Annotated in this window: 51 protein-coding genes and 2 pseudogenes (2 of these 53 only partly in view); 23 read left to right on the forward strand and 30 right to left on the reverse strand. The window is 45.8% G+C overall.

The genetic code is table 11. From position 1 onward, the window contains the following. Together EPB59_RS17035 and EPB59_RS17040 are read right to left on the reverse strand one after the other, a co-directional pair. Positions 1–355 carry the start of an amino acid ABC transporter permease gene (locus EPB59_RS17035; protein ID WP_195707133.1) on the reverse strand. It extends 443 nt beyond the left edge of the window, so only the first 355 of its 798 coding nucleotides appear in the window; the start codon lies at positions 353–355; its stop codon lies off the left edge, out of view. Further along, positions 355–1074: an amino acid ABC transporter ATP-binding protein gene (locus EPB59_RS17040; protein WP_154174014.1), complete on the reverse strand. Its 720-nt coding sequence runs from the start codon at positions 1072–1074 to the stop codon at positions 355–357. Before EPB59_RS17040 ends, EPB59_RS17035 begins: the two co-directional genes overlap by 1 nt. 323 nt (positions 1075–1397) lie before the next feature. On the opposite strand from EPB59_RS17040, the gene aroG reads away from it, so the two are divergent. Further along, complete coding sequence (gene aroG, locus EPB59_RS17045; RefSeq protein WP_154174016.1) at positions 1398–2450, forward strand: 3-deoxy-7-phosphoheptulonate synthase AroG; 1053 nt, start codon at positions 1398–1400, stop codon at positions 2448–2450. Positions 2451–2545: 95 nt separating this feature from the next. Here the strand turns inward: aroG and EPB59_RS17050 are convergent, their stop codons facing one another. The 5 genes and pseudogenes from EPB59_RS17050 to EPB59_RS17070 all read right to left on the reverse strand — a co-directional run bounded on the left by EPB59_RS17050 (position 2546) and on the right by EPB59_RS17070 (position 11864). Further along, positions 2546–3880, reverse strand: coding sequence for an MATE family efflux transporter (locus tag EPB59_RS17050; RefSeq protein WP_154174018.1), 1335 nt, complete (start codon positions 3878–3880; stop codon positions 2546–2548). Positions 3881–4073: 193 nt separating this feature from the next. Then, positions 4074–5630: a methyl-accepting chemotaxis protein gene (locus EPB59_RS17055; RefSeq protein ID WP_154174020.1), complete on the reverse strand. Its 1557-nt coding sequence runs from the start codon at positions 5628–5630 to the stop codon at positions 4074–4076. A 308-nt stretch (positions 5631–5938) separates the two neighbouring features. Then, positions 5939–8811 (reverse strand): annotated as a pseudogene (locus EPB59_RS17060) (FAD-binding and (Fe-S)-binding domain-containing protein). A gap of 99 nt (positions 8812–8910) precedes the next feature. After that, positions 8911–10047 carry an FMN-dependent L-lactate dehydrogenase LldD gene (lldD, locus tag EPB59_RS17065; RefSeq protein WP_142735777.1) on the reverse strand — a complete coding sequence of 379 codons (1137 nt, stop codon included), beginning with the start codon at positions 10045–10047 and terminating at the stop codon, positions 8911–8913. 122 nt (positions 10048–10169) lie between these two features. Then, positions 10170–11864, reverse strand: coding sequence for an L-lactate permease (locus EPB59_RS17070; RefSeq protein WP_195707134.1), 1695 nt, complete (start codon positions 11862–11864; stop codon positions 10170–10172). Here EPB59_RS17070 and EPB59_RS18475 point away from each other — a divergent pair. The 5 genes from EPB59_RS18475 (at position 11824) to EPB59_RS17090 (ending at position 16281) form a co-directional block, all read left to right on the forward strand. Further along, positions 11824–11970 carry a hypothetical protein gene (locus EPB59_RS18475; protein ID WP_001897441.1) on the forward strand — a complete coding sequence of 49 codons (147 nt, stop codon included), beginning with the start codon at positions 11824–11826 and terminating at the stop codon, positions 11968–11970. The genes EPB59_RS17070 and EPB59_RS18475 overlap by 41 nt on opposite strands. A gap of 99 nt (positions 11971–12069) precedes the next feature. Further along, positions 12070–12969: a LysR family transcriptional regulator gene (locus EPB59_RS17075; RefSeq protein WP_001200834.1), complete on the forward strand. Its 900-nt coding sequence runs from the start codon at positions 12070–12072 to the stop codon at positions 12967–12969. A 153-nt stretch (positions 12970–13122) separates the two neighbouring features. Next, the gene (locus EPB59_RS17080; RefSeq protein WP_154174023.1) at positions 13123–13866 is read left to right on the forward strand and encodes a substrate-binding periplasmic protein; all 744 of its coding nucleotides are present in this window, start codon (positions 13123–13125) and stop codon (positions 13864–13866) included. Between the two features lie 116 nt (positions 13867–13982). Further along, the gene (locus tag EPB59_RS18930) at positions 13983–15530 is read left to right on the forward strand and encodes a methyl-accepting chemotaxis protein (protein ID WP_055050173.1); all 1548 of its coding nucleotides are present in this window, start codon (positions 13983–13985) and stop codon (positions 15528–15530) included. Between the two features lie 19 nt (positions 15531–15549). Beyond that, positions 15550–16281 (forward strand): transporter substrate-binding domain-containing protein, encoded by a 732-nt coding sequence (locus EPB59_RS17090; RefSeq protein ID WP_154174025.1) that lies wholly within the window; start codon positions 15550–15552, stop codon positions 16279–16281. A 255-nt stretch (positions 16282–16536) separates the two neighbouring features. Here EPB59_RS17090 and EPB59_RS17095 read toward each other — a convergent pair whose 3' ends face one another. Continuing rightward, positions 16537–17031 (reverse strand): hypothetical protein, encoded by a 495-nt coding sequence (locus tag EPB59_RS17095; protein WP_154174027.1) that lies wholly within the window; start codon positions 17029–17031, stop codon positions 16537–16539. Positions 17032–17231: 200 nt separating this feature from the next. Between EPB59_RS17095 and EPB59_RS17100 the strand changes: the two genes are divergently transcribed. The 3 genes from EPB59_RS17100 (at position 17232) to EPB59_RS17110 (ending at position 23025) form a co-directional block, all read left to right on the forward strand. Beyond that, the gene (locus tag EPB59_RS17100; protein WP_154174029.1) at positions 17232–19592 is read left to right on the forward strand and encodes a Lon protease family protein; all 2361 of its coding nucleotides are present in this window, start codon (positions 17232–17234) and stop codon (positions 19590–19592) included. 263 nt (positions 19593–19855) lie between these two features. Next, positions 19856–21484, forward strand: a complete 1629-nt coding sequence (locus EPB59_RS17105; protein WP_154174031.1) for a methyl-accepting chemotaxis protein — start codon at positions 19856–19858, stop codon at positions 21482–21484. Positions 21485–21771: 287 nt separating this feature from the next. After that, entirely contained in the window at positions 21772–23025 is a 1254-nt protein-coding gene (locus EPB59_RS17110; RefSeq protein WP_154174033.1) for an MDR family MFS transporter, read from the forward strand. Between the two features lie 8 nt (positions 23026–23033). On the opposite strand, the gene EPB59_RS17115 is transcribed toward EPB59_RS17110, so the two are convergent. Then, positions 23034–23474, reverse strand: coding sequence for a DUF2850 domain-containing protein (locus tag EPB59_RS17115; RefSeq protein WP_000032258.1), 441 nt, complete (start codon positions 23472–23474; stop codon positions 23034–23036). A gap of 435 nt (positions 23475–23909) precedes the next feature. Between EPB59_RS17115 and EPB59_RS17120 the strand changes: the two genes are divergently transcribed. Further along, a complete protein-coding gene (locus EPB59_RS17120; RefSeq protein ID WP_055050312.1) occupies positions 23910–24197 on the forward strand; it encodes a pyrimidine/purine nucleoside phosphorylase in 288 nt (95 codons plus the stop codon). 314 nt (positions 24198–24511) lie between these two features. Here the strand turns inward: EPB59_RS17120 and EPB59_RS17125 are convergent, their stop codons facing one another. Further along, the gene (locus EPB59_RS17125; RefSeq protein ID WP_154174035.1) at positions 24512–25360 is read right to left on the reverse strand and encodes a pirin family protein; all 849 of its coding nucleotides are present in this window, start codon (positions 25358–25360) and stop codon (positions 24512–24514) included. A gap of 188 nt (positions 25361–25548) precedes the next feature. Here EPB59_RS17125 and EPB59_RS17130 point away from each other — a divergent pair, with 188 nt between their 5' ends. Beyond that, entirely contained in the window at positions 25549–25836 is a 288-nt protein-coding gene (locus tag EPB59_RS17130) for a hypothetical protein (protein WP_055050314.1), read from the forward strand. On the opposite strand, the gene EPB59_RS17135 is transcribed toward EPB59_RS17130, so the two are convergent. Both EPB59_RS17135 and EPB59_RS17140 read right to left on the reverse strand, forming a co-directional pair. After that, positions 25833–27008, reverse strand: coding sequence for a GGDEF domain-containing protein (locus EPB59_RS17135; protein ID WP_154174037.1), 1176 nt, complete (start codon positions 27006–27008; stop codon positions 25833–25835). The genes EPB59_RS17130 and EPB59_RS17135 overlap by 4 nt on opposite strands. 161 nt (positions 27009–27169) lie before the next feature. Then, positions 27170–28084, reverse strand: coding sequence for a LysR substrate-binding domain-containing protein (locus EPB59_RS17140; RefSeq protein WP_154174038.1), 915 nt, complete (start codon positions 28082–28084; stop codon positions 27170–27172). Between the two features lie 99 nt (positions 28085–28183). Between EPB59_RS17140 and EPB59_RS17145 the strand changes: the two genes are divergently transcribed. Next, a complete protein-coding gene (locus EPB59_RS17145; RefSeq protein WP_154174039.1) occupies positions 28184–29107 on the forward strand; it encodes a DMT family transporter in 924 nt (307 codons plus the stop codon). A gap of 11 nt (positions 29108–29118) precedes the next feature. On the opposite strand, the pseudogene EPB59_RS17150 reads toward EPB59_RS17145, so the two are convergent. Beyond that, positions 29119–30126 (reverse strand): annotated as a pseudogene (locus EPB59_RS17150) (DUF3541 domain-containing protein); the annotation flags it as partial. Between the two features lie 279 nt (positions 30127–30405). Continuing rightward, positions 30406–31017 (reverse strand): alpha-ketoglutarate-dependent dioxygenase AlkB family protein, encoded by a 612-nt coding sequence (locus EPB59_RS17155; RefSeq protein ID WP_154174041.1) that lies wholly within the window; start codon positions 31015–31017, stop codon positions 30406–30408. Positions 31018–31242: 225 nt separating this feature from the next. On the opposite strand from EPB59_RS17155, the gene EPB59_RS17160 reads away from it, so the two are divergent. Beyond that, positions 31243–32616: a diguanylate cyclase gene (locus EPB59_RS17160; protein ID WP_154174042.1), complete on the forward strand. Its 1374-nt coding sequence runs from the start codon at positions 31243–31245 to the stop codon at positions 32614–32616. Between the two features lie 262 nt (positions 32617–32878). On the opposite strand, the gene EPB59_RS17165 is transcribed toward EPB59_RS17160, so the two are convergent. After that, positions 32879–34312, reverse strand: a complete 1434-nt coding sequence (locus tag EPB59_RS17165) for a DUF3612 domain-containing protein (protein WP_241666236.1) — start codon at positions 34310–34312, stop codon at positions 32879–32881. A 231-nt stretch (positions 34313–34543) separates the two neighbouring features. On the opposite strand from EPB59_RS17165, the gene EPB59_RS17170 reads away from it, so the two are divergent. Further along, a complete protein-coding gene (locus tag EPB59_RS17170) occupies positions 34544–35122 on the forward strand; it encodes a malate synthase (protein ID WP_055050322.1) in 579 nt (192 codons plus the stop codon). Between the two features lie 99 nt (positions 35123–35221). On the opposite strand, the gene EPB59_RS17175 is transcribed toward EPB59_RS17170, so the two are convergent. Then, complete coding sequence (locus EPB59_RS17175; protein WP_055050323.1) at positions 35222–36238, reverse strand: GGDEF domain-containing protein; 1017 nt, start codon at positions 36236–36238, stop codon at positions 35222–35224. 206 nt (positions 36239–36444) lie between these two features. Between EPB59_RS17175 and EPB59_RS17180 the strand changes: the two genes are divergently transcribed. Next, entirely contained in the window at positions 36445–36954 is a 510-nt protein-coding gene (locus tag EPB59_RS17180) for a MarR family winged helix-turn-helix transcriptional regulator (RefSeq protein ID WP_154174044.1), read from the forward strand. A 75-nt stretch (positions 36955–37029) separates the two neighbouring features. Here EPB59_RS17180 and EPB59_RS17185 read toward each other — a convergent pair whose 3' ends face one another. Next, entirely contained in the window at positions 37030–37950 is a 921-nt protein-coding gene (locus tag EPB59_RS17185; protein WP_001151683.1) for a chemotaxis protein, read from the reverse strand. Between the two features lie 173 nt (positions 37951–38123). Between EPB59_RS17185 and ppiC the strand changes: the two genes are divergently transcribed. After that, positions 38124–38402 carry a peptidylprolyl isomerase PpiC gene (ppiC, locus tag EPB59_RS17190; protein ID WP_000124504.1) on the forward strand — a complete coding sequence of 93 codons (279 nt, stop codon included), beginning with the start codon at positions 38124–38126 and terminating at the stop codon, positions 38400–38402. A gap of 922 nt (positions 38403–39324) precedes the next feature. After that, the gene (gene vpsT / locus EPB59_RS17195) at positions 39325–39999 is read left to right on the forward strand and encodes a LuxR family transcriptional regulator VpsT (RefSeq protein WP_055050325.1); all 675 of its coding nucleotides are present in this window, start codon (positions 39325–39327) and stop codon (positions 39997–39999) included. 91 nt (positions 40000–40090) lie between these two features. Here vpsT and EPB59_RS17200 read toward each other — a convergent pair whose 3' ends face one another. Further along, on the reverse strand, positions 40091–40411 hold the full coding sequence (locus tag EPB59_RS17200) for a heavy metal-binding domain-containing protein (RefSeq protein ID WP_000637498.1): 321 nt from the start codon (positions 40409–40411) through the stop codon (positions 40091–40093). 174 nt (positions 40412–40585) lie between these two features. Between EPB59_RS17200 and EPB59_RS17205 the strand changes: the two genes are divergently transcribed. Beyond that, positions 40586–41194 carry a 2OG-Fe(II) oxygenase gene (locus EPB59_RS17205; protein WP_195707135.1) on the forward strand — a complete coding sequence of 203 codons (609 nt, stop codon included), beginning with the start codon at positions 40586–40588 and terminating at the stop codon, positions 41192–41194. A 99-nt stretch (positions 41195–41293) separates the two neighbouring features. Here EPB59_RS17205 and EPB59_RS17210 read toward each other — a convergent pair whose 3' ends face one another. The 3 genes from EPB59_RS17210 to malK all read right to left on the reverse strand — a co-directional run bounded on the left by EPB59_RS17210 (position 41294) and on the right by malK (position 43374). Next, positions 41294–41539 (reverse strand): Rho-binding antiterminator, encoded by a 246-nt coding sequence (locus EPB59_RS17210; protein WP_000253073.1) that lies wholly within the window; start codon positions 41537–41539, stop codon positions 41294–41296. 4 nt (positions 41540–41543) lie between these two features. Next, positions 41544–42065, reverse strand: a complete 522-nt coding sequence (gene speG / locus EPB59_RS17215; RefSeq protein WP_001088094.1) for a spermidine N1-acetyltransferase — start codon at positions 42063–42065, stop codon at positions 41544–41546. A gap of 187 nt (positions 42066–42252) precedes the next feature. Next, the gene (gene malK / locus EPB59_RS17220) at positions 42253–43374 is read right to left on the reverse strand and encodes a maltose/maltodextrin ABC transporter ATP-binding protein MalK (RefSeq protein WP_154174046.1); all 1122 of its coding nucleotides are present in this window, start codon (positions 43372–43374) and stop codon (positions 42253–42255) included. Between the two features lie 672 nt (positions 43375–44046). Between malK and malE the strand changes: the two genes are divergently transcribed. From malE to malG, 3 genes are all read left to right on the forward strand, one after another. Then, positions 44047–45228, forward strand: a complete 1182-nt coding sequence (malE, locus tag EPB59_RS17225; protein ID WP_055032812.1) for a maltose/maltodextrin ABC transporter substrate-binding protein MalE — start codon at positions 44047–44049, stop codon at positions 45226–45228. Positions 45229–45302: 74 nt separating this feature from the next. Further along, positions 45303–46877 (forward strand): maltose ABC transporter permease MalF, encoded by a 1575-nt coding sequence (gene malF / locus EPB59_RS17230; protein WP_154174047.1) that lies wholly within the window; start codon positions 45303–45305, stop codon positions 46875–46877. A gap of 11 nt (positions 46878–46888) precedes the next feature. Next, positions 46889–47779, forward strand: coding sequence for a maltose ABC transporter permease MalG (gene malG, locus EPB59_RS17235; protein ID WP_055030143.1), 891 nt, complete (start codon positions 46889–46891; stop codon positions 47777–47779). Positions 47780–48101: 322 nt separating this feature from the next. Here malG and EPB59_RS17240 read toward each other — a convergent pair whose 3' ends face one another. The 5 genes from EPB59_RS17240 to EPB59_RS17260 all read right to left on the reverse strand — a co-directional run bounded on the left by EPB59_RS17240 (position 48102) and on the right by EPB59_RS17260 (position 52008). Then, positions 48102–48353: a hypothetical protein gene (locus EPB59_RS17240; RefSeq protein WP_055030144.1), complete on the reverse strand. Its 252-nt coding sequence runs from the start codon at positions 48351–48353 to the stop codon at positions 48102–48104. 110 nt (positions 48354–48463) lie between these two features. Further along, complete coding sequence (locus tag EPB59_RS17245; RefSeq protein ID WP_000094381.1) at positions 48464–48952, reverse strand: acyl-CoA thioesterase; 489 nt, start codon at positions 48950–48952, stop codon at positions 48464–48466. A 159-nt stretch (positions 48953–49111) separates the two neighbouring features. Next, on the reverse strand, positions 49112–49873 hold the full coding sequence (locus EPB59_RS17250) for a DeoR/GlpR family transcriptional regulator (RefSeq protein WP_055030145.1): 762 nt from the start codon (positions 49871–49873) through the stop codon (positions 49112–49114). 153 nt (positions 49874–50026) lie between these two features. Further along, positions 50027–50953, reverse strand: a complete 927-nt coding sequence (locus tag EPB59_RS17255) for a GGDEF domain-containing protein (protein WP_055032810.1) — start codon at positions 50951–50953, stop codon at positions 50027–50029. A 155-nt stretch (positions 50954–51108) separates the two neighbouring features. Continuing rightward, positions 51109–52008, reverse strand: a complete 900-nt coding sequence (locus EPB59_RS17260; RefSeq protein WP_154174048.1) for a DMT family transporter — start codon at positions 52006–52008, stop codon at positions 51109–51111. 99 nt (positions 52009–52107) lie between these two features. Here EPB59_RS17260 and EPB59_RS17265 point away from each other — a divergent pair, with 99 nt between their 5' ends. Beyond that, a complete protein-coding gene (locus tag EPB59_RS17265) occupies positions 52108–52899 on the forward strand; it encodes an AraC family transcriptional regulator (RefSeq protein WP_055050330.1) in 792 nt (263 codons plus the stop codon). On the opposite strand, the gene EPB59_RS17270 is transcribed toward EPB59_RS17265, so the two are convergent. Together EPB59_RS17270 and cspE are read right to left on the reverse strand one after the other, a co-directional pair. Further along, positions 52891–53817 carry a M14 family metallopeptidase gene (locus tag EPB59_RS17270; RefSeq protein WP_154174049.1) on the reverse strand — a complete coding sequence of 309 codons (927 nt, stop codon included), beginning with the start codon at positions 53815–53817 and terminating at the stop codon, positions 52891–52893. The genes EPB59_RS17265 and EPB59_RS17270 overlap by 9 nt on opposite strands. A gap of 562 nt (positions 53818–54379) precedes the next feature. Next, on the reverse strand, positions 54380–54592 hold the full coding sequence (gene cspE / locus EPB59_RS17275; RefSeq protein WP_000066499.1) for a transcription antiterminator/RNA stability regulator CspE: 213 nt from the start codon (positions 54590–54592) through the stop codon (positions 54380–54382). Between the two features lie 336 nt (positions 54593–54928). On the opposite strand from cspE, the gene EPB59_RS17280 reads away from it, so the two are divergent. Next, positions 54929–56332: an HD-GYP domain-containing protein gene (locus EPB59_RS17280; RefSeq protein WP_154174050.1), complete on the forward strand. Its 1404-nt coding sequence runs from the start codon at positions 54929–54931 to the stop codon at positions 56330–56332. A gap of 89 nt (positions 56333–56421) precedes the next feature. Here the strand turns inward: EPB59_RS17280 and EPB59_RS17285 are convergent, their stop codons facing one another. Both EPB59_RS17285 and EPB59_RS17290 read right to left on the reverse strand, forming a co-directional pair. Next, positions 56422–57558 carry an MFS transporter gene (locus tag EPB59_RS17285; RefSeq protein WP_154174051.1) on the reverse strand — a complete coding sequence of 379 codons (1137 nt, stop codon included), beginning with the start codon at positions 57556–57558 and terminating at the stop codon, positions 56422–56424. A 13-nt stretch (positions 57559–57571) separates the two neighbouring features. Beyond that, positions 57572–57671, reverse strand: partial view of an ABC-F family ATP-binding cassette domain-containing protein gene (locus EPB59_RS17290; RefSeq protein WP_154174052.1) — the final stretch only. 1457 nt of this gene lie beyond the right edge of the window; 100 of the gene's 1557 nt are visible here — the last part of the coding sequence; its start codon lies off the right edge, out of view; it ends in the stop codon at positions 57572–57574.

Raw genomic sequence — 57671 nt, forward strand, 5'->3', positions numbered from 1 at the left:
GGAGGTAAATTTGCACCAAAAGCGGCGTGTTGCGTACCACCGCTATGTATCCGGTGCCTAAAGTGCGCCCAACCAGTGAGTGTGACTGACGCAGCAAAGCGGTGGTTAAACCCAGTGCTAAGGTGAAAATCAAACTGATCCCAGTCAGCTGCAAGGTGACCAACAGGCCGTGCAGTAAATCACCCGCCCACCACTGCCCATCTTCAAAAATCAACACATACTCAGGCACTCGGTGCCACTGCCATGTATAGCCCATGGCTTGTGCGCCAGAATCAAGCAGCCAGACCAATCCGGCAAAGACCAAGATCATTTGCAGGGTGGCGAACAGCAGTGGGCGAAGAAAGCGTTTTATCATCAATGGCTCAAGATCTGATTGAGAAATTGTTGGGTACGCGGATGCGTTGGGTTTTGGAACAACTGTTCAGGTGAGCCAACTTCGAGAATTTCCCCTTCATCCATAAATATTACGCGGTGCGCGACTTTGCGCGCAAAGCCCATTTCATGAGTTACGCACATCATGGTTATGCCGTCTTGCGCGAGGTCGACCATCACTTCGAGCACCTCGTTAATGGTTTCAGGATCGAGGGCTGACGTGGGTTCATCAAACAACAAAATCTCTGGCTGCATGCAGAGAGAGCGAGCAATCGCGACTCGTTGCTGCTGGCCGCCAGAGAGTTGAATCGGGTATTTGTGTGCTTGATCGGTGATTTTTACGCGCTGCAGAAAATGATATGCCCGATCTTTGGCTTCTTGAGCCGAAAGTTTTAACGTTCGGATGGGCGCTAAGGTGAGGTTTTCCAATACCGTTAAGTGTGGAAACAGGTTGAAATGCTGAAACACCATGCCGATCTTGCCACTGCGTCGGGTTCGCTCATCGAGATCGGGCAACACTCGAATTTCCCCATCATCGATATTTTCTAAGCCATTCACTGTGCGGATCAGGGTTGATTTACCAGAACCTGAAGGCCCGCAAATCACCACAATTTCCCCTTTGTTGACGGTTAGAGAAATCGACTTTAATGCTTGAAACTGACCATACCATTTGCTGACTTGGTGAAATTCTATCACTTTCATCTTGTTATCTTTGTTGTTCTTCTTGGCATACCTTAGCAACATAAAACTCACATTGCATTAATTGATTCATCCTCATCGGCAGCATTTGTTGTTTGTATCAATACAGATAGGGTTTGCTATCTTGAGAGTGAATGGTGTAATTAATTTTTTACGGATTGTTTTGTCTGTAAAGAAAAGTGGAATCTTGCCTTTATTTAAAAATAGTGCTTGCGATATTTTGCGAGTGCCGATAAGTTACCCGAAGAAACGACAGGTGCAGTGATTACCAAGGCTAGAGCCGTTGACTTGGCTAGGTAAACTAAAAAGTAAAGGAAGAAGTAAAGATGTTGCAAACCGATGATGTAAAAATTAAGAAGATCAAAGAACTACTGCCACCGGTCGCAGTGTTAGAAAAATTTCCAGCGACAGAAACCTCGGCATCGACCACGTTTCAAGCGCGTGAAGCGATTCATAATATGCTGCAAGATAAAGATGATCGCCTGTTGGTGGTGATTGGTCCTTGTTCTATTCATGATCCGAAAGCGGCCATCGAATATGGTCAACGTTTAAAAGTGTTGCGTGATGAGCTCAGTGGTCAGCTAGAAATCGTGATGCGTGTGTACTTTGAAAAACCACGTACCACAGTGGGTTGGAAAGGGCTAATCAATGATCCGTACCTCAATGACACCTATGAAATTAACGATGGTCTGCGTATGGGGCGCAAACTGCTGCTTGATTTGACCGATATCGGCATGCCGACCGCCAGCGAGTTTCTCGATATGATCACGCCGCAATATGTGGCAGATTTGATCAGTTGGGGCGCGATCGGAGCACGCACCACAGAATCTCAAGTGCATCGTGAATTGGCTTCAGGGCTTTCTTGCCCTGTGGGTTTCAAAAACGGGACGGATGGCAACATTAAAATCGCCTCTGATGCGATTCGCTCTGCAGGGGCTTCGCACCACTTCTTATCGGTCACCAAGTTTGGTCATTCGGCGATTGTCGAAACGGCGGGTAACCCAGATTGCCACATTATTTTGCGTGGCGGCAAAGAGCCAAACTACAGTGCGGCGCACGTGAGCAATATCAAACAAGAGCTAGAAGTGGCTGGCTTACCACAAAAAGTGATGATCGATTTCAGCCATGCTAACAGCTCTAAGCAGTTCAAACGCCAAATGGTGGTTGCGGAAGATGTTGCGGCGCAGATTGCGCAAGGTGAACATGCAATCTTCGGAGTAATGATTGAATCACACCTTGTTGAAGGACGTCAGGACCTGACCCCAGGTTGTAACTTGACTTACGGTCAGTCAATCACGGATGCCTGTATTGGTTGGGAAGATACGGAAACCGTATTGCGCCAGCTGGCCGCCGCGGTTGAAACGCGTCGCCAAGCTTAATTTGAGCAATGAGAGTTAAAAGGGCTTCCAATGGAAGCCCTTATTGTTTATGGCAAACCGAAAATAACGGCTTTGCCCATGATAAAAATGCAGCGTTAAACCTTAGCCGAGGTTGGCTGGTTTTTTTCTAATTGGCGCAGTGCTTTTTGATAAGTTAACCAAGCCGCCCATCCCGCAATAATGTTACCTACTAAAGATCCTAAGAATAAACCTTTGAGGTCATAAAGCTGGGCTCCAACCCATAAGCAAGGTAGATAAAACGCAAACAGTCGAAGCGCTGAAATGGTTAGCGCGACATAGGCTTTGCCAAGCGCATTGGCGACCGACACCATCAACATACAGATGCCGAGAGCGCCCAAACTGATTGGGACGATGGTCAAATGTTGGAGCAAAATGGCGGCGACCTCGCTCTCACTGGTCATTAATGAAGATAAGTGGTTAGCGAGCAAGTAAGTGACGAGCGCAATCAATAATTGGAATCCCAACACAAACTGGCACGCGATACGTACTAATTGTCGAATATCGGAGATATTTTTCGCGCCGAGCATGCGTCCAATCATGGGTGGGATCGACATGGTCAGCGCTAACACCGCGACCAGTGCAAAAAATTCAAAACGTGAGCCTAATGCCCAAGCTGCAACGGCTGCGGTACCGAAACCTGCCAATAACTTAGTGGCAAACATCGAAGAAACAGGGGGCAGCAATTGGCTGAGCATGGCGGGTCCCATAATGTGGCCGAGTGAAGCTAAACTTTTGCTCATATCCAAATCATGCCACTCAAAACTCATCCATTGGCGTTGAGCCACTTTGGGGGCGACGATCGCGATGCCTGTACCAAACGCTAAGATGGTTGCGATTGCAGCACCATTGATACCTAGGTCGAGCGTAAAAATGAACAATGGGTCGAGAATCAAGTTCAGCACACTGGTCACCATCATCATGGTTCCGGGCAGCAGTGTGTTGCCGTTGGCACGACATAAGCTGTAAAAGAAGTAGAGCATCGCGCCTGTCCAAGCGCTCGCCAACCACCAAATCCAGTAATGATCAATGATTTGCAGAACATCATCGGAGGCTCCGAGTAAGGAGAGTAAAGGGTGGCGCAATACATACAACAGGACAGCAATCGCGGCTACCCCAACACCGCCGACCGCGACGACTAAACCGCCTAGCTGTTTGGCATAGTGCTCTTGGCCTGCGCCCAAGGTGCGTGATATTACGGCAGTAGTGGCAATTCCCAACCCGACTTGCACGCCAATGATCACCATTTGAATGGGCATGGTAAAGCCTTGCGCCGCAAGGGGAAGAATACCGAGCTGACCGATAAAAGCACTATCAACCAATTGAAAACTCATTAATGACAGTACGCCAAATAACATTGGCCAAGTCATTTGAAAAAGAGACTTAGCTAAAGAAGCTGTGGAAGTTTGCATAGAATCTCACGCTTGTTGAAGCAATAAAGCCTATGTTGGGATGAAAAAATATTTCACAAGGTGATGCGATAAATTGTCACAAAAATGTTACTAGTTATTCGGTTTGCCGCTAAATGAAAAACCTCATCCCAACGATAATTGGGATGAGGTAGGAGGCAAATCATTGATAGATGAGAGTCACATCCAGTCTCGGTCAGACCCGACGGAACTGAGCGACAAGGCTAGTTTGCGCCGCCAGATTTTTTACCAGTTGTTGGCACTCTGTTTGAGTGTTTTCTGCCAACGAAAGTGTTGAGGTAGAGACATCACTGATCGATTGTACGCTGCGATTCATATCCTCAGTCACTTTCGCCATCTCTTCAACCGCAGTAGCGATTTGTTCATTACGCATAGCAATATCGGAAACTTGTGAGAGCAAGGTGGTCAACTTCTCTCCTGAAACATGTGCACTATCCACGCAAGAAAGGGAGAGTCGATTACCTTGTTCAATCGCGTTCACGGCATTTTGAGTGCTATTTTGTACCGAACTAATGATGTTTTTAATTTCTTTGGTGGATTCCGCACTGCGCTGCGCCAATTGACGCACTTCATCGGCAACAACCGCAAATCCACGTCCTTGGTCACCCGCTCTAGCGGCTTCTATAGCGGCATTTAATGCCAACAGGTTCGTTTGTTCAGCAATGCTCTGAATAACTTCCATCACCTGACTTATGGTGGCACTTTGTGCTGAGAGTTGCTCAATCACTTGGGTCGCGGCTTTGAGTTGAGTGGCCATGGTTCCCATCGCCTCTACCGTCTGCTCGACAGCTTGCATTCCTTCGCGCGCGGCCTCTTGGGCATAGCCCGTCGCATCGGACGCCGCTTGAGCATTACGTGCAATTTCATTCGCTGTCAGGTTCATTTCTGTAATCGCAGTGGCAACTTGCTCCGTTTCGCGAGTTTGAGCATCTAAGTTTTCCGCAGTTTGTTCACTGTTTTGGGAAGACAACTTCGCGGCTTCACCAATTTGACTACTGGAGTCTTGAATGCGCCCAACGACCGCATTTATCTCTGATTGGCGCATTTTGAGTGCCAACTGAATTTCGGAAATATCATCGACACGGCTGTTATAAACCAGTTCCATCAATGGGTTATTGAAGACTTTACGAGCTTGTTGTGCCAGCGCTTCAAGGCGGCGGGTGAACAGATAAGCGATCGCAATCGTTAACAGAAGCATCAATGGCAGTCCGGAGCCGGCTAAAAAGAAATCGGCCGCTAAACTGACCCCTGTCGCAACGATAAACCCTAAACCCAAACGCTGCCATAATCGAGTGCGGGGCATTTTTAACCGCCAATCAGTTTTGCCTGCTCGGATTTGTTGGTAGAGCTTTTCCGCATTGTCGACATGTTCCCGGCTTGGGCACAAACGTACCGATTGATACTCAACAACTTGGCCATTTTCCTTGATCGGTGAGGCAAAGGCATCAACCCAGTAATGATCCCCATTTTTGCAGCGGTTCTTCACCATTCCCATCCAAGATTTGCCCGCCTTGAGGTGTTCCCACATGTCTTTAAACGCTTCAGGCGGCATATCGGGGTGGCGAACCATGTTATGTGGTTGGTTTACGAGCTCATCAAGCGTGTAACCTGCGACATCGCAAAATTCTTTACTGGCGTATTTAATATGACTGCTGAGTGTGGTGGTTGACAAAAGGTTGAAATTAGATGGATAGGTGACTTCCTTTTGAGTAATCGGTTGGTTATTGCGCATAAAAGAGCTCCATTCAATAGTTCCTGTTGCGCCAAATACTGTGCGTTGTGATTGTGATTATCGTTGTCTATAACGTATAGAATGGGTTATGTCGGTAAGCAAGTGAGGAAAGAGAAATTTATCTAACGAGAAGTAAAGGAATATCGCTGCCTCTACCGCTACCCGTTTATACCCTTCCTACTTGAAGCTGCAGCGGTGTTGGTTACGTTCGTTCACCCCAATCACATCGTGGGTCTATGCTCATGGGATGAGCTCACTTGTCGCCAGCCTGCAACGCCAAGTAGCTTAGGTATATGTGTTTTTTACACCTATGCGCTCGGCTGCGCTGTACTCTCTTGTGTTGCCAACCGTGGTTTGGCGACTTCATCCACCAGATACAAGATGGATTGATAAGGAATGCCGCTGTGGTGTGATAAGCCGATTTCACACGTGCGGCTATTACTAAACCCACGGCTGCAGTGCGCCGGCACTTGCTCTTTGAGCGAATGGACGGCAGCGGCATTGAGCTCTGGCGTAGTAAAGCCTTTGTCACCCGCCCAACCGCAGCACTGGATGTGCTCAGGCACTATCACCTCACTGGCGCAGGCTTTGGCCAGTTTCAGCATATCGCCTTCTAAGCCAAGGCGGCGCGAGCTACAAGTGATATGCAGCATGATGGTTTCTTGCTTCGGCGCGAGTGTGAGGTGATCCAGTAAGTAACGACTTACCAACCCCGTTGGCTCCAGAATTTCCATCGGTTTGGTAAACTGCTCAATGCTGCGTTTGGCGCACGGGCTAGTGTCCATCAATATCGGATAACGCCCCCTTGGCTGGCTTGCCATAAAGCGTTCTCCAACTGCTGAGCTTTGCTTTGTGCAATCTCGGTCATCCCTTTGCTGTCATAAGGCATACCGCAGCACTGGCTGCTGAGCTCTGTAGGCAGAATCACTTCAAAGCCGGCTTTATTGAGCAGGGAGAGGGTGACTTCCGTCAATGGACGCTGATCGGTCGCGCTTGCTTGTTGCCCCATATTGCGGCTGGCACAAGAGGGCAGGTAAACCACTTTTTTGTCACTGCGCGGCAGATTTTCGACAGCGAGTTCCAGCGAGTGAGTGTTTGCTTGCGGCATTTCCGGCATCCACAAAGGGGTTTTGCCTTTGCTGATCCGGCGCAGCCCATTAACCATGGAATCCACCGATTTTTCTCCAAGCACTTTGGTCGTCAGTTGGTTAGCTTTTAATCCTGTGCGAGCGAGCGTGGTGGTCGCGCTAAAGTGCTCTGCTGTCCAACGCGCAATCGGGGTAAATTTTTGGTATTTGGCGGTGCGCAGTTTTTTGACCAAATCGCCGGTATTGATCCCTACCGGGCAGCGTTCTGCGCACAATCCAGTCGCGGCACAGGTGTCTAACCCTTGGTATTCAAACACTTGCTCTAGCTCGCTAGAAGCCACGTTTTCACCCGCTGTGCGGCGGCGTTGCAATTCGCGATACAACACAATGCGTTGGCGTGGTGATAACGTGAGGGTGCGTGATGGGCAGACCGGCTCACAGAAACCACATTCGATACAGCGATCCACCAAGTTATCGGCCGCAGGCATGGGTTTGAGGTTACGGATGTGCGAATGCTTATCTTCGTTGATGATGACGCCGGGGTTGAGCAGGCGTTTGGGATCAAAGAGCGCTTTGATTTTTTGCATCAAGGCGTAGCCTTCTTTACCCCATTCCAGTTCAACGTAAGGGGCCATGTTGCGTCCTGTACCGTGTTCGGCTTTCAGTGAACCTTGGTATTTCACGGCCACCAGTTCGGCTACATCGTCCATAAACGCGCCGTAACGCTCGATTTCACTTTGCTTATCAAAGCCTTGAGTAAACACAAAGTGCAGGTTGCCTTCAAGGGCGTGACCAAAGATGATCGCTTCACTGTAGTGGTATTGATCAAACAGGGCTTGCAGATCGCGCACACCGGCCGCGAGGTTTTCCACCGGAAAGGCCACATCTTCAATGATGACCGTAGTGCCCACTTCGCGTACAGCCCCCACCGCTGGGAACATGCCTTTACGAATGCCCCATAAGGTCGCCACAGTTTTGCTCTCGGAAGTAAACGGAACCGATTCGATAATGTGGTAGCGTTGCAGCGCGCTCATCACTTGCTCACACTGATCGCGTAAGGTTTGCGCATCACTGGCGTGGGATTCAACCAGCAGCGCCGCAGCTTCTAAATCGAGCTTGGCGATAAATTCGGGCATGCCTTTTTTGTCGGCCACCGAGCGTAGCGCGCGTCCATCCATCATTTCTACCGCTGCCACTGGCGTTTTGGAAAGCGTGGTCACGGCTTGGCTGGCTTGTTCAATATCGGCAAACACCAGTAGCGCAGAGGCTTTGTGTGCGTGTTCAATCACGGTGTGATAGGTGATGTCGGCGATAAAGCCGAGTGTGCCTTCTGAGCCAATCATCAAATGGGTCAGCACTTCGATTGGATCAGAGAAATCAACCAAGGCGTTCAGCGCATAACCTGTGGTGTTTTTTAGGCGGTATTTGTGGCGAATGCGTTCGGTGAGTTCAGAATTGGCAAGGGTCTCTTGGCACAGCGCGTGAATGCCTTCCACCAAGTCGGCTCGCTCTTGTTTAAAACGAGCCACGCTCTCTGGATCGCGTGTATCGAGCACATAACCATCGGCAAACACAATTTGCATGCCATCAACAGTGCGATACGAGTTTTGCGCCGTACCGCAGCACATGCCGCTGGCGTTATTGGCGGCAATGCCACCGATTTTACAGGTGTTGATGGAGGCGGGATCGGGGCCGATTTTGCGCTGAAACGGGGCAAGGTACTTGTTGGCATCGGCGCCAATCACTCCCGGTTGCAGGCGAATTTTCAAGCCTTGGTTTTGCACTTCATGCCCGCGCCAATCGTCGGTTAAGGTGATCAGTACCGAGTCGGAAACCGCTTGACCCGATAAACTGGTGCCTGCTGCGCGAAAGGTAAAATGAATACCCAGTTTGCCACAGCTCTGAATAGCAAAAATCACTTCATCGAGTGATTTGAGGCGCAACACGATTTTAGGGATCAGCCGATAAAAGCTGGCATCAGTGCCGTAGGCGAGCCGCTTCGCTTCTTGAGTAATCATGCGCTGCGGATCAATTCGGCTCGCTAAAATTTGTTCGAGCTGCTGATAGAGACTATCGGCGATCGGTGGGGTCATATTGTGCTTCCTTGTGTGCTCCCTCAATTTCCTTTCTACTTGAAGTTGCAGGGGTGTTGGCTGCAACTTCAAGTCGTTTAAGGTTAGGGGATACTTTTATTATCTTTTGACTAATGAATCGCGTGACAGTTCGGCAATGCTTTTTGCGCCAGTCAACGTCATGGCAACCCGCATCTCTTTTTCATACAGGTCGAGCAGGTTTTCTACCCCTGTGCGTCCTTGTGCTGCCAGAGCGTAGATAAATGAGCGGCCGAGCATGGTGCAATCAGCACCAAGTGCCAGCATGCGTACCACGTCTAGACCAGTGCGGATACCCGAATCGACCAGAATTTTCAGGTCACCTTTCACCGCATCGGCAATCGCGGGTAGCGCTTGCACGGTAGAAAGCACCCCATCTAACTGACGGCCCCCGTGGTTAGACACCACAATGCCGTCTGCGCCAAAACGCACCGCGTCTTTCGCATCTTCGGTATCCAAAATGCCCTTGATGATCATTGGGCCGTCCCAGAAATCACGGATCCACTCCAAGTCTTTCCATGAAATGGAAGGATCAAAGTTCGCGCCCAGCCAGCCGATGTAGTCTTCCAGTTTGGTCGGTGAACCACGATATTTGGAGATGTTGCCCAAATCATGCGGCTTACCAAGCAAACCCACATCCCATGCCCAGCTAGGGTGTGCCATGGCTTGCAATACACGGCGCATCGCAGCGTTAGGACCGCTCATGCCGGAATGCATATCGCGATAACGTGCGCCCGGTACTGGCATATCCACGGTGAACACCAGATTTTTCACGCCAGCGGCTTTGGCACGTTCCAACACGTTTTTCATAAAGCCGCGATCTTTTAAAACGTAAAGCTGGAACCAGATTGGACGATGAATCGAAGGCGCCACTTCTTCAATCGGGCAGACCGAAACCGTGGAAAGAGTAAAAGGAATGCCTTTCGCTTCTGCGGCTTGTGCGGCTTGCACTTCGCCACGGCGGGCGTACATGCCGGTTAAGCCGACAGGAGAAAGGGCGATCGGCAGCGCCATTTTTTCGCCAAACAGCTCGGTTTCTAAACTCAGCTCAGACATATCACTCAGCACGCGCTGGCGCAGGGCAATGTCGGCCAGATCATCGGTATTGCGTCTGAGCGTGTGTTCTCCATACGAGCCGCCATCGATGTAGTGGAACAAAAAGGGCGGGAGTTTGGCTTTGGCTGCCGCGCGGTAATCGGTCGAAGCGGAAATGATCATAATGCAATCCTATTCTGGGCCTATTCTGTGAATGTTTCTTTTTTGCTCAAGCCCATACACGAGGTGCAAGGTGAGTTTGAGCGATGAGAGCGAGACGCTCGCTCTCGGTACTGATTAAAGTTTTAGTGGTTCATTAAAGCATCGGTCATGTTGAAGCCGTAAATCACGGTCATGCCGATGATGCCGGTCAAAACAAGATAGTAGAGGGTTGGCAAAACGGTTTTGCGCAGTGTCGCACCTTCACGCCCCAGCAGGCCAACCGTCGCGGATGCCGCGACCACGTTATGGATGGCAATCATGTTACCGGCGGCGGCCCCCACGGCTTGCAGAGCGATGATCACCACGCTAGAGATGGTCAGCGTTTGTGCCACTTCAAATTGGAATTGGCTGAACATCATGTTGGACACTGTGTTGGAACCAGCAATGAAAGCGCCCAGTGCACCAACGGTTGCACTCAGCATTGGGAAAGCGTCACCCACTAAACCTGCTGCAAAGTTAGCGGTCGTCACTGGCATACTGGCTAAATCTGCGCCGTTAACTCCAGAGTTGATGAAAATCCGCACCATCGGGATGGTAAACACCAGTACAAAGCCTGCGCCAATCAAGGTTTTGGTGGATTCACCAAACGCTTTGCCCATCGGCGCTAAGCTGCGTGTTTGGGTAAGTACTGCAATCAGGGCAACGAAAACCAGAATGCCACCAGGTAGATAAAGCGGCTCAATGGCCGTGCTGATGCCAGTTTCACCTAAAATATTGCTAAAGGAAACCTTGATACCCAGTAGCAACGCTTTGAAATCTGGGCTAACACGGCTTGCGACGAGAATCACCGCCAGCAACACATAAGGTGCCCATGCGAGAGCAAGACTCATCGGCTTGGCTTTGACGTCATCCAGATCCATTTTCAGCGAGCCTAACCATTCGGCAGGCCATTCGTTTTCAGGACGAAAATCCCATTGGGTTTTGGGTACCAAGAAGCCTTTTTTCGCCGCCGTTACCACAATTGCAAGGCCAACGAGACCGCCCATGAGTGAGGGAAACTCAGGGCCGAGGAACACGCCGGTCAGCGCGTAAGGAACAGTAAAGGCAAGGCCTGAAAAAATCGCGAAAGGCAGAATGTCCAAACCTTCCGTCCAACTGCGGTTTTTACCGAAGAAACGGGTCAACATCATCGCCATCAAAATGGGCATCAGTGTGCCGACTGAGGCGTGGATCAGCGCCACACTGGTGGTGATTTGTTGCAGATACACATCCCAGTTTGAACCGTTAGCCAGCAGCGCTTCCGTGATGTTGTGGGTGTCCAGACCTTTGTTGACGCCAACAATGATTGGCGTACCAACGGCACCAAATGAAACGGGCGTCGATTGGATCATCATGCCCATTAACACCGCCGCAAGGGCGGGGAAACCAATCGCAACCAGCAGTGGGGCGGCAATCGCCGCAGGCGTTCCGAAGCCAGAAGCCCCTTCAATAAAGGAGCCAAAACACCAAGCGATGATGATGGCCTGCACGCGGCGATCCGGTGAAATGTTGGTAAAGCCGTTACGAATCGTGGTAATCGCACCCGTGTATTTGAGCGTGTTGAGTAGGAAAATCGCACCAAACACAATCCACAACACAGAGACCGTGATGCCCAAACCTTGCAATACGGAGGCGATCACGCGGTTAGCCGACATATCCCAAAATATCAGGGCAATCGTAACGGTAAGGGCGAAAGCCACGGGCATGGCTTTCTTGGCTGGCCAGTTGAGGCCGACCAGTAAAATAGCGGCCACCACTATGGGTGAAAAGGCCACCAGCGCGAGCAGTGTTTCATTCATGGAGTACTTCCTCGTCCTTGAACTCTCCATCAATCGGGATGAGCTAACGCGCACAGAATGTAGGGTACGGCTAACCAGTAAGAGTTCGGTTGTTGATTTTTTATAGTTGTGATGGGGTTGTTAAGTTGGCGTGAATTTACTGCTTTATTTTTTGTGGATATAGGGAAATAATGAAATTCATTATTTCCAAAAATAACAAAATCAGATGCGTGCCGATGACTTAATTTTGTTTTATCAAGTGATTGAATTGGGGAGTTTCAGTAAGGTTGCAGAGCAAAATGGCCTTACAAATTCGGTGGTTAGCAAAAGATTGGCGCGATTGGAAGAAGAACTTGGCGTGCAGCTATTGTATCGAACAACGCGTAAATTGACCTTGACTGAGGCAGGCAAGGCATTGTTGCACGGTGCTAAAAATGTGAAGCAAGCCACTCAAGAAGCGCTGGACGCGGTGGTGGGATTTGGCGAAAACGTCAGCGGTCACATCAAAATGTCGGTGCCGACCATCTCGGGTGACTTGATTTTGGCTGATGCGGTCGCCGAGTTTTGTAACCTACATCCGGGACTGACGGTGGATATGTCGCTGGATAATCGCTTCGTAGATCTTGTTGAAGGCGGCTATGACTTGGTGATCCGCACCGGTTATTTGGAAGATTCGAGTTTGATTGCGCGGCATATTTTGGACTCGCAGTGGGTGGTGTGTGCATCTCCCGCTTACATCGCCCGCAACGGTAAGCCGCTCAAGCCAGAAGATTTAGCCAGACACAACTGCTTGCAATACGCCTATCAAACCACGGGGGCGACCGATTGGGAATTTAAAGGGGCAAAAGGCAACTACATAGTCAAAGTATCCGGCACCTTTTCGACCGATAACGCCACCGCACTGCGCAAAGCCGCGCTTGGTGGGCATGGCATTGCTTATGTACCGCGCTGTTTGGTGTATCACGATTTTCGTAATGGCGAATTGGTGGATGTGTTTCCGGAACAAGTCGGTAAAAAGCTTGGTATCTACGCAGTTTATCCATTCACTCGCCAACCCCCGAACAAAGTACGTTTGTTGATTGAGCACATACGTGCGCGTTATTTAGCAATATCACATTATTTTTAAAAGATAAAAGACTCACTCATCAAGGCCGCTTCCTATGAGGATTATCACTTCTTAGGCATTTCCCGTAAAAAAGGAGTGGTGACAAATTGCGCATATTTTCAATCCTAAGTCTATCCTTTTGAATAAAGTGTAAACGAATGAAGGATACCTCAAATGCGTTATGGACTAAGCAAATGGCTGTGGATTCCACTTTTGTCATTATCGGCGGCTTTTTCTGTTAAGGCTGACACCTTGTTATTGACCTCGTTAGACTGGCCTCCCTACTCAGGGAATGAATTGGCGGATCAAGGCGCCTCGATTGCGGTGGTAAAAGCGGCTGTTGAATCTATGGGGCACCAGTTGGTGGTTGAGTTTTATCCTTGGTCACGAGCGGTACATCTGGCGAAAGAGGACTCTAAATATTCAGGTTACTTTCCGGAATATTTTTTTGAAGATAACAGCTTACTTTTCTCGGATTCCATTGGTAAAGGTCCACTAGGTTTTGCGGAAAATGTGGCCAATCCTATTCAATGGTCAGTGTTGGATGATCTTAAGCCTTTCACGATTGGCGTAGTGCGTGATTACGTTAATACACCTGAGCTCGATAGCATGATTGCGCAAGGTCAATTGCTCTCTTCAGCGGTTAACAGTGATGTGCAGAACTTACAAAAAATTGCTAAAGGCCGTGTCCCTTTAGCAGTAATTGATAGCAACGTATTTAATTATCTCAAAAACAATGATCCCAGCCTTGCTGCAGATAAAGACAAGCTGCAAATGAACAAGCAGTTGTTGGTTGAAAAAGATCTGCACATCGCATTCCGCAATGATCCTCAAGGCCAGAAATGGCAAACCATCATTAATGAAGGCCTGAAAAAAATTGATATCAACCAGATCATGAATAGCTACATGTCCAAGTAGCAGGTGGCTAGCAATGTCAGATAGGAAGGTTAAACGAGAGGATTCGCACAGGTCAGAAAACACTTTGTTGGTGAAGAGTGTTTTGCTCTTTAGCCTTCTGTATCAACGGAGGTCACATGTTTAGAAGTATAAAATTCGTAGCAATTGTACAAATTGTTTTGGCGGTTTGTGCCGTTTTGCTGGGGTTAACTGTCTTTGAATACAAAAAGGCGCTAAATAATTTTACCGACGATTTGAATTTGACTGTGAATAACACATTGTCGCGTTTACAGGTTAATTTACCTAAACCCTTATGGGACTTTGATTTAGAGTCGGTGAAATCTGTTATTAGCGCAGAGTTAAAAACCCCAGAGATTTCTTCAATTAAAGTCAGTGATACTGCGGGTAAGCCGATTCTTTACTTGATGTTAGGTTCAACAAAGGATGAAAACGGTCAGCCAACTATCATGGATGTCGAAAATGATAGTTCCATCTCACAGCTTCCTTTGGTGAGTGGGCCACTCGAGTTTGTCGAATACGGTAAGAAAAACCCGATTGGCTCAATTGATATCCATTACTCAGATGAACACATGTACCAGCAACTCAAGGAATACATTTCGTTTAACCTACTTAAAGTGCTGATCTTGGCGATTTTGATCCCCTGCATGTTATTTGTCATTTTGAATTTCGCGGTGTTGAAACCCCTCAATGAGTTAGGAGATAAAACGCAAGCGTTATCCAGTGGTGATGGTGATCTAACTCATCAATTGCCTCCTGCCAAATACAAAGAATTTCAATCTGTTACGCAGGGTATAAATCAGTTCACTGCAACACTGCGCACCATTGTGTCCGAAATGAATGAAGCATCAGGCGAGTTGGAGCAACAAGCTCAACAAAGCCGCGAAAAAGCAGAAGACAACGTTGCTCAAATTAACAAGCAAAAACATCAGCTTGAAACAATTGCTGCTGCTGCGACAGAGTTGAATCATTCGGTAGTGACGGTTGCTCAGACGGTGAACGATACGGCGCAGCAAGCTCTCACGGCCACTCATTTAACCGATACAGTGGTGAAAGAGATTGGTTCTGCGACTGCCGATATTTCTAACATGTGTAGTGAAATGGCTCGCGTCAACCAAGAGATGAACAAGCTGCTGGTGGAAGGTGAAAAAATTACCACTGTTCTGAACGTGATTAATGATATTTCGGAGCAGACCAATTTATTGGCCTTAAATGCTGCGATTGAAGCGGCCCGAGCAGGAGAACAAGGGCGCGGTTTTGCGGTAGTAGCCGATGAAGTACGAAACCTAGCGGTAAAAACCAGTCAGTCTACAGAACAAATTAAAGCCAATATTACCAACCTAAATCGTGCAACGAATACGGTCGAAGAAGAGTTGACTCGTATGACGGGGTTGCTTGAAAAAACGGCCGAAAAAGTAAGCCATTCACAATCTTCTATTCGGGATGTTAAGTCGTCTGTCGAAATGATTTCTGATCGAAGTGATCAGATCCATTTGTCGGCAGAGGAGCAAAGAACAGCGATCGAAGAGATCAGCCACGCCATAGTGGAAGCTTCGGAAGCTGCAAATAGTGTGTATGAACGGGCTGCCCAAAACGCAGAAGGAACCAAACGGGTGAGTGCGATCAGTGCGTTAATAGCCGATCATATGGCGAAGTTCAGAACCTAAGTCAATAACAGGAGCGTTTATGATGAAATCCATTGTTACTCTAATCAGTTTAGTGTTGTGTAGTTTTTGCACCTGGGCGCAAACGATCACGGCTGCTCAAGATCCATGGCCACCTTTTGTTATGGATAATCCGCAGCAAAAAGGCCTTTCTGTGGATATTGTAACTGCGGCATTTGCGACGCAAGGTTACACGGTGGAGTTCACTATCATGCCTTGGTCACGGGCATTGAATGATGTGAAAGAGGGAAAAATTGATATTTTGCCGGCGACGTGGTTTACCCAAGAAAGAACCTCATACCTCAATTACTCTGATAACTATCTGACCAACCAAGTGAAGTTTATTAAGAAAGCGGGTGATAGTTTTGAATTTGCAGGTCTTGCCAGTTTGAACGGTAAGAAAGTCGGGATTGTTCGTGGTTACGGGTATGGTGACGAGTTTATGAATGACCCTTCTTTTTTCCGTCCTGAATCGACAGACTTAAAACAAAACCTGCAGAAACTGCAAGCGGGCCGTATTGATTTGGCTGTGGAAGATGAGCTAGTCGCAAAATCGATCATCACGGAATCGGGAATGAACCTAGCTGATTTCGCTTTTACCAACCAAGCTATTTCTGAAAACCCGCTGCATGTTACTTCCGGTAAAGTAAATCCACGTTCGGAAGAGTTAGTGGCGGCCTTCAACAAAGGGCTAGCGGAAATCAAAGCCAACGGTACGTTTGATAAATTACTGGCGACTTACGGTATAAAATAAATGGTAACACTGCCTGTTTCGGCTAGTGAACAATAAAAAACTCGCTCAACCTGAGCGAGTTTTTGTTGTCGGCGGCCAAACCGAAAAGGCAGCTATGCCATGGTGAAATGAACAGAATGTAGGTTAAATCTCACTCACAATAAACTAAGTATAGACCGCATTCGTGAACTTGATATGAATCATGCTGCACTTTCTTATCTTTACCGAATCTCAGGCTGCGTATGTGCCAAGGACAGCAGTATTCGATCTTGCTATTCAATTAATTACTGGAGAAAGGGCAAACAATGCCAGTGAACTACGTAGCTGATTGAAGTAGAAATGCGCTTTTTCAACGTGTTGGTATTCCAGCTGCCACTCGGCACTGCGTTGTGCATAACAAAAGGCATTGAGGTGTAGGAGTAGATGATCACTGATTTGGCACAGCGTCGGGTTCAGACGACGCATTAACTCCACTTCTTCAATCGAAAGAAATTGCAGTAACGCATAGGATTGGTTGAGAACATCAAATGCGCGCTGGTATTGTCCCATGTTGTTGAGAATTTCTGATTGTGCAATAGCTGCATCACGCAGGCCAGTGAGCATACAGGCCATCTGACAGGGTTTGGTCTCTTCATCATGAGCAGCGTTTTGAATGTGCAACGGCATAAAGTGCAACACATCGTCCAACAGTTGATGTGCTTCTGGCCAGTGACCTTGTTTGAGCAGCCGCTGTGTATGTAAGAAAGCATTCCAACACTGTTGTAAATCCATGACTGATTCTCCCCGCCTAGAAAATTACATTTAAATGCAAATTATTATCAAATGCAAATCATTCCCGTTTTGTGTGGGGAGTTTTGGTTAAATTTTATTCGCTCAATCTCTGATCGGGGAGAAATCACTAAAAAGACAATGATTTATCTCTAAACTTGAGCTACATATGAAGTAAAGAACCTAAGGGAAGGAGTGGAGCCATGGCGATTCAGCATCTGAGTTTTGAGCAGCTCTACCAAGTCGCGAAACTGGAAAAGCTAGAGTGTAAGTCAACCAAAGAGCTAGCACCGATCGATGAGATCGTTGGGCAAGAACGAGCGCAAAAAGCGGTCGAGTTTGCGATGTCGATCAAAGAGAAGGGATACAACATTTACGCTATCGGCCGTAATGGGCTGGGCAAGCGGACCATGATCCTGCGTTATCTCAGCCGCCATCAACATGACGGTAATGAGTTATACGATTGGTGCTATGTAGCGAATTTTGAGGATGTTCGTGTCCCCAAAGTGCTGAAACTACCCTGTGGCATTGGGCAAAAATTCCGCCAAGATATCGAAAAGTTGATGACCAAACTGGTTACGGCCATTCCATTGGCATTCGACAATGAAATCTACTTCAGTCGTGCAGAAAAACTAAAAAATCAACTCGCACAAAAGCAAGAAAATGAACTGGAAAGCATTACTCGCACTGCCAAAGAACGTGGTGTGAGTTTAACGATCACCACGCAAGGGGAATACCAGTTTGTCGCGCTCAACGGTGAAGAAATGCACACTGAAGAGACGTTTGATGCACTGTCTAAGCGCGAGCAGGATCAGTTCAGCAACACGATTGATGAGTTAGAAGTGATCTTGCGCAATATGGTGCGTCATTTGACCGAATGGGAAGAGTCGTATAGCGAGAAAATTAAAAAACTTAATGATGAAGTGACCTTGGATGTGATTGCACATTTCATCAAGCAACTAAAGCTGGATTATTCCAAGTATCCAGAAATTAAGGCTTATTTAACTGAACTGCAAAAAGATATTGTCGAAAATGTTGAGATTTTCCTCGATGAAGGCGGCGATCAAGGTGAACTCGCCAGTGCCTCGTTAGATAAAAAATTGCCGCGTCGCTATAAAGTGAATGTGTTGGTGAGCCGCAACGCGGATGAATTCCCTATCGTGGTTGAAGAGAGCCCAAACTACCATTCACTGTTTGGCTATATTGAAACGGCGACATACAAAGGCACGGTGTTTACCGATTTTTCTTTAATTCGCCCAGGCAGCTTACATAAAGCTAATGGCGGCGTGTTGTTGATGGATGCAGTGAAAGTGCTTGAACAACCTTACGTGTGGGATGGTTTGAAGCGCGCATTGCGTTCACGTCACCTCAGTTTCACGTCATTGGAAAAAGAAGTCACCCTCACTGGCACGGTTTCGCTCGATCCCGAACCCATCCCGTTGGATGTGAAAATTATCCTGTTTGGTGATTACCGCACTTATGAACTGCTTGCACACTATGATCCAGAATTCAGTGAGCTGTTCAGAGTGACGGCCGATTTTGCTGATGAAATGCTGCGTGATGCCGATTCAGAACTGCATTATGCGCGTTTTATTTCCAGCATCGTGCATGATGCCAATATGCTGCATTGCGACCGCAAAGCGATTGCACGCATCATCGAACATAGCTCGCGCACTACAGGTGATCAAACTAAGCTTTCTCTGCATTCTGCGCACATTGCTAATTTGCTACGTGAATCCAACTATGTGGCGAAACAAGCCAATGCAAACTTGATCCGTCAAAGTCATGTCGAAGAGGCATTGCGTAATCAAGAGTTGCGTGTCAACCGCCTACAACAGAGCATGATGGAAACCTTTGTTAACGGCACCACCTTGATCCAAACCGAGGGAATGGCGATAGGGCAGGTCAATGCGCTGTCTGTGCTAGCAACCAGCGATCACGCATTTGGCATGCCAAATAGGATCACCGCAACCACTTCTTATGGCGATGGTGAAATCATCGATATTGAGCGCAGTGTCGATTTAGGCGGCAGTATTCACTCCAAAGGGGTGATGATCCTGTCTGCTTACCTTAGTTCCGTTTTTGGTCGCACCGCGCGAGTGCCGCTGACCACCACGATTACTTTTGAGCAATCTTACGGTGGTGTCGATGGCGACAGCGCGAGCATGGCTGAATTCTGCGCGATTGTGTCAGCGTTTTCGAAACAGCCGAATCGACAAGATATTGCGATTACAGGGTCAATGAACCAGTTTGGCGAATCTCAACCTATTGGTGGCTTAAATGAGAAGATTGAAGGCTTTTTCGATGTGTGTACCATCAAAGGACGCAAAGATACGCAAGGGGTGATCATTCCACGTTCGAATACCCACAACTTGATGCTGCGAGCTGATATTGTGAAAGCAGTAGAAAAAGGGGAATTCCATATTTGGGCGATCGATCATGTTACCGAAGCCATTGAAATTTTCACGGGTAAGCCTGCGGGTATTGCGACCGATGATGGCAGCTATCCAGTCGATACAGTTTTTGGTTTAGCACAGGCCAAGCTAAACGCTTTACGCAAGTAAAATGAGCCTCTTGAGAAGTAAGGCCGCCATTGCGCGGCCTTATTCATATTCACTCATAATGTTTAATATTTCTTGTTTTTTGTTGCTTTAGTTAAATTTTTATTATTAAAGTCGATTTTTTAACATCTAAACTCATTAACTTAATGAAAAATAAAAGCATATAAACTAGACATTTTCTTTTTTGGTATCTAAGATCATCCGTGTTTTTCTTGGGGATAATCCCATGTGCATGGATGCATTCATGATACTGATAGAGGTTATGCATGCCATTTTCATTGAAAAACTTGTCCATTCGAACACAAGTTTTATTACCCGTTTTATTTACTATGGTGGTTTTAGTTATTGCTCTTTGGCTAACTCAAACTAACTTAGTCCGCGAACAACACACCATTTCTGATAACACACATGCGTTAGTGCGTTATAAAGATACGATTGCCCAAGTCGACGATACCATTTACCCACTGCGAATTAGCGCGGTATACGCGATCTATGATGCTGAACGCCGTAATAACTTCGTTGCTGAACTGCGTGATGGTCTAAAAGAGGTGAATTCGGCACTAAGCTCGATGGAGCAAGATGCGCAATTTAGTCGCGATGTTCGTGTTGCCAAACAGTGCATTGAAAACTATGTAGCGGAATCACAAAAAATGGTGGCGTTGTTTAGTCGACTAGATCAAGGAATGGCCACAACAGAAGAGGCGAATGCTTTCATTCAAAATTTCCGTGAAACGGGCAACCGTATGATTAATGCAATCAATACGTTGTCTCAAAGAGTGAACCACTATGCGACCACATCGATGGAACAGAGTGCACAGAGCAATGCGGTAGTGATGCGTAATGCGATGATCACTGTGCTTTCCGTATTAGCTTTGTCTGTGGTGGCTGCATGGTTATTATCTGGACAAATTGTTGCGCCAATCAATAGTTTGCAATCGGTGATGCGTAAGCTGGCGCATGGCGATCTGTCTGTGAAAGCGGATGATGATGGCGAGAACGAAATTGCTAAACTCAGCAAAGATGTGAATATCACGGTTCAACAACTTCATACTACGGTAGAGCAACTCACGCGTATCAGTGAAGAGGTCGCCTCTGCCTCTACTGAACTTGCCGCAGTAATGACTCAAGCAGAATCTAACGCTCAAATGGAGCTGATGGAGATTGAACAAGTTGCTTCTGCTGTGAACGAGTTGGCGAGCACCGCAGATAATGTAAGTGATAACGCCTCTTCTGCTGATGCAACAGCGCGTGAAGCAGATGCCCTAGCGAAATCAGGTTTAACGATTTTTACTGAGAGTAACCAAGCCAGCGAACATATGGCTTTAGCTCTGAATGATGCCGCTCAAGTTGTCCTGCGCTTAAAAGAGCAATCTGAGCAAATCAGCAATGTGATTGAAGTGATCCGTGGGGTTTCTGATCAAACCAACCTGCTTGCACTGAATGCGGCGATTGAAGCGGCTAGAGCGGGGGAATCTGGACGTGGTTTTGCTGTGGTAGCGGATGAAGTCCGTATGCTGGCAGCTCGCACTCAGGAGTCAACCAAAGAGATTCAAGCCATTATTGAAGAGCTGCAAGCACAATCGAATACGGCAAATGACAGCATGCAATTGAGCTTGGATATGTTAGCACAAAATAAAGCGCTGACCGCGAAAGCGAATGATGCACTGGTTGGTATTACTGAATCGGTTTCTGATATTAACGATAGCAATGCCCAAGTCGCGACAGCGGCTGAGCAACAGTCTCACGTAACACAAGATATCAACCGTAACGTTTCGAACATGTCGACACTGGTACATCAAAACGTAACCGGTATCAGCCAAAGCGCGAGTGCAAGTAATGAACTCTCGCATCTTGCTGAGAAACAAAAAGCTCAATTGGCATTCTTCAAGCTATAAGTATTGAGATTTAACCGTAAACGTATACTAAAGTGATAAAAACTGGCTAAGTGCTTAAAAAGCCACAGGATCATGATGATTCTGTGGCTTTTTTATAGGTAAGCAGAATAGATAACCACCTGTTTATCATAGGGTTAATTCTGTTATTTGATGCTTTCTCTCTATTCTCGGCGTGTTGGAAAATTAAGCTATCTTTCCCTATTTTTTCTCTTTATATTGATGAAATAACAAACAAAGTGTGACACAAGTCGCCTAAGTGATGTCAGTGGACAAGGGAAGGAGAAAGTATGGAAAAGAATGAAAGTCTGTTTCAGTGGGAAAGAGTAAGGCGTTTTAACTTTCCGGTGTGGACGGTGTTAGTCGGCACCCTTTTTGCGCGCACTAGCTTTTTTATGGCTTGGCCTTTTTTAGTGGTGTTTCTCTATCAAGATTATCACGCGACCGCGACACAAGTGGGCGCTATGTTAGCCACATCGGCATTAGTCGGTTCTTTGACTGGACTCTATTCAGGCTATTTATCGGATAAGTTTGGTCGTAAATGGGTTATGGTCAGCGGGGCTTTAATCGCGACGGTTGCCTATACCGGAATTGGCTTATCAGATCAGATTTGGCAATTTTTCATCATGATTGTATTAACAGGCCTAATGCGGCCAATGATTGAAGCACCAGGAAAAGCGGTAATTGGTGATAATCTGCCGAATGAAAAAGATCGGGAATTAGCACTTAATGTTCGCTATTTCTTGCTCAATCTCGGTGGGGCAATTGGTCCATTAATCGGTATAACCCTTGCTTTGGCACACCCTCAAGTGCTGTTTATGGTCACAGGTGTGGCTTATTTTCTGTTTGGTTTGTTTTTACTGGCTACCTTGGAACGCAAAGGTCGCTTTCAGAAACCGGATCGCTCACTGCTGCCTAATTTTTCTGCCACTTTAAGAGTGATCAGCAAAGACAGTGTGTTCGTTAAAATGATGTTGGCAAACTTCCTGATGATGTTTGTGTATGGGCAGGTGGAATCGTCATTACCGCAAGTTATTGTTCGTTCAGGTATTGCTGATGCAGCGCAATTGGTTGCTGGGTTAGTTTTGGTCAACACGATGACCATCATCTTATTCCAATTCCCCACCTTGAAACTGTTGGAAAATGTACCTCTATTTACACGGACCCAGTTGGGAATGGCACTGATGGGGGTTGCTCAAATTGGGTTTATGTTTACACCTGAAGCGTGGCCTTTAGGTTGGTATTTGGCTTGTTTTGTTCTGAGCATGGGGGAGGTGATTACATTTCCAACGCTGAATGTACAGATAGATCGTTTAGCGCCGTCTCATTTAAGAGGCTCTTATTTTGGGGCTGCCGCACTGTATTCATTAGGCTTTGCGATTGCTCCTCTGGCCGGAGGCATGATGATTGAGTACTTGAATGCTCAATGGTTATATGGATTTTGTTTTGTGTTGTGCTTAGGAATGATAGGACTGTATTGGTTGGCACAACGGGAGCAAGAGCATAGTGCGAAAGAGGTTTTGCCGAGAGCAATAGGGTGCTAGGTAAGTGATTATTTTTCGTTGAAATGTTCGGACAACGCAGACCGTCTGATCTGCGTTGCGTTATTGCCCTGATCGTTCACAGTGTATTCAAACCCTTCACGAATAAACCGTTGAGTGGGATTAGTGGGTTGGATGCGCTTGAGCTGCGGGGAGTTGAATGTTCCTGCTAGCTCATAAACAAACGTTCCATTTCCGGTTCGAATGGTGATGGCGACACCATCAAATTCGAAAGTCGTGCTGATCAATCGATCATTACGAAACACGCCTTGTTCATTAAAACGCAGCACTTCGGTTTGATAACTCGGTGCTCCAATCTCAATCCAAGATCCAAAAACGTGTTTAGGATTAACGTAATCTTGGTAGCTCACATACAGCAGCATGGCAAATGCAACGCCTAAAATGGAGAGTGATGACCAGAATACGGATTTAAATACCAGTTCTTTTGACATGTGCTCACTTGGCCGAAAAATTCATGATGACGATGGATGTCTATTTAGGTCATAGGTAGCGTAAATCACACCTTACTGACGATCCTGATGGCTATAGGATAATAAAAAATCATTGAATAAAGCAGCATAATATACGTCAAAAGTCGTAATTTTATGCCCGCGCTTAGATTGGGCTAAGCCACATGTAACCGCAAAAGCCATACGGTAAAAGCGTGATCCTATGTCCAGATATATTTCGTGTTTGCTGACGAGACTCTTAGATACGGTGAGTGACGTTGTGCAGTTCTGAAAGCGATTCACGATCTTTTGTTATTGATTTTAGTTTAGTTCATCCATTGGTGACTCTTGTACAAACTCAGGCGATGAGTTACAACTCTCGCTTGGATTTTGCAGTTCATACGCTGCAGTAATGAATACAACAGACAGGAAGAAAAAATGATTAAGGAAAATGTGTATTTTGATGGCAAAGTAAAGTCACTGGGATTTAGCCAACAAGACGGTGAAAGCACTGTGGGTGTTATGGCGGCGGGTGAATACACTTTTGGTACTGGTGCACCTGAGCGTATGACCGTTGTGAAAGGGGCGTTGACCATTAAACGTGCCGGTGAAGAAAACTGGACAACCTTCACTGCAGGTGAGGCATTTGATGTTGAGGGTAACTCCTCTTTTGATCTCCAGGTGGAAGTTGCAACAGCCTACTTGTGTGAGTTTTTACCTGCTTAATAAAAAAAGCCACACCGCAAAAGGTGTGGCAAACCATCGATGATCTCTCTATCCATCTAAAAGCAGACTGCATGGGTTCAAACAACGTGATGACTTAGGGGAATTTAGTTGGCTAAATTCCCATTTTTAGCACCTGTTGTTTAGGCAAAGTTCTGTTCTTTAAAGTTGGAATTGGCAGTGGATTTCACATGGTTTTCCCAAACGAGGGAGCTATAAGGCATACGCCCGATCATTTATTCCCATTGAGAGGGAGAGAAAGGGTGTCTGCCGAAATCGGATTTCAGTGTTTTCCATCGAACTCAATTGAGCATTGGCTAGTAGTTTTCAAAATGGCCTGCGTTGTAATCGCGAATCGCTTGCTCAATTTCCGCCATACTGTTCATTACAAATGGCCCGTAATGCACGACAGGTTCATTGATCGGTTCTCCCATCAATATTAAACACCCGCTAGGTTTTTGAGCCTCGATCGTCAAACGTTCTCCAGCAGAAAGCATTGCCATGTTTCCAGCACTGAGAGATTGCTGACCAATGGTGATATTGCCACGGTAGACATACAACATCGCGTTAAAGTGCTCGGGAGTGTCGAAGCGAATCTGCTGTCCTGCTTCTGCTCTCCAATCTGCAACACTGGTTGCCACTCCCGTATCCGTTAACGGTCCGGTGATCGCTTCGCCATCCACAGTGATGGATCCGGCGATGACACGCAGTAAGCCTTGTTGTGGTTGAGAATATTCAACAATGCTCTCTGGTTGAAAATCATGGTATTTAGCTGGTGACATCTTGTCACGAGCGGGCTGATTAATCCAAATTTGAAAACCGTGTAACTGCCCTTCTTGCATAATGGGCATTTCACTATGGATAACACCACGCCCCGCTGCCATCCATTGCGCACCACCGGATCTCAGCTCACCAATGTTGCCCATGTGATCGCGATGTTGGAAGTGTCCTTGCAACATGTACGTCAGCGTTTCAATGCCACGATGTGGGTGTGGTGGAAATCCGCCCACGTAATCAGCACGGCTGTCCGCTTTTAACTCATCTAGCATCAAAAAAGGTGAAAAGTTTGGGTGTTGAAACCCAGCGATACGTTGAATTTTCACACCATCCCCATCGGATGTTGGCTGTGCGGGAACTGTCTGGCGAATTTCGCGGTCTTTAAGCATGAGGCTTCTCCATTGCAGATTGTGCGCCGATGAGAGTCATTGTAGAGAAGTGAGAGTAAGATGAGCAGCAGGGGAAATTGAGGCTCATATTCGAGAAATTTGAATGATTCACTTTGATGGCGTAAGCCAACGTGTAATAAGCCAGTAAACTTATTGTAATGGACGCAACTAAAGAGGGAGGAAAAGCGATGGCGATTTTACCCAAACACACGGATCAGTATTCTAATTATGACCCTAGCCAAGATCTCACCAAAGAGCAGTTGCAGCGTTTTACGCAGACGGCAAATTACGCGCAGCACAAGCGGGAGGAGTTGCAAGAATCACAACCTTCTTTCATACAGCACGCCAAACGCACGGCATTAAAACCCGTGGTTAAACCCAAACCAGATAAGCCTAATACGGTTCGATATGCAGTGTGGATAACGGTCTTCGGTATCGTAGGCTTATGGACTATGTATATGATGGGCTCAAATTAATGCGCTTTTTTCAACGGTGTCACATTGAGGGCATCATTAGGATTGAGGTTTAATGCCGTTTCGATGGGCGGAGGATAGGCAGCATCATGGTAATATCGATATTGATTTTTCCCACCATGTTTGGCCGCATACATGGCTTTATCCGCACAACGGGTGAGCTCTGAAAGTGTAATCGCATCTTTAGGGTAGATGGCTACCCCAATACTCACGGTAAGTTGATTGAGCATTTCGGTTTCGGGGTAACGGTCAACAAACAAAGAGCAAATACGTTCAAGAATGCCATCGAGATCGCGTAAGCTGCGCACGCCATAAAGCAGTAAGACAAACTCATCACCAGCAAAACGAGCGATCGAATAGTCGTGCTGATTGGTGGCGCGATCTTTATTGCGCACGTTATTGCGCAAGCGGTGGGCAAAATGTTTTAAAACTTCATCGCCAACATCATGACCATAACTGTCATTAATGCGTTTGAAATTGTCGATATCAAGGAACACCAAAGCGGTAATACCATTGGTTTCATTTTGCTCTTTGAGTTTCTCTGTTGCCCAGTTTTCAAAGCTCCAACGATTCGCTAACCCTGTTAATGGGTCGAGATAGGCCAGCTCTTCAATCCCTTCTTGATATAAGGCATGAATATAATTGATCGCTTTAGAAAAAAAGAAAGAGGCGGTATTACAGATAATCGTCAGAGCGTACAAACTGATTAAAAAATAGCTGTGAACAATGTGATTTACGCCGGTTTTATAATGGAGAAATAGGACGGAAACCGTCATAGCTAAACAAATCGCAGCGCTATAAACCACCCCCATTCGAAATGGGTTGATCATGACTAACGTGGTGATAAGAGGGTACAACCACAAAAGATGCCATAACTCCCCTTGATTATTACTGACAAGAGCGACCGCATAGGTGAGCAATATTAAGGAGAGAATTAAATCGGCTTGTGTATGGAGTTGACGGTGGCGATTAAGCGAAACCATATTTAAAAGAGAAGCAACACCGCTCAATAAGAGTAGGATGCAAGATAACGACTGGTGATTGAGGTAGTAATAAAAAGCAAAAACCAGAAAAATAGCGGTAGCAACGCCAGAGCTGATCAGAACAATATGCTGCTTACGAGCAAAGCGCATCTCCGTCATCTCTTTTAATTGGTTGCCAACGAAGCTATCCATCCCAAATCCGAACCATTTTGTGAAGTTAGCTAAAGTTTAGATGAAATTAGCTTATTTGAAGGGCGAAGAAAACGAAATAGTGTGATTTTATTCATCTTTTTGATATGCAAATTGTATTCAACGCCTGTTTTTAGATGATGCAGATCCAGAAAGATAAATATTCAACTACTACTTTGGGCTGATTTTTTATTTTGTTGAAATTCGTTACTCAACCAATTTCTTAATTTTAGTACGGCTTCAGAACGTAAATTATCGGCATGGCAGGCAAAGTAATAACCTTGATCTGGGTGGATTACACGCTGCCCAATTTCTTTCAAAATGCCGCTTTCAACTTCCTGTTTGACAAATAATCGGTGAGTAACAAATAAACCTAAACCACTCAGCGTGGCTTGTAAGGCTTGTGCTGAGGCGGCAAAAGAAAGATTGCGCTGCTGTGTGGGTGGCGTTACATGATTAGCTTGACACCAAATTTCCCAATCTTGCTGACGTCGCGGGTTATTCACAAAAATAGCAGGGAACTGCGTTAATGCGTGTTTTGGGGTGAGTTCGTCCTTGAATGCGTTTTGGTTTATCACCATCACCAGTTCATCTTCAGCTAATTTCTCACAGTAGTAACTTTGCCAGTCGCGTAATTGGCCATGAATCAACGCGACATCAACCCCTTGTTCTTCTAATGAGAAGGGTCCCGTTAAAGTGGAAATGCGGACATCGACTTCTGGAGCGAAAGCTTGAAAGCTGCTCACTCGTGGAATCCACCAATGCAGAGCTAACGAGTTAATCATATTAAGGGTAATACGATTGCTGTATGCCGGTTTGAGTAGTGATTCAGTGGCTTGTACGATTTGTTCTAGGGCTGGGGCGACCTTTTGATAGTAACGTTTACCATTACTATTAAGTATAACTTGACGACCTACACGATGAAAAAGGGGTTGATCCAGCTGTTGCTCTAACGCTTTTATCGCTTGGCTAACGGCTGAGTGACTGACACTCAATGCTTCTGCTGCAAGCGTCATGCTGCCCGTTTCCGCCACGGCAACAAAGGAATAAAGGGATTTGAGTGGGATGAGTTTACGCATTACCAAACTTGTAAGTTTAACTAACATGTCTGGTTAATATTACTCGTTATTTTTTATGCCGTCATCTCCTTACACTAGGGGCAATGTAAGGAGAGTGGTATGCCTAATTATTTATTTCCAGTGTGGTTCATGTTGTTATCGACTTTCAGCTTGTCGTTGACCGGGCTCTTGAGTAAATACCTCGCACAGATGATGCCGATTGCCGTGCTAGGTTTTTTACGCTTTATTATTCCCGCCCTATTTTTATTGATTGCGATGCAATTTACTCATTTCCGTTGGCCACAGAAAAATATGTTATTTTCTTTGATGATTCGCGCTGTCTGTATTGCGGGTAGCCAACTCTGTTTCATCTATTCATTACAAGCCCTTTCGCTGGTTGAAAGTGTGGTGCTATTCAGTACCGGTCCGTTGTTCATCCCGATATTTGAAAAACTACTCTGGGGTGGGAAATTGGCTTGGCGAACGGTAGTGAGCGTATGTGTGATATTGATCGGTGTCATGATGTTGGCAGGAAATACGGGAAGTATTATTTGGCGGCCAGAGTTGCTGACAGGATTAGGGGCTGGGTTCTTTAATGCGGGATCTCAACTGAGTTTGTTCCGTGCAGCCAAAAGTGATATGCGTTCCATTGAAATCCACGCTTGGACGTTTTTGGTTGCTGCTTTATTACTGAGCCCACTCTTATTGCTAGTTCCTTGGAATGGGGATTTAACTTCGATAACCGGAATTGGTTTTGATCAGGAGGGGATGTTCACTCTTGGTGCTTTAATCTTGGCCTCTGTATTGGTCGTGAATACACAGGTTTTCCGTGCCAAAGCCTATCGTTTGGCCAAATCTGGTTCACAGCTTGCCCCACTGATTTTTACAAATTTACTGTTTAGTGCGTTATGGCAAATGCTGTTTTTTGATGTGGAATATGGGGTCACTCAACAACTGGGTTTAGTGTTGATTATTGTGACAACCGTGATTAACGGAATAATTCCTCGCTTCACGGAGCGTAAAGCGAGGTTAAAAACGGTATAGGCGTGCAGGTTTTAGCGTTTCACTAGTCCGTAAGGAAGCTGAGTAAACACCTGTGGTTGTTGGTTGATAACCGGAGCTGGGTTCACTGAGCGCCAATCGAGTAGCATGATCGCCAATACATTGCGGTGCTCACCGAGGGAGAGATCAAAATCGCCAGACGTTGATGGGATCATCCCTTTTTGTGTATCCACCTGTGCCTGGATAAATTGGCGGGTTTTCAGCACCACCGGATCGTCTTCAAGGCCCGCAAGCAAAAATGAAATACCGACTTCCGCTACAATGTCGGGTTTTGCTCGTTGTAAAATTGTGTCGAGGTGAGTGCGGAAATAATCATAGATCCATTGATGCTGTTGTTCACTGACGAAGTGTTGGTAATACTCTGAATCCGCAAAAATAATGTGCGTCATACCGTACAACTTATTGCCGTATTGCTGATCATCGAGTGTGCTATCTCGTTGATCTGGATACGTGTTTCGAAAAGCTTGAATAAACGGTTCTACCACATCTTGCTCACCCAATTGACGCAACCAATAAACTTGATTGGCTAACTGAGCCGCCCAAGTTTCGATCATCCCAGTGTTGGTCGCATAAGGGGTAAAGTCATAACGTCGTAAGACTTGGCGTAGTTTGTCATCGTCTTTGTGCTTGAGCCCATATTCGTTAGCGCGAGCCATCGAGCCTAATAAATCGATACCTAAATACAGGTACTCCGGCATAGTTTGGGTGGCGGAAAAACGGCGTTGAGTCCGTTCATCTTGGCTTTTTTGATAACTGTTCAAGCGTTTTTGCGCATAACGTTGAATCTGTTCTGGACTATGCACATCTTCGGCAAAGTAATTTAAACGGCTCGCTACACGCGCTAAATCACTGCCAATCGCGGCGGCATATTTGTCGTCGAGGGTTTGTCGGTACATGCGCAGAGCGTAATGTCCCTCTTTGAAGCCGGGCAACGTAAACAACAGTGTTTCATACGTGTGGCGAATTATAGCCGCCGTGTCTTGAAAAGACAGCGAAGCAACAGAACCCTGTTCTATTCCCTGTCGGTGAGGTTGGTCGGAAAAGGATCGTATGCTATCTGCGTCTTGATAAGGGGTTAGCAACGCCTGTGTCTGTGCGTAAGTAGAGGTTGTGGTTAGCGTTAGAGCGGTAATAAGGGCTGACCACATAACGATCATTTTTTTGTGCATTTTTGCTGTACCCAGTCGATATTGTTCACTTTTTAAACCAATGAACTTTAACGGAGATGTACAGCCGTGATGTGAGTTTACCGTTAATGCTATGTCAGAAACGCGGTCCGTTTATAAGCGGATATTACGAAAAGTGAGATTGATCCTCAGCTGCTTGGTTTGCCGAGTTTTAGGGATCGCGTGTTGCCAAAAATGTTGCGTAGTTCCCGCCATGATCAGTAAATCGCCATGACTTAATTCACATTCTATTTTGAGTTTGGGATCGTGTTTATGGCGCAGCAAGAACCGACGGCTTTCACCCAGTGACAAGGAAGCGATTGTCGGGTTTGTGCCTAATTCAGGCTCATTATCTTGATGCCATCCCATCGAATCTTGTCCATCACGATAAAGATTTGCCAACACCGAGTTAAACCTCGTATTAGCCGCCTGTTCGCACTGCGTTTTTAATTGCGCGAGTCGTTCAGGGAAGGGCTGTGCAGACAACGTTAACCCTGAATAGCGGTAATCCTCTTCGCCATACCAAGCGATAAGCCGAGGTTGAAGAACGCTTTTACCGAATAAACGGATGCTTTTTTGTTGCCAGTTCAACTCTGCTTTTAATTGTGTCAAAGCCTCTTCTGCTTGTGGGAGTGCTAGGAATTGTGGAAACCACTCAAGTTGCCCATCGAGCAGAGTAATTTTCCCTGAAGGAGAATATCTATTTAAAATAAGCGTGCTCATCATGGTTTATATTTATAATTCTGTAATCAATAGGTTTCTTTATTGTACATTTGGGTTAATCTTAGTAGATAGGCTGATCGTGAAATTTAAGATGTCAAATTGCCCTTCTATTGGAGAACAAGGCTTTTGGTTATGCTCCTAAGTTGTTTGGGTTTGCTTGCGAATGAATCGCGTGATTCACTCAGTAACTTATAAACAAAAATCAATAATAAAGCTGAGGGTTGAGGGATGGGGTTAACCTCACACAATAATCGATATATCACGGTTTTTTTCTTGTCATTACTCTTCTTCGGAATTGGCGTGGTTGAATCGCTTAACTTCAATCAACGACTTATCTTACAAAATGATCTTCGCCAGCATGCGAAAGAAGAGTTATCCGCAGTGCGTTTTCAGTTGGAAGCCGAGGTTCTTGCCGATATCTATGCGGTAAAAAGTTTGACCCCGCTCGTAATGTTAGATCCTGAGCTAAAAATCTACCATTGGGAGCAATTGTCTGCTGCGGTAATGAGAAGCAGCGACCATTTAAGAGCGTTAGGTATCGCACCCAATGATGTGGTGGTTTTTAGTTATCCTCTTTCTCAATCTCATGCCGTTCTTGGTTTGGATTATCGAACCGTTCCGTTGCAATGGGAGTCGATAAAAAAAGCGCGTGAAATAAAACAAACTTTTGTCTCTGGGCCGGTTAACCTTGTTCAAGGTGGAAAAGCACTGGTGATCCGAGAGCCGATATTCTATGACCCACCAACGAATAGCCGCTATTGGGGCGTTCTTAGCGTTGTGATGGACTGGGAGTCTTTGCTCTCTTCAACGAAACTTCAAAGCTTTGCTGAGAATTTCCAGCTTTCTATCCGCGGTCGAGATAGTTTAGGCAGTGATGGCGAAGTGTTTTGGGGAGACCCACAAGTTTTTCAACATGCTTTTGCAAAAGAAACCGTTTATTTCCCTTATGGAAGTTGGCAAATCGCTGTCGCAGAGACACAAAATCTACTGCAACTTTTACCTTGGTATGAACAGCATATCGTGCGCTTGATTGGCTATTCGATACTCATGCTTTTGCTACTTGGTTTTGGTGTAATTGTGCGGCTATATCATTTGGCAGAAGAGCGTTCTTTACATGATCCCTTAACCCATCTGCCCAATCGGCGGTATTTTATTTGTACCATTGATACCTATTTTGAAAATGCCAAACGTTCTGATAGTGAAGGTAATTTTGCCTTATTGAATATTGATATTGACCGCTTTAAAACAATCAATGATTCGTATGGACATATTGCTGGCGATAAAGTTTTAGTGGCTTGTGCAGAACGCATTAAATCTTGTTTACGTGTTTCTGATTTAGTCGCACGAATTGGAGGAGATGAATTTTTGGTTTTAATACCGCGAGTTCATCGTGAGCAAGATGTGTTGAAAGTGTGTGATACGATTTTGACGAACATTTCTGAAACCCCGATTGTATATGAAGGCCAGCTGATTAACATTCGCGTCAGTATTGGTTATGCCTTGTATAATCGCGCCTTTGCAGATCCTAATGAGATGTTTAAGTTAGCCGATCAGCGCATGTATGCCGCCAAGCGTAGACAAAATCCACTACATCAATTCTAAAAATGCATTTTGCGAAACTTAACTTTTGCAAAATGCAAAAATTTTGCATGTTGTCAGTCTTCTATGAGTTTAGCTGCAATGAAACTGCTCATAATTTATGCGATTTTACTACAAAAGTGTCGAATTTAAAGTTGGCACGTAACCTGCATTAATTAGATTGACCCTTCTAAGCCGAGGGTCACCTAGCCAACTGACGTTGTTAGTGAACACCCTTGTTCACACTTATAGACGGCCAATCACACCTCTTGTGGTTGGCCTTTTTTTATCCGCCGCATTCACCATAACATTTCGGTTTCCTGGGGCATACGGCTCCGCGTGAGCAGATGAGTCTGGCGTCACCCTCAATACCACGTTCAACCCAGTTGATATTGAGAATTTTGGCGATGGTACGTAAATCACGCTTGATGGGCGCTGGTATGGCCGTTGTTCCTCCTTTTTGTACACAACTCATTTTCAATTCCTGAGCTATCGCAAGCGCATCGCCACCTTGGGCATTAATTGCCGGGTTAAGATCGATGCCAGCGCACAGCACCCGATTGTTCCCCGCAGGATCGATCACATTAATCGATTCACAGCAATAAATCCGTGGTTCGTCACCAACGGTAAGAATGGAGATCTGCGCTGAACTATCATTTTGTGGTTGTGAAAGTCTACGAAATACCGCCCAATGCTGGCATGGATCGTTCACCTTACGCATATTGCCCCAAGGGAGGGGAATGCCATTTCCTCGATAAACGGCTTTGAGTTTCCCTTCACCATAAGCATCAAAATAATGCCAATGTGGATAAGGCGAAACGACGGTCATTCGCCGCATTGCGACTGAAGGCGATACTCCAGCCTTTTGATGCACGCTGATTTCATAACCATTACGATCCAGCAATTGTCTAAAAGGCACTTTAGGGCAGAGTAGGGCTCCTGCAAAAAAACTGGACTCAAAATCCCGCCACGCTTGCAGAATATCTTGCGAGTTAAGCTCAGAAGATGGGGAAGTGTCGACCATTTCATCCCAACCTTGAGTATGTCCGACCGACAAAACACTTTTTAAGCCGTCTTTGTTGTGCAACACATTGTGTCCAATATACACCGCAAGGTCATATTTAAGCCGTGTGGGGTATTCACGCAGAATTTCATTCAAGTAAATGCGGCCGGGGGGCTCAAAGAATGAAGTGACTAACTGCTTTGCACTGACACCCAGCTCATCGGTAACATCATGGGGAGTGCGCTTGACCCAGCGCACGTCTAAACCAAGACTTTTGGCAATATCCAGCAAATCTGTGACTGACAAATTAAGGCGTTTTAGGCCTACTTCTTCAGCGGCACGCTCTAGATCGGGGAAGTGATTCTGCAAGCTTTCTTGATGGGCTCGTATTAATAGGTGGGCAAATTGACGTCCTGTGATCCCCGTTTGAGACAGCATCTCAGGGATGGCAATTTGTAAGATGTCATTAGAAAAAAGAAAACTAGGCTCAAGCGCCATACCGCTGATCCCGCCTCGGTTGCCTTTTTCTGGCGTGATGTCCACTTGTTCAGGTTCGTCATCGAGAAACCAAATCGGATCTTTTTGAAAAACTTCCGCGATCACTTCCAGCATTTCGACACTTGGTACCCGTTTTCCACGCTCAATCATTGAAAGGTAAGACACAGAAGGAGCGTATTCTGGACTGACACGAACACAACGAGCAGAAAGATCCTCCATCGTTAAGTGGTTTCTTTTCCTCAGATTTCTGACTTTAGTTCCCAGAAAATGGGACTGCCGAACTAAACTTTTAGACACACTCATTTTGTAAAATTCACATTGTAAAATTTTTGTTGTGAAATTGTAGTCAAAAATCCGCTAGTCTACCAAGTAAGCGAAGTCACAAATCCGGCGAAAAGATCGCCAGTGTCTTTGCAGAAAAATCAATTTGATCTGGATGAGGGAACAACGATGAACATGCTGACGTTTGATAAAACAGAAATCCAACACCAAAACAAACCCTTTATCGCTGAAGCTGTGTTCGCCGTAGAAACGGTCGCTGCCAATCAGCAACGTGAGAAGCAAATCAAAGCGAAACAACTGCTGGATAGACTTTTTCCGCTAGAAAGTGGTACGCATCAAGATGTGACCGCATATGTCATTGATTACAATCACTTGCTGGCTTACTTCCATGATGGTCGTCATAGTGGCTTGAAATACCCTAAGCAATTTGTAGCGTTTAATGGTAGCAAAGAAAATCCGAGTCACATTGTATTTCGTGATGGGCAAGGGAGTCATGTTGAGCTGACGTTAGGTTGTCAACGAGGGACTGGGTGTATTGAATTGCGCGAAATTGCCGATATTCAATTAGAAACCTGTACCGTGTTGAATCATAGCGACGAACAGATGCAACCGAGTACCACTATTCGCCATTGGGTCAGTTTGATTAAAGGTGATGAGCAAGGCCGCCCACAGGCACGAATTGAAGAAAAAGAATATACCGCACGTAATGGTGATGAGTATTTCTTGGGTGATTGTTTCGCTCATTAATTGAAAGCATAAAACGCAAAAAAGCCAAGAGTGCAGGTGTGCTCTTGGCTTTTTGTATGGGGATGACGCCGTGTATTCTAAGACCTTATATGGATGGCGTTAAATGGGCATCACTCGGTTACGGCCTAGGTTTTTCGCGTCATACAGTAATGCATCTGCTCTTTCGACTAAGGACTCTAAAGAATCGCCATCGATTTTCTCTACGACTCCAAAAGAGGCAGTGATGCTGCCGACAGACTCGCCACTTCGTCTATCTTTCACCGTCAGTTTCTCAATTGAACGTCGCACTGACTCTGCAAACTGTCGCGCGATCCGCATCGATTTACGGGGGGCAATCAGTGCAAACTCTTCTCCACCATAGCGATAGGCGGTAACGCCATCACGACACAGACTTTGTAGGCGTTTAGCTATCGCACGAATGATTTGGTCACCAAACAAATGGCCGTAGGTATCGTTGAGGATTTTAAAATGGTCAATATCAAGCATGATTAAGCTGACGGGATGGCCAGCATGGATCAACGTAAACATATCGCCATCGAAGGCTCGTCGATTATAGAGGCCAGATAAGCTATCAAACAGCGCATCTTTTTGAACTTTTGCTAGCTGTTCTTTCAGCAGTGAAATTTCTTGCGTGGCAGCATTCAGTTGATTATTCAAAAAATTGGTTGAGTGGCGAATATCTTTAGATTCACTGACCAACTGACGGATTACCGTCATCACCTCTTCAATGGAAAGATTATCTTGCTCAACTCTTTCTAACTCTTTAAAGCTTTTATCTATGATGTTGGCAAAGGCACTTGTGTCGCTGAGAGTGTCTGTCATCGAGCTACTGATCTCGCCTAATAAAACTTCAACATTGGCGCGCAACTGATTGATATTTATCTCAGCTTTTGTCGCAATGTATTGCTGATATAAATGCTCGCCCGAGGCTGGGGGGCAAAGACCAAAATTGTTCAGTATGCTATCCATCTCAGTGTTGAGTTGTGGATTTGCTTGATCAACATAGGTATACCACAATGCATAATTCGCGGGTGTGGCTGCTACGTGATGCTTCATCATCAACGGAACCGCTTTTTTTAAGTTAGCAGTGGATTTTTTGAAATCTTCAGTCGTCATCACTTCATTCGAATATGCAAGATATCTTCATAAACTTAAGATTAGCGGATTTAAGGCAGAAACGCTGCAAAATTGTTTTGCCTGAACGGCAGGTCACGTTTTTTAAGATATTGATGTGTCGTTAACCACTGTAGCCCAATGGTTGTAAGCGTTGAAAGCGGTAGCTGAAGGGCGAGGCGTCGAACATTCAGACAGGGAAAAGGGCGATGGATGTTGTGGATAGAGTGCAAAGAGAGTGGGCGAATGAAAACCCTGAGTTAAATACGTTACCGATGTCGGTGATAGATCGCTTACTACGAATTACCAAGCGTGTTGAGCGGTTGATGATGGGATTTTATCAGCAAGTTGGGCTAACGGCGGGAGAGTTTGAAGTATTAATGACTTTGCGTCGAGTTGGAGCTCCGTATTGTTTGACCCCTTCTGATTTGCAAGCCAGTTTATTGTTGAGTTCAGGTGCGATGACCAACCGCCTAAATCGTTTGGAACAAAAAGGCTTACTAACGAGGGGCATGAGTATCTATGACCGGCGTAACGTTGAAGTGACTCTCACCGAGAAAGGGGTATGCCGTGTAGAAGTATTACTGTTGGAATACGTGGCTTTGCAAGAACAGTTACTGTCGGGATTTTCTGCCGAGGAGCAAGAGAGTTTATCAAATCAGCTACGAGTGTGGCTGCGGCATTATGAGAAATCTTGGCACGATATATGGCCATTTTAATGCTATCGGCAGCGATCTCGACTTGCGTATAAGTATGAATCGAGATGCTGCCACAAGTATTGGGTAAGCAGGGCTTTAATGTACTTTTAAACGCTGACTTTCCAGTTTCTTTGCGCCACGCAGCATTGCCTCAATCAACTCGGTAGCGTTGAACTTTTCCAGTGCTTCATGTGCGCCAACTTGATGCGCACGGTCAACACAGATTTCACTGGAAAGAGAAGTGTGCAAAATGCAATAAGCATGGTTGAGCTGTGAATCATTTTGAACTTCAAACGCCAATTCATAGCCATCCAATCCTGGCATTTCAATATCGCTAACGAGAATATCAATCGCACGATGCTGCTGCGCCATGTCGCGCATCAGATCAATCGCATCACTACCATTTTTGCAAATTTGGTAAGGTATATTGATGCTATCTAAAGCGTCGGAGAGCTGCTTACGTGCAATTGAAGAATCATCCACCAATAAAATATGCAAGGGTTTCAGGCGCTCTCGCTCAATATCTGTCAGCATGGGTACTTTAGACGATTCATACTGCGGATAAATCTTAGAAAGCAGTAATTCAACGTCGAGCAGCTGCACAATCTTATCTTGATAGCGAGTGATGCCAGTAACAAAAACATCATGCCCTGCAGTGGACGGTGACGATTCGATGTGGCGCCAATCGCACTCGATGATTTTCTCAATAGTGCGCACCATAAACGCCACCACAGTGCGCAGGCAATCGGTGACAATCAGGTAGCATTTTTGATATTCACTCGGTTGTATTGGGCGAAAACCAATCGCAGCCGCCATATCGATGACCGGAACCGTTAAATTACGTATCGTGACGGTGCCGATGACATGGTGATGCGAATAAGGGATTTGAGTCATTGGTTGATAAGTGACAATTTCCCGGACTTTTAGTGTGCCAATAGCGAAAAGTTGCTGCTGGGCACTGAGTGTGAACATCAACATTCCTTGTGATTGGTTCGCTTTACTGACGACTTTAGCCATAATGTTTTCTTTATCTGATCGAACTCTTACTTATACTAACCGAAATTACCGTATCAGCAACGGAATGGCTTGAATTTAGCCGATAATCGGTAGATTTGCTTTGATCTCAGCCATGCGTTTACATTTATTGTTGTTCGGGTACACTACGCGGCTCGATAAAGCAGGGGGAAAATATGGCTCGTACCGCGGCAGCTTTGCATATTCTGGTAAAACATAAAGAGCAAGCAGACGACATTTTAGCTCAACTGAAAAAAGGCGCTAAGTTTCACGTTTTAGCCAAAAAATACTCGCTTTGCCCTTCTGGTAAAAAAGGTGGTGATCTGGGCGAGTTTCGTCAGGGGCAAATGGTTCCTGCGTTTGATAAAGCCTGCTTTCAAGGTGAAGTATTGACACCTCAGTTAGTCAAAACCAAATTTGGTTGGCATGTCGTTAAGGTGTTGTACCGCACGTAAATCAAAGGGTGTTATCGCCAACGTTTTAGGGCTCCCCGAACGATGTATTGTTTTGACCTTTCTGAAATTGAAAATCCGGACTACCCAAGTAGACCGGATTATGAACCGTGTTATTAAGTTATCCCGTTAAAAAACGATCCGTCTGTCAGCGGTTTGTGTCATCGCTTCAGGTTTTTCGGAAAGATGGTAATGGTGATCTTATGTCGCAATTCAAAGGGTGGAGAGTGATATAAATTAGCGAGTCTAGGATAGTGACCTGAATATTATGTCATTACTTATTCTAGCATATTACCTTTATTGAACTGGCCGATTATCGTTATCAGCTGCCCCAGTAATGTTACGAGCGATTTTAAAATGTTGTAACGGATAAGTTGGTTATTCTATTTTTTGGAAAAATAGTGAAGTCTTTATGATAATTTTCAAAATAGAAAATCGGCTCAAAAATGAATACTCAATTTGAGATGAGCCTTTCTGTAATATAACCATATATTCATGTCTGAGGAATCAGGCAAATATATAAGCAAAAAGAATTAAATTCCGTTCTCTAGTGAGTCTGAAATAAGAATGTCATTGCACAGACATAGGAATGTGCTTTTCATGTTGTTGAGACTAACTAAACCTCCTTTTGAAAGCCATTTGTCGCATGTTCGATACGTTAAGAAATGAATAAAAGCGAATAAATACGAATTTTGATGCACACTCCCTTAACAATCTTCTAAGAAACTGATTTTATATATCAATAAGATATGCGTGTTGCTGTCTGATATTCTTAATATTGAGATTTTATCTTAAGCTCATGAATTACACAGATTAATTTTATGATTGAAATCGGTTCATCGGTTGTCTTAATTTCTGAACATTGACTTCCCTTTTCTTAACGTTAGTTTTAATCATGTTCGCTTGATGTGTTAGGAGGGGTGAAATGAAAGATGGGAACAAACTAAACGTTAGATTGCTTTCTGATGTTTGTATGCAATCCAGATTATTGAAAGAAGCGTTAGAGTCCAAACTTCCCGTGGTGCTGGAAATCACACCATTTTCTGAGTTGTGGCTAGAAGAAAATAAACCTGAAAGCCGTAATATCCAGATGTTGTTGATTGACTATTCCAGGATTTCAGATGATGTTTTAACGGATTACAGCTCGTTTAAACATATCAGTTGTCCCGAGGCGAAAGAGGTGATTATTAATTGTCCTCAGGAGATTGAACACAAACAGCTTTTCAAATGGAACAATCTTGCGGGTGTCTTTTATCTTGATGACGATATGGATACGCTCATCAAAGGTATGAGTAAAATTTTGCAGGATGAAATGTGGCTCACACGGAAGTTAGCTCAGGAATATATCCTTCATTATCGTGCAGGTAACTCAGTGGTTACTTCGCAGATGTACGCAAAATTAACGAAAAGAGAGCAACAAATCATTAAATTGCTCGGTAGTGGTGCGTCTAATATTGAAATCGCAGACAAGCTCTTTGTGAGTGAAAATACAGTAAAAACGCATCTACATAATGTATTTAAGAAAATTAATGCCAAAAATCGTTTGCAGGCACTGATTTGGGCGAAAAACAATATCGGTATTGAGGAAGTGAATTCTTAATCTGCTTCGCCCTTTCCTATTTACAACGCTGAGAAAAGTATCAAGAAGGCCGTTATGCACGGCCTTCTTTGTTTTTATCTGAGCATCGGCGCTACTCAACAACGACAGCCGTGCCACTGATGGAAACCATCAACATGCCATTGGTTTTACCGAAAGTTTCATAGTCTAAATCAATACCGACCACGGCATTGGCACCTAATGCTGCGGCTTGCTGCTGCAACTCTTCTAGGGCTAGGCTGCGGGCTTTTTCTAATTCACGCTCATACGTTCCGGAGCGGCCACCCACAATATCGCGGATCCCTGCAAATAGGTCTTTAAAAATATTGGCTCCGAGGATGGCTTCACCCGCAATCACTCCGCAGTAACGGACAATGCGTTTACCTTCAACGTTTGGCGTGGTTGTGACAATCATGTTCTTTCCTTTATTCAGCGAGATGCTTGTTGGATTATCAGGCCGCAAATAAGTTCCCAATCAGGTGTTGAGTCTATCCATCAGGAATATTGATCTTGGAGATTAATAACTCGAATTGCTGAGTGCGATTAAGCCAGATATAACGCGCATCTTATTGTTCATGTAGTGAGAATCATGGCGTTAGACGCATTAATGGATGCAATTGCAGACCGAGGTTGGTATGTGTGGGACGATTTTTTGAACCCACAAGAAGTGCAAGCACTACGAGAGTGTGTTCCTGAACATTGGAAACGGGCACGCATTGGAAGAAACGAGGAGACACAACGCGCAACGGATATTCGCAGTGACAAGATTCAGTGGTTAGATCTTTCAATGGGGCAACCTATCCAAGACTACTTAGAACGGATGGAGCAGATCCGACGTGAAGTGAATCGTCATTTCTTTTTAGGACTGTTTGAGTACGAAGCACACTTCGCGAAATATGAGGCGGGTGACTTCTATCTTAAGCATCTCGATTCTTTCCGAGGCAACGAAAACCGCAAATTAACCACGGTGTTTTACCTCAATGAACAGTGGACGCCCGCCGATGGCGGTGAGCTAAAAATCTATGATTTACAGGACAACTGGATTGAAACGTTAGCTCCGGTAGCGGGGCGTTTGGTGGTGTTTCTTTCTGAACGTTTTCCCCATGAAGTGCTGGAAGCACATGCAGATCGTGTGAGTATCGCGGGTTGGTTTCGTACCAATGGGGTGAGTGGTAATAAACTGGATATTGCTAGTTAACCATCCACAAACGGCTTGAAGCGGCAACACCAAGTCATCCGAATATAAAACACAAGGCAGCTCGCCACAGCCGTGCTGCCTTGTATCGTTCAATGTGGGTTATTTGAAATGAATAACAGAGAAATGGGGCTGTTCACTTAAGGCTTCCATTGAACTTAACTGCCCAGTTTCGAGCAACCACGTCTCTTCTTCACCACGAAGTTCAATGCACTCCTGCTTTTGGCTATTACGCTGGGTATCGGACGCGACACCGTAGTACACCTCACCATTTTTCATTGTTAATTTGACTGGCAGATGGAACAAACAGGCCAGTTCAATGTAATCGTATTGACTGCAGCTAACCATGTTTTTACTCGCTTTTATTTAAGTACTTATTTTGTAGTATATACATTCTCTTAACATCTTGGTAACGACCGTTGATGAAAAACTCTTCGACTAAGTGGCCTTCTTCCACAAATCCGCACTCTTCATACAGATGTACTGCTTTGGGGTTTTCCACCGCGACATGCAAATAGATTTTGTGCAGATTGAGGATAGTAAAGGAGTAATCCAGCGCACGATTGATCAACGTGCGAGCAAAACCTTTGCCTTGATACTCTGGCGCAATGATGATCTGAAATTCAGCGCTGCGGTGAATGTAGTCGATTTCAATCAGTTCCACTAAGCCAATCAGGTTTTTATTGCCATCTTCGACCACAAAGCGCCGTTCTGCGTTGTCGTGAATGTGTTTGTTATAGAGTTCTTCAAGCTCATCAAATGACTCGTAAGGTTCTTCAAACCAATACGACATGATGTTGCGGTTGTTATTCAGATTATGGATGAAGCGTAAGTCGCCACGTTCTAATGCTCTGAGCGTTAACTGACTGTTCATGTAATTACCTAACTGATGTTTGAGTCTCTCGACTTTTAGACCATAGAGGAAGAGAGGGCGCATTCACAAGAGGTATAACATCAATTTATTGCAAAATTAGGCGGCGAGTGAACGGCTTAGGCCTCGGACTGGCAGAAAGAAAAAGCCCTCTTAAGTTAAGAGGGCATAGCAAGCAAAGGTGAAATGGTTATGCGGGAAGATCAACGCCTTTTTCTTTATGTAAACGGCGGCAAGCACGGCCATCACTGTGGAATAGATGGCAGCGATGTGCGGGAATACCAATGGTGAGCGTGTCGCCAGTTTCGACATCTAGTGTGTCTGGCTGGCGGTAGATCACGTCAGAATCTGAACCCTTCAGGTTCATATACACTTGGGTTTCGTTCCCCAGCTTCTCAACGATCATTACTTTGCCTTCAATTTTGGCATCGCCATGCTCTGCTTCGACCAAATGTTCAGGGCGAATGCCGAGCGACATGCGTTCTCCGCGAGTCACGGTTGTACCGTCGACTGGGATCCAGAATGTGGTGCCATTGGAAAGCTGAACTTGCACGCGATCTTTTTCAACCGCTTCAATGAACACGCTCATAAAGTTCATCTTAGGTGAGCCAATAAATCCGGCTACAAAGCGGTTTTGTGGGTAATGGTACAGTTCAAGTGGTTTGCCGACTTGAGACACGAATCCTGCATCCAACACCACAATTTTGTCCGCCATGGTCATGGCTTCTACTTGGTCATGGGTAACGTAAATCATGGTGCAGCCCAATTTACGTTGTAGTTTGGTAATTTCTGAGCGCATTTGCACGCGCAAAGCGGCATCAAGGTTGGATAGCGGCTCATCAAGCAGGAATACGTTGGGCTGCGAAACCAGAGTTCGGCCAATGGCAACACGCTGGCGTTGACCGCCGGAAAGTGCTTTCGGTTGACGATCGAGCAGGTGGCTCAGTTGCAGAATTTCTGCTGCATGGTCAACGCGTTTTTTAACTTCGCTTTTATCGGCTTTTGAAAGCTTGAGGCCAAACGACATGTTGTCGTACAAATTGAGATGTGGGTAAAGCGCGTAGGATTGGAAAACCATGCCCACTCCGCGTTTGGAAGGTTCCACATCATTCATGCGTTGCTCACCGATGTACAGATCGCCAGACGTAATGTCTTCCAAACCTGCGATACAGCGCAGCAGAGTCGATTTGCCACAACCAGAAGGACCTACGAATACCACGAATTCGCCTTCTTGAATCTCTAGGTCGACGTTCTTGGAAATCAGCACATCACCATAAGCTTTACATACATTTTTTAACGTGACACTCGCCATCTAGCTCGTCCTCGATCAAGATTTTTAATCATTATCGCGGCTCATTATATGAATTATTGTGCACGCAATAACAGTAGGAATTGGATAAGGTGAACCACATCATGTGGTTTCATGGGCAGCGCCGCCTTATTGGGTAAGAAAAGAAAGGGTGAACGCTCCGGCTATGAAGCCATTCACCCAACTGCCGCGAAAAGTAAGTTGTTTCCCCCTACACAAAATCATGTCTCTCCCGTAATGCTTTCACCACAAACATGACTTTATATCGACAACCCACTTGGCGGTGGAACCAGCCACAAACCGTGAACTGGAAAGGCTCTTACCATCCTCTATGGGATGAGGCTAGTTTCTGTGAAAGGAGCAAATGATACATCCTCCTCATCTGTTTTTTTGTAGGGGGAGTAGGTGAGGAGGAGGTGGAGGAGGGGCATTAAGGCGTAGTTAGATCCAGTTCAAATTATTGAGGGCTGATAAGTTGAGTAGGATCACATCAAACCTGTTTTTTGTGATTTAGCTCGCTCACGTCAGCCGATAGAGATCACGAAAATACGCCATAATATCGAGGGCGTAGGGGGCAGGAGGATGAGTAAATCGCGATTTTTACTGATGATAAATGGCGAAATACGGCAAAACCTCCTGGTGAGCCCTACAACACAAAAATAAAAGGATATGAACATGAAAAATGCCCTAAGCACAGTCGCGCTGAGCACTCTGGTGGCTCTTGGTTCGTTTGGTGCCCATGCTGCTATTGAAGAAGGACAACTCACTATTTGGATCAATGGTGATAAAGGCTATAACGGTCTGGCGGAAGTCGGTAAAAAGTTCGAAGCCGACACGGGGGTAAAAGTGACCGTCGCTCACCCTGATGGATTGCAAGATAAATTCCCACAAACAGCTGCAACCGGTGATGGTCCTGATATTGTGTTCTGGGCTCACGACCGTTTTGGTGGTTACGCAGATGCGGGTCTACTGGTTGAGGTCAAACCTTCTGCAAAGGTTAAAGAAGGCATTGTCGATTTCGCATGGGATGCAGTGAAATACAATGGCAAGATCATTGGTTACCCAATTGCAGTGGAATCCCTATCGCTGATTTACAACAAAGATTTAGTACCAAACCCACCAAAAAATTGGGAAGAAGTGGCTGAGCTGGATGCCAAACTGAAAAAACAAGGCAAATCAGCCATCATGTGGAACCTGAAAGAACCTTATTTCACATGGCCTTTGATGGCGGCTGATGGCGGTTACGCATTCAAATACGGTGTTGATGGCTATGATGTGAAAGATGCTGGCATCAACAACAAAGGCGTAAAAGAAGCGATGAACTTCGTGAAAGGCCTAGTGGATAAAGGCGTGATCTCCCCAGATATGGACTACTCAGTGTCTGAAGCTGCCTTTAACCAAGGTAATACCGCGATGACCATCAACGGTCCGTGGTCTTGGGGCAACATCGAGAAATCGGGCATCAACTACGGTGTGACCACTTTGCCTAAATTTAACGGCCAAGCGTCAAAACCTTTCGTTGGCGTTCTCACCGCCGGCATCAGCACCGCTTCTCCAAATAAAGATCTGGCGGTGGAATTCATCGAAAACTATCTGCTGACTAACGATGGTCTGCGTATGGTAAACAACGACAAGCCATTAGGTGCGGTCGCGTTGAACTCTTTCCAACGTGAATTGGATGCAGATGCACGCATCGCTGCCACCATGGATAACGCGATGAATGGCGAAATCATGCCCAACATCCCCCAAATGAGCGCATTCTGGGGTGCTGCGAAAAATACGATTGTTAACATTGTTGATGGCCGTCAAACCGTCGATGCTGCACTGGCAGACGCTGAAAAACAGATGACGAAATAACCCATCGTCACACCTTGGAGGGGGAGATTTTCCCCCTCCGCATTTCTTGGTAACAACACGCTAGCAGGTTCTTTATGCAGTCAGTTCAAGGTACACAGGCTATGTCCGATCCAACTGCGGTACGTCCAGCCGACAAACGTGCGTTTTTAAAATGGGCAGTACTTGGCGCGGTAGGTATCGTGAATGGCTACGCAACCATTCTTATGTATTCTCGTGGGGAGGTAGCGTTTGCATTGCTGACGCTGATCCTCACCACTTTGGCACTGTATGTTTTCGGTAGTCGTAAAACTTACGCACATCGTTATATTTATCCCGGTATTGCGGGGATGATTCTGTTTATTCTGTTCCCACTGGCCTACACCGTTGGCCTAGCTTTCACAAACTACAGCGCGAAAAACCAGCTTACTCTTGAGCGCACACAATCGGTGTTGATGGATCAAACCTTCCAAAGTGGTGAGAGTTATGCTTTCCAACTTTATAACACCGAGCAAGGCTACCGTTTGGTGATTGAAAATGGTGAAGAGCGTTTAGCTACTCCTCCTTTCTCTCTCAGCAGCAATATTCCGTCGGATCTTAACCTTGAAGCGATTGGTGGCATTGAGGGGGACATCGAGCCGATTAAGACCATCGTTGGGTATCGCACGCAACTGAGCGGCATCGATCTGCATTTCCCTGATGGTGAAGACATTCGCATGAGTGGCCTACGTAAATTTGCTGCGGTGAAACCCCTCTATACCTTGCAGGATGATGGTGAAACACTCACCAACAACCAATCCGGTCAGACGTTGCGCCCCAATATGGAGATTGGTTTTTATCAACCCATCAATGAGAGCGGCGAATTTGTCGGTGAGCGAGTTTCACCAGGATTTGTGGTGTCAATTGGCACACACAACTTTGAACGAGTATGGAAAGATGATGGCATCAAAGAGCCGTTTATCAACATCTTCATCTGGACGGTGATTTTCTCGGTACTGACGGTGATTTTCACCCTGATGATCGGTCTTGTATTAGCCAGCGTGGTGCAATGGGAAGCATTGAAAGGACGTGCGATTTATCGTGTGCTGCTGATCTTGCCTTACGCGGTGCCTGCTTTCATTTCGATCTTGATTTTCCGTGGCCTGTTCAACCAGAGCTTCGGTGAGATTAACATGGTGCTCAATGGCTTGTTTGGCTTAAGCCCTGCTTGGTTCTCAGATCCGTTAATGGCCAAAACCATGGTGTTAATTGTGAACACTTGGCTTGGCTTCCCTTACATGATGATCTTGTGTATGGGCTTACTGAAAGCGATTCCTGATGATTTGTACGAAGCATCGGCGATTGATGGTGCGAATTTTATTAACAACTTCACCAAAATCACCTTGCCGATGATGATCAAACCGCTGACTCCGTTATTGATTGCCAGCTTTGCTTTTAACTTCAACAACTTTGTGATGATTCAGCTTTTAACTCAAGGTGGGCCAAACCGCATCGGTACTTCTGAGCCTGCGGGTTATACCGATCTTCTGGTGAGTTATACCTACCGCATCGCGTTTGAAGGTGGTGGCGGTCAAGACTTTGGTTTGGCGAGTGCGATTGCGACGCTGATCTTCTTGCTAGTGGGCGCGTTAGCGCTGCTCAACCTGCGTTTTACTAAGCTGAGCCAACAATAAGGAGCATTCATATGGCGATGGTACAAGGCAAATCTCTCAAGTATCGCGTGTGGGCAACCCATGCGACACTCTGGGTGTTCCTAGCGTTAATTATTTTCCCACTACTGATGATTGTCGCGATCTCGTTTCGCGAAGGTAACTTCGCAACCGGCAGCTTGATTCCGGATCGTCCTTCATTGGAGCACTGGAAGCTAGCATTGGGTATTGCAGTACAAAATGCTGATGGCACAGTGACACCGCCCCCTTTTCCTGTCATGACATGGCTGTGGAACTCGGTAAAAGTGGCGGGCATTACATCGGTATTGATTGTGGCGCTTTCTACTACTTCGGCTTACGCCTTTGCTCGTATGCGTTTTAAAGGCAAAGAAACCATCTTAAAAGCGATGATGATTTTCCAAATGTTCCCTGCAGTTCTGGCCTTGGTCGCGTTGTATGCCTTGTTTGATAAGCTTGGGCAGTACATTCCCTTCTTGGGCTTGAACACGCATGGTGGGCTGATCTTCTCCTACCTTGGTGGGATTGCGCTGCATGTTTGGACCATTAAAGGTTACTTCGAAACTATCGACCGTTCATTAGAAGAAGCCGCAGCTTTGGATGGCGCTACACCATGGCAAGCGTTCAGATTGGTGCTGCTTCCGTTATCTGTGCCTATCCTTGCGGTGGTATTCATTCTGTCATTTATTGGTGTGGTGGGTGAAGTTCCGGTGGCGTCTTTGCTGCTTTCTGATGTAAACTCATACACGCTTGCGGTTGGTATGCAGCAGTATCTTTATCCTCAGAACTATCTGTGGGGGGATTTTGCCGCCGCTGCGGTGCTCTCAGCACTTCCAATCACGATCGTATTTTTACTTGCACAGCGTTGGCTTGTCGGAGGACTTACCGCTGGCGGTGTGAAAGGATAATAACGATAAGGGCGACGTAGAGTCGCCCATTTTGTCTCTTCTTAACATTAATTGGTTTGGCCGCCGACAAGTTAAGAAGCTTCAATTCTGGCGTTACGCATAGCTGGCTGTTAGCTCTATTCCTTACTAGTTCACGACTAACAGTTTTTGTAACCAAAACCTGAGCTTAGCTCGGGTTTTTTTATGACTAAGGATTAGGATAACCAGTTTTGCGAAACGGTTGCCAGTATAAGCACAACCCTGTTTCTCAACAGTGAAACAAATAGAGGATGCGAGTCAGATCGGATATTGAGTTGTAATGACATCAACCGGTGCAAAAAAATTAGAACTCACGGCTGGAAGGCGCACAATTTAAGTATTGTAACAGCAGATACAAACTCTCTTCATGCATAGCCACTCGTCGGAAAAGATCGGCGAAAGTGGCATCTCCCCCAAAGCAAGCTTGAATGTAGTGATTAATCGCTTCTGGTTGATAGCCTTGAACATACAGCGTTCTTACCCATTGATATTCGACCGCTTTGGGATTGGTGAGGGTCGTTTCGGTGAGGGTGATTTTATCTAGGGTAATCGCCATAACAAAAGCGTTAAATCCATGAGCCAAAGATGGGCATGGATTTAAACAAAGCTTGATGACAGTTCGATGACAAGCGCTCCTACCAAGAGGCCAAAGCGCAGGATATACCTTTAATTTTTCAGATATTTGACGTGCGCTTCCATTTCTTCACCGATCTCAGTGCGCATGTTCATTAATCGGATCGCGGAAGCACGTAATTCCTGATCTTCTTTGGTTTGCGGAACCCATTCAGGCACGAGTGAAGGTTTTCCAGCTTCATCCACTGCTACCATGATCACGATGCAATGAGTGGTGAGATGGTTTTTCAGGAATTTGGGATCGCTAGCCTGTACGTCAATTGCGATGTGCATGGAGGTTTTTCCGGTATAGATTACCTTGGCATTCACTTCGACTAGGTTGCCGACATGAATGGGGGCTACAAAGCGTATACCGCCCGCATAAGCTGTAATGCAGTATTTACCACTCCAAGCTGCGGCACAAGCATAGGCAGCAAGGTCAATCCATTTCATTACCGCACCACCGTGCACTTTGCCCCCAAAATTGACATCCCCTGGTTCTGCCAGAAAACGTAATGTGATCTCTCGTTTGCCACTGCTCATCGGCTTATCCTTCATTTTCGTTTTGAGCCTTTTGCTCAAATAAGTGTAGAGCCAATAACAACAAATCTTTTACACACAGGCAATAATTTGTGCATTTTGTGTATGAAAAAAGGCGCTTTCGCGCCTTTCCTTCGTCTCGATGATCAACCTTCTATCGAGTTACACCACTTGAATGGTGACTTCATGCTCTTTCGCGAATGATTCGATCTCTTTTGGTGGTGTTTGGTCGGTAATGATTAAGTCGACATCGGCGAGTGTACCGAGTTTCACCATCGCGTTACGACCAAATTTACTGTGGTCAATAGCAAGGAACACGCTACGGCTATTTTCGATAATTGCACGTTTTACGCGCACTTCATGGTAGTCGAAATCCAGAAGCGAGCCGTCGTAATCAATGCCACTGATGCCTAAAATGCCGAAATCCAAACGAAACTGTGAGATAAAATCCAGAGTGGCTTCACCGGTAACGCCGCCATCTTTGTTACGTACTTCACCGCCCGCAAGAATGATACTGAAGTCAGGTTTACTCATTAGCATCGTCGCAACGTTTAAATTGTTGGTCACCACTCGCAGTTGGTGGTGATTAACCATCAAAGCACGTGCAATGGCTTCTGGTGTTGTGCCGATATCAATAAACAGTGTTGCACCATCAGGAATATGTTCCACTAAAGCGGCAGCGACTTTTTCTTTTTCATCTTGATAGGATACTTGTCGAGTATGGTATGAGGAGTTTTCTGAACTGGTGGCAATCGTTGCGCCACCATGGTTGCGGCGTAGTTTATTGGCATCTGCAAGTTCGTTGAGATCGCGGCGTATGGTTTGTGGGCTGACATCAAATCGATCTACCAGCTCTTCTGTACTCACAAACCCTTGGGCTTGAACTAATTCAATGATTTCTTGATGGCGCTTAACTGCTTTCACCGGGATATCCTTATGATTTGAACTGCCCTCAGTGTACGGAGTCATTGCCTGATTTCAAATCTTGGTTTGCGTTTTCTTACGTTTTCTTTTCGTTTTTAATCTTTTTTCACAAAAACGAAAAGAAATACCACCTAGACGTGTGATGCGAGTGAGTTAGTTTGTGGATTGACGATAGATACAGCAACGGTTGCGCCCACTGCGTTTCGCTTTATACAGAGCTTGGTCAGATCGTCGATAAATATCCGCAATATCATGATCTCCATGATGTAGGCTAGATACGCCCGCGCACAGATAGATATGCTCTTGTTGATCGAAGAAAGGGTGCTCAGCGAAACGTTGGCGGATTTGCTCTGCTAACGCGAAAGCTGTTTCTACGTCCGTATTCTCTAGCACTATGATGAATTCCTCACCGCCTACGCGGCCACAGAAATGGTGCTCTGAAATGACGTCATTGAAGAGTTTAGCGAGGAAACACAACACCTCATCGCCTTTATCGTGACCAAATTGGTCATTGATCAGTTTGAAGTTATCGATATCGATAGAGATGCAGCTTAAGGGTTGCTTTGAATTTTTTGCGCGAGTGAAGGCTGAACGAAAATCCGCCCACAATTTACGTCGATTGCACAGCTGAGTTAAAGAGTCGGTATTGGCGAGCTGGTAGAGTTGTTCACGTAGCTCAACAATGTCAGTGATGTCGGTTGAGACACCAATTAACCCGATAACTTCACCGGTGAGTCGGTGCAAAATTGGGTGTTTTACTGCTCGGTAGACCCGTACTAGCCCATTTGATTTAGCCGTGGCACGTTCTTCATGAATGACGGATGAGCGCGTCTCAAAGACATGTTGATCGGCGGCTAAGATATCACTGAGCTGGTCATCAAAGAAAAAATCGTGGTCAGTCTTACCAATTAAAGAGGATTCATCGGTATTGAACAATTCTAAAGTGAGGGGATTGGCGTAGAGATATTCCCCACGACGATTTTTGACAAAAACATACACGCCCAGCTCATTGAGCACAATCTCGTGCAAGGTGAACTGCTGGTTATCAAAAAGCTCTTCAATACTATTAAGTTCAATCATAGGCTCACCTCTGCATTCCCAACCTCAGTCAAATCATTGGAGGTTAAGGATCGGGGAACCTAGCCAATCTTTACTTTTATTACGTCTTGCGACGTGTTTCTTATTCTTTAAAGATAGCGTGTTGAACGCTGTTTTGCGCGTGAAAATGTTCGCTTTTATACTTGTGTCACTTTTTCGACGCCGTCATCATTACGGCGCTGAATTTTGAGTTGTGAAAGTGCGACACCACTGATCACCAATAACCCACCAAGCAGATGATAAGGTTGTACGGTTTCACCCAATAATGTGGCGGCCAATGAAACAGAGAACACGGGTAGCAGGTTCATAAACATGGCGGTGGAGTCAGCACCAATCGCGTCAATCGCTTTAACCCACATCCAAGGTGCCAGTAATGAAGCGGCGATTCCTGCGTAGGCAATCAAAGAGAGTGATCCCTCGGTTGGGAGTAAATGATCACTGGTTAACCAGAGTGGTGTAAGCATAAATACGGCACAAACCCCTTGTAGATAAATCAAAGTCCAGTTGCTAAAGGGCATTTTCCAGCGTTTGAGGAGTACGCAATATAAGGCATAGACTAACGCCGCCATTACCATCAAAGCATCACCTTCGGTAACACTTTGATGTAAGAAAAACAGTGGGTTGCCTTCTCCTAACATGTAAGCAAGGCCACACAGTGAAAGTACACCACCGACAATACTGAGCGCCGAAATAGGTTTGTTGAGTAGAGGCAGACTAATGAAAACACTCATCAAGGGAACAAAAGAGGTGATCAGTGACATATTAGTGGCAGTCGTGGTGAGCCCTGCGTAATAACCGAGAGACTGGTTAAGTACCATACCGAGCAAAGCCAAAAATGCCAGTTTGCTGAAGTTGTGCTTAACCACCGCCCACTGGCGAATGGCACTGGGTAAGCAGAATGGGGTAAGAATGGCCATAGCTAATAACCAGCGATAAAAACTCATTGCGCTTGGCTCAATAGTGGCGGCGGCGAGTTTGTTGACAATCGAGTTGCCACCCCAAATCAACACAGTTAAAAATGGCAGAAGATAAATCATGTGAGCCTCGTCGCAATTTGTTTCTCTGGATATAGTGTGGCAGGTCTTTATAATTACAACTATCTCTAAAAAGACATTGCGAGCGATAGGAAGACAAGATTGAAAAAACGCACTCGTCATCTCCATCCTTCATTATCCATTGAACACCCACCCTCCGAGGTGTTTATGAATTTTGAAGCCTTTTTATCTAATACGGAAACTCGCGAGCACAGCCACGCTTGGGGGCAAGTGCAGCTCATTTCTGGCGGGATTTTGGAAATGGAAGCGGAGGATACGCGCTTTCTAGCACCTCCTCACTTAGCCATTTGGGTTCCTGCGGGGATCTGTCATCGAAGCTACAATCGTAAACCTATCGAATATTGTTCGCTTAATATTGCCTCTAATTTGACCTCGGCGTTTCCTGCTAAAACCAGTTTAATTAAGGTAACGTCGATTGTTTCGGCCATTATTGATGATTTTAGAGAACGTAACATCAATGTCGCGCACAGCAGTGAAGATAAGCGATTAGTGCAAGTGTTACTCGATCAACTGGCGACTCGCGAAACTCAGCATCACTTTCTTCCTTCGACAAATCACAAACATTTAGCGCCGATTTTGGCTTCAGTGGAAGAAAATCCAACCGATAACACGACATTGCAGCAGTGGGCAGAGAAGGTGCATACCACGGAGCGAACGTTAGCGCGCCATTGTCAGGCAGAATTGGGTATGAGCTTTACGGAATGGCGGCTTCGGGTGCGCTATCTCTATTCTATGGAATTGTTACGCCAAGGTCATGCCGTAAAAGAGGTGGCACTAACGCTCGGCTATAACCAAGCCAGCCCATTTATCACCATGTTTAAAAAATACTCCGGGTTGACCCCGGAGCAGTATAAAAGTCGATTATTAGCTTAGTAGGCTTGGCTGATTGGCGAGCACATAATCGAGCGCGCCAACAATGGCCGCGACCTGTGCATCATTGCAGTTTTGCGCCGTGACTTTGGGGCTATCTGGGTAGACCTCGGTAGTGGTGCCGTAAGTACAATCAGTCATGCCGCCACACAAGCCCAGTCCTCTCATCGGATAGAGGATGATGCCATCTGCGACCACGGGTGAGCCAATGATCTGGTTTTTGTCATCTGCTGGGGCGATATGCGTCACGCAGCGTACCGAATTAATCACTGCTTGCTGAAAGTCAAGTTGCGGATTTTCAGTATCTCCGACGGTGTAAAAACCATCAGGGATGGTTCCTGCAAGGTAGTCTTTGCCATCTCGCGCCGCTAAGGCGGGACGAAACTCAGATTCATCTGTATCGGTCGTTTCGTGCAGATCAATATGCAGCAAAATGGGCTCGTGCTCCGCAACCATCGCCATCAATAAGGCGGCCTCTTGTGCCGGACTGTTCTGAACAAAAGAGCGGTTGGGATCGATGGCATCTGGGTTCCAACGATTGATGGTTTCGTAACCCCAAGGGCTCACACAAGGCGCAGCAAGCAGATTGAAGTGGGGCAAATAAGGCTCTGCAGCGGTGGCTAAAAATTGCAGCGCACCGTGCACACCACTGGTTTCATAGCCATGTACCCCACCAGTGATGAGCACTGTGGGTTTGCTGGCATCCCAGTTGCGGCTTTTCACCACATACAACGGATAGCGAATAGGATCAAAAGCAAGAGCACCGTAAGTGCTGATCTCAAATTGATCTTGCAATGCCCAAATTTTTGGTACGACTTCTTGTTGGTATTCGCGTTGGATATGGCGTTGTGCGAGCCATGCTTGACGCTCTGCGGCTTGCCAAGGTTGACCAGGCACACCGATAGGGTAAAAAGCTGACATTTTAGTTCTCAGTCTTTGATCGAGTTGCAAAAGAGTAAGGCTTTGATAACGCCTGAGCAACAAAATTCTAAAACTGCAGAATAACCAATGAAATGAGGGAAAATAACAGAATAAATATAATTAAACAGAAGTAGTGAATTAAATTTTTATTTGGCACTTACAAAAATAATTAATGAATACTAAATTCACCGATTTCAGTTCCCATATCAGAGAGTATTTTTCCTGTCTGATTTGTTTCGCAGAAATTAAAGTAAATTGGATAATGATTGGAATTGATTCTTGGCAAAATATGACGCTGTAAAATGTCACTATTTAATTGATGAATGTGAGCTGACCAGCGGAGATTATTTTGTAGAAGATGGAATTCGATTTTTATCATAAGTTAAAGTTTCTTGTTGATGAGATTTCTCTCGTAATAGTTGATACCAGTGTCGCTGGCGAGAAGTTCTTCGAGACATAAGTTACTCGTTGTGATGAATTAAAATGAAGTAATGAGGAAGAGTTGTCAGGTATTGCTGAGTGGTTAAAGCGTGGCGCACATGGGCACCACGCAGAAATTGGCTTACAGCGTAACTACGTTAGACGCTTGTGGGCCTTTCTTACCTTGTTCAACCGTGAAGCTAACACGTTGACCTTCAGTCAAAGTTTTAAAACCTTCTGACTGGATAGAATTAAAGTGAACAAACACATCGTTGCCACCGTTATCTTGAGTAAGAAAACCAAAACCTTTAGTTTCGTTGAACCATTTTACAGAACCAGTCATTTTATTAGACATAGAGACCTCTAGAGATAATATTTACAATGATTTATTAGGGCTTAAAACAGAAGCTATTATATGGATTATAAAGGAGAAGCTATCACAGAGGTTGAACGAAAGGTATCGAAAAAAGACTGAGGTAAAACTTGAACTAAATTTCATTAATAGCTCATTTGTCTGAGCTGTGGGTGAGTATACATGGAAAAAACAATATGACTAGGATTATTTTATGAACTGGTAAAATATTTTATTTTTTAGCGAGATTGAACAATGTAAATCACCATGAAGCACATGGCAGAACAGGGTTGTTTTGTCTACACTCCCAACATGGAAAATGTTGAATGAACGAACCTAATGAGTGTTGCAAAGAATACATTTCCCCTCTCTGAATTAATGATTTCGCTGACCACAGCGCTCGATATGACAGAAGGACAGCCACCAGAACACTGTATTCGGTGTTGTTGGATTGGCATGCATATCGGGATGCAATTAGAACTCACAGAGTCTGACCTTCATGATCTGTTTTTTACCCTATTGTTGAAAGATGCGGGTTGTAGCAGTAATGCAGCGCGAATTTGTGAGCTGTATGCCACCGATGATCTGACGTTTAAACGGCGTTATAAAACGGTGGGAACCAGTCTTTCCAGTGTGATCAACTTTATTGTGAAAAACACTGGCTCAGAGCAAAGCTGGACGGAGCGCATTTTAACCACGATAGATATTTTGAAAAATGGCAACGACTATGCGCAAGAGCTGATTCAAACCCGTTGTACTCGTGGTGCGGATGTGGCAAGAGAGCTGAGATTTAGCGAGGCGGTGGCTCAGGGTATACATTCACTGGATGAGCATTGGAATGGTCAAGGGCGACCAGCACAGTTGAAAGGGGAATCTATTCCACTTTTTGCTCGCATTGCCTTATTGGCGCAAGTGTTTGATGTCTTTCAAGTTGAACATGATTTAGACGAAGCGGTGCAGGAGATCATCGCACGTAGCGGAGTGTGGTTTGATCCGCACTTGGTCGAGATTGTCGAACAGTTGGTAGATAACCCACGCTTTGTGGCGGGTCTTCAGTCTCCAGATATCAGCTTGCGGGTGATGAACCTGCCTCCGGCTCAAGCGCATTTACCTTTGGATGATGAGTATTTGGAATGCATAGTGACGGCATTTGGGAAAATCGTCGATGCCAAAAGTCCGTATACGGCTGGGCATAGTGAGCGAGTCGCGGTTTACACAGATTTAATCGCACGGCAACTGGCCATCTCTGACTCCGATCGAGCTTGGTTGCGACGCGCAGCATTGTTGCACGACATTGGTAAGTTAGGGGTAAGTAACGCGATTTTAGATAAACCAGGTAAGTTAAATGATGTGGAATGGCAAGCGGTGCAAGCTCATGCCGCATTCACCGAACAAATTTTGCAGAAGCTGTCACCTTTCAAAACCCTAGCGCGGATGGCGGGCGCACATCATGAAAAACTCGATGGTACGGGCTATCCGCGAGGGATAAAAGGCGATGAAATTAGCGTGATGACCCGAGTGATAACGACGGCGGATATTTTTGATGCGCTCAGTGCGGAGCGGCCTTACCGCGCAGCGATGCCGACAGAAAAAGCACTGGCCATCATGGAGGAGAATCTTTATACCGCGATCGATCCGGAATGTTTTTCTGCGTTGAAATTAGCACTTAATCAATTACCCGTGGAATACACTCAGCAGTTAGACGCTCCGGCGGTTTCCATGACAGAAATCGATAGCAACTAGCCCTATTGATTAACCACATGTTGTGAAATAAACAATGCCGCGGAGTAAACCGCGGCATTGTGCAGAGTGATGGAGATAAACGACAGGATTTAACGCCGAACCGGACGCAATACCACAATCGCAGAACCAAACAGTAAAATGGCGAGGAGTGCCATTGCCCAATTACCCATACTGTAAGCCAGTCCGGCGGTGGCAGACCACACAGCCACACCGATATGCATCATAGTCATTGCCCATGAAAGTAGTCGCCCACGATGTTGGGACGACAAACCTGAGAGATAACTTTGCAGTGCGGGTGAGCCTATACCTCCGGCGAGTGCCCAAAAAAACAGCGGCAGCATCAGTAAAGTAAGCTGCTGCGCAGGATAAAGGTAAAATCCGACACTGCTCACCAGACAAACTACCAAAGCTAGTCGCATGATTTGTCTTCCGCTTTCAAAACGATGAGCAAGGCGAGGGAGCAATACATTGCCCAACACGCTGATGAATCCCAGTACGGCATAGAGACTGCCGACTGACCAGATCGGCATGCCTTGTGTGTCGTGCAGATGTTGTCCTATTAAGTTGAATAAGCCAATTCCGCCACCTAACCCCAAACACATGGCGGATAAGCCGCCTAAAGCCCCTGGGATCTTCCAGAGTTTGGCTGATTCAACCTCATCGTGATGGGCGACTTTCGGTTTTTCATCATCTTGAACGCGAATGATGAGCAACCCTAACGCAACGCCCCAAGAAGCCAAACCTAAAGCAATGAACGCTGCACGCCAAGAGAGCCACTCAGCAAACAAGGCACCAAGGGCAGGGCTAGAGATCATGCCCAAAGTGAGCCCTGATTGTACGGAAGCAATGCACTTCATCATGTCTGTACTTGAGCGATCGGCCGCCATCGCGAAAGCAATGGGTAACATCCCTGCACTGGCTAATCCCGTGAGGATCCGCGTGAGGATGCCCCATTCAAAAGTTTCGACCAATCCGGTCGCAATCGAAGCTGCACCAAAAATGATCGAGGCAGGTAACATAATAGCTAAGCGCCCGAAGCGATCCGACCACCCACCCAGTAGCGGAGCGATCAACGCTAACGCGACACTGTAAACCGTGATGAATAAGGTCACTCGCTCAGGAGGGACACCTAAGTCATGGCCAATCGGTGTCAGAATCGGACCTAACATCAGTTCATCCGCCCCGACTAAGAAGGCAATCAGAAATAACATAACCTTTAAAAACATTTCTTTACCCTCGTTAGGCTTGCGTTGTTGTGGAAGCAGTTAGTGCTTGAATATCAATGGTTTTATCCAGCCAGCCGTGTATGAAATCCTCTTCGTGAGAGACCACAATTAGC

This window comes from Vibrio metoecus, assembly GCF_009665255.1.
Lineage (GTDB): Bacteria > Pseudomonadota > Gammaproteobacteria > Enterobacterales > Vibrionaceae > Vibrio > Vibrio metoecus_B.

Bases quoted from the DNA above. Each gene is read 5' to 3' on its own strand.
- EPB59_RS17285 (WP_154174051.1), bottom strand. From the start codon at position 57,558: ATGTTTTTAAAGGTTATGTTATTTCTGATTGCCTTCTTAGTCGGGGCG.
- vpsT (WP_055050325.1), top strand. From the start codon at position 39,325: ATGAAAGATGGGAACAAACTAAACGTTAGATTGCTTTCTGATGTTTGT.
- EPB59_RS17105 (WP_154174031.1), top strand. From the start codon at position 19,856: ATGCCATTTTCATTGAAAAACTTGTCCATTCGAACACAAGTTTTATTA.
- ppiC (WP_000124504.1), top strand. From the start codon at position 38,124: ATGGCTCGTACCGCGGCAGCTTTGCATATTCTGGTAAAACATAAAGAG.
- malF (WP_154174047.1), top strand. From the start codon at position 45,303: ATGCAGTCAGTTCAAGGTACACAGGCTATGTCCGATCCAACTGCGGTA.
- EPB59_RS17135 (WP_154174037.1), bottom strand. From the start codon at position 27,008: ATGGATAGCTTCGTTGGCAACCAATTAAAAGAGATGACGGAGATGCGC.
- EPB59_RS17160 (WP_154174042.1), top strand. From the start codon at position 31,243: ATGGGGTTAACCTCACACAATAATCGATATATCACGGTTTTTTTCTTG.
- malG (WP_055030143.1), top strand. From the start codon at position 46,889: ATGGCGATGGTACAAGGCAAATCTCTCAAGTATCGCGTGTGGGCAACC.
- EPB59_RS17280 (WP_154174050.1), top strand. From the start codon at position 54,929: ATGAGTGTTGCAAAGAATACATTTCCCCTCTCTGAATTAATGATTTCG.
- EPB59_RS17155 (WP_154174041.1), bottom strand. From the start codon at position 31,017: ATGATGAGCACGCTTATTTTAAATAGATATTCTCCTTCAGGGAAAATT.
- EPB59_RS18930 (WP_055050173.1), top strand. From the start codon at position 13,983: ATGTTTAGAAGTATAAAATTCGTAGCAATTGTACAAATTGTTTTGGCG.
- EPB59_RS17180 (WP_154174044.1), top strand. From the start codon at position 36,445: ATGGATGTTGTGGATAGAGTGCAAAGAGAGTGGGCGAATGAAAACCCT.
- EPB59_RS17075 (WP_001200834.1), top strand. From the start codon at position 12,070: ATGCGTGCCGATGACTTAATTTTGTTTTATCAAGTGATTGAATTGGGG.
- EPB59_RS17125 (WP_154174035.1), bottom strand. From the start codon at position 25,360: ATGCTTAAAGACCGCGAAATTCGCCAGACAGTTCCCGCACAGCCAACA.
- EPB59_RS17165 (WP_241666236.1), bottom strand. From the start codon at position 34,312: ATGGAGGATCTTTCTGCTCGTTGTGTTCGTGTCAGTCCAGAATACGCT.
- cspE (WP_000066499.1), bottom strand. From the start codon at position 54,592: ATGTCTAATAAAATGACTGGTTCTGTAAAATGGTTCAACGAAACTAAA.
- EPB59_RS17130 (WP_055050314.1), top strand. From the start codon at position 25,549: ATGGCGATTTTACCCAAACACACGGATCAGTATTCTAATTATGACCCT.
- EPB59_RS17270 (WP_154174049.1), bottom strand. From the start codon at position 53,817: ATGTCAGCTTTTTACCCTATCGGTGTGCCTGGTCAACCTTGGCAAGCC.
- EPB59_RS17055 (WP_154174020.1), bottom strand. From the start codon at position 5,630: ATGCGCAATAACCAACCGATTACTCAAAAGGAAGTCACCTATCCATCT.
- EPB59_RS17240 (WP_055030144.1), bottom strand. From the start codon at position 48,353: ATGGCGATTACCCTAGATAAAATCACCCTCACCGAAACGACCCTCACC.
- EPB59_RS17120 (WP_055050312.1), top strand. From the start codon at position 23,910: ATGATTAAGGAAAATGTGTATTTTGATGGCAAAGTAAAGTCACTGGGA.
- EPB59_RS17200 (WP_000637498.1), bottom strand. From the start codon at position 40,411: ATGATTGTCACAACCACGCCAAACGTTGAAGGTAAACGCATTGTCCGT.
- EPB59_RS17110 (WP_154174033.1), top strand. From the start codon at position 21,772: ATGGAAAAGAATGAAAGTCTGTTTCAGTGGGAAAGAGTAAGGCGTTTT.
- EPB59_RS17050 (WP_154174018.1), bottom strand. From the start codon at position 3,880: ATGCAAACTTCCACAGCTTCTTTAGCTAAGTCTCTTTTTCAAATGACT.
- EPB59_RS17145 (WP_154174039.1), top strand. From the start codon at position 28,184: ATGCCTAATTATTTATTTCCAGTGTGGTTCATGTTGTTATCGACTTTC.
- EPB59_RS17115 (WP_000032258.1), bottom strand. From the start codon at position 23,474: ATGTCAAAAGAACTGGTATTTAAATCCGTATTCTGGTCATCACTCTCC.
- EPB59_RS17140 (WP_154174038.1), bottom strand. From the start codon at position 28,084: ATGCGTAAACTCATCCCACTCAAATCCCTTTATTCCTTTGTTGCCGTG.
- malE (WP_055032812.1), top strand. From the start codon at position 44,047: ATGAAAAATGCCCTAAGCACAGTCGCGCTGAGCACTCTGGTGGCTCTT.
- lldD (WP_142735777.1), bottom strand. From the start codon at position 10,047: ATGATCATTTCCGCTTCGACCGATTACCGCGCGGCAGCCAAAGCCAAA.
- EPB59_RS17100 (WP_154174029.1), top strand. From the start codon at position 17,232: ATGGCGATTCAGCATCTGAGTTTTGAGCAGCTCTACCAAGTCGCGAAA.
- speG (WP_001088094.1), bottom strand. From the start codon at position 42,065: ATGAACAGTCAGTTAACGCTCAGAGCATTAGAACGTGGCGACTTACGC.
- EPB59_RS17175 (WP_055050323.1), bottom strand. From the start codon at position 36,238: ATGACGACTGAAGATTTCAAAAAATCCACTGCTAACTTAAAAAAAGCG.
- EPB59_RS17080 (WP_154174023.1), top strand. From the start codon at position 13,123: ATGCGTTATGGACTAAGCAAATGGCTGTGGATTCCACTTTTGTCATTA.
- EPB59_RS17245 (WP_000094381.1), bottom strand. From the start codon at position 48,952: ATGAGCAGTGGCAAACGAGAGATCACATTACGTTTTCTGGCAGAACCA.
- EPB59_RS17205 (WP_195707135.1), top strand. From the start codon at position 40,586: ATGGCGTTAGACGCATTAATGGATGCAATTGCAGACCGAGGTTGGTAT.
- aroG (WP_154174016.1), top strand. From the start codon at position 1,398: ATGTTGCAAACCGATGATGTAAAAATTAAGAAGATCAAAGAACTACTG.
- EPB59_RS17090 (WP_154174025.1), top strand. From the start codon at position 15,550: ATGATGAAATCCATTGTTACTCTAATCAGTTTAGTGTTGTGTAGTTTT.
- EPB59_RS18475 (WP_001897441.1), top strand. From the start codon at position 11,824: ATGGGTGAAAAGGCCACCAGCGCGAGCAGTGTTTCATTCATGGAGTAC.
- EPB59_RS17185 (WP_001151683.1), bottom strand. From the start codon at position 37,950: ATGGCTAAAGTCGTCAGTAAAGCGAACCAATCACAAGGAATGTTGATG.
- malK (WP_154174046.1), bottom strand. From the start codon at position 43,374: ATGGCGAGTGTCACGTTAAAAAATGTATGTAAAGCTTATGGTGATGTG.
- EPB59_RS17070 (WP_195707134.1), bottom strand. From the start codon at position 11,864: ATGAATGAAACACTGCTCGCGCTGGTGGCCTTTTCACCCATAGTGGTG.
- EPB59_RS17095 (WP_154174027.1), bottom strand. From the start codon at position 17,031: ATGGATTTACAACAGTGTTGGAATGCTTTCTTACATACACAGCGGCTG.
- EPB59_RS17255 (WP_055032810.1), bottom strand. From the start codon at position 50,953: ATGATTGAACTTAATAGTATTGAAGAGCTTTTTGATAACCAGCAGTTC.
- EPB59_RS17260 (WP_154174048.1), bottom strand. From the start codon at position 52,008: ATGATTTATCTTCTGCCATTTTTAACTGTGTTGATTTGGGGTGGCAAC.
- EPB59_RS17040 (WP_154174014.1), bottom strand. From the start codon at position 1,074: ATGAAAGTGATAGAATTTCACCAAGTCAGCAAATGGTATGGTCAGTTT.
- EPB59_RS17210 (WP_000253073.1), bottom strand. From the start codon at position 41,539: ATGGTTAGCTGCAGTCAATACGATTACATTGAACTGGCCTGTTTGTTC.
- EPB59_RS17170 (WP_055050322.1), top strand. From the start codon at position 34,544: ATGAACATGCTGACGTTTGATAAAACAGAAATCCAACACCAAAACAAA.